The 49,062-nt window shown below is 69.0% G+C and carries 42 protein-coding genes and 1 pseudogene; 16 read left to right on the forward strand and 27 right to left on the reverse strand.

All coding sequences use genetic code 11. The features are described from left to right. Nucleotides 1–118: 118 nt before the first annotated feature. Entirely contained in the window at nucleotides 119–1,177 is a 1,059-nt protein-coding gene (locus ACWGIH_RS38420) for a LacI family DNA-binding transcriptional regulator (RefSeq protein WP_453451566.1), read from the reverse strand. Between the two features lie 471 nt (nucleotides 1,178–1,648). Here ACWGIH_RS38420 and ACWGIH_RS38425 point away from each other — a divergent pair, with 471 nt between their 5' ends. Both ACWGIH_RS38425 and ACWGIH_RS38430 read left to right on the forward strand, forming a co-directional pair. Continuing rightward, entirely contained in the window at nucleotides 1,649–2,326 is a 678-nt protein-coding gene (locus ACWGIH_RS38425) for a ThuA domain-containing protein (protein ID WP_453451567.1), read from the forward strand. Then, entirely contained in the window at nucleotides 2,311–3,429 is a 1,119-nt protein-coding gene (locus tag ACWGIH_RS38430; RefSeq protein WP_453451568.1) for a Gfo/Idh/MocA family protein, read from the forward strand. The genes ACWGIH_RS38425 and ACWGIH_RS38430 overlap by 16 nt, the downstream gene beginning before the upstream one ends. Nucleotides 3,430–3,558: 129 nt before the next feature. Here ACWGIH_RS38430 and ACWGIH_RS38435 read toward each other — a convergent pair whose 3' ends face one another. The 5 genes from ACWGIH_RS38435 to ACWGIH_RS38455 all read right to left on the reverse strand — a co-directional run bounded on the left by ACWGIH_RS38435 (nucleotide 3,559) and on the right by ACWGIH_RS38455 (nucleotide 7,911). Continuing rightward, nucleotides 3,559–4,245 carry a polysaccharide deacetylase family protein gene (locus ACWGIH_RS38435; RefSeq protein WP_453451569.1) on the reverse strand — a complete coding sequence of 229 codons (687 nt, stop codon included), beginning with the start codon at nucleotides 4,243–4,245 and terminating at the stop codon, nucleotides 3,559–3,561. Between the two features lie 133 nt (nucleotides 4,246–4,378). Continuing rightward, nucleotides 4,379–5,062 (reverse strand): glycoside hydrolase family 11 protein, encoded by a 684-nt coding sequence (locus ACWGIH_RS38440; protein WP_453451570.1) that lies wholly within the window; start codon nucleotides 5,060–5,062, stop codon nucleotides 4,379–4,381. Nucleotides 5,063–5,384: 322 nt separating this feature from the next. Further along, nucleotides 5,385–6,419, reverse strand: coding sequence for a LacI family DNA-binding transcriptional regulator (locus tag ACWGIH_RS38445; protein WP_453451571.1), 1,035 nt, complete (start codon nucleotides 6,417–6,419; stop codon nucleotides 5,385–5,387). A gap of 286 nt (nucleotides 6,420–6,705) precedes the next feature. Then, complete coding sequence (locus ACWGIH_RS38450) at nucleotides 6,706–7,290, reverse strand: hypothetical protein (RefSeq protein ID WP_453451572.1); 585 nt, start codon at nucleotides 7,288–7,290, stop codon at nucleotides 6,706–6,708. 99 nt (nucleotides 7,291–7,389) lie between these two features. Then, the gene (locus ACWGIH_RS38455; RefSeq protein WP_453451573.1) at nucleotides 7,390–7,911 is read right to left on the reverse strand and encodes a MarR family winged helix-turn-helix transcriptional regulator; all 522 of its coding nucleotides are present in this window, start codon (nucleotides 7,909–7,911) and stop codon (nucleotides 7,390–7,392) included. 96 nt (nucleotides 7,912–8,007) lie between these two features. Between ACWGIH_RS38455 and ACWGIH_RS38460 the strand changes: the two genes are divergently transcribed. The 4 genes and pseudogenes from ACWGIH_RS38460 to ACWGIH_RS38475 all read left to right on the forward strand — a co-directional run bounded on the left by ACWGIH_RS38460 (nucleotide 8,008) and on the right by ACWGIH_RS38475 (nucleotide 13,569). Beyond that, a complete protein-coding gene (locus tag ACWGIH_RS38460) occupies nucleotides 8,008–9,534 on the forward strand; it encodes an MFS transporter (protein WP_453451574.1) in 1,527 nt (508 codons plus the stop codon). A gap of 220 nt (nucleotides 9,535–9,754) precedes the next feature. Continuing rightward, a pseudogene (locus ACWGIH_RS38465) lies at nucleotides 9,755–10,731 on the forward strand (ROK family protein). Between the two features lie 375 nt (nucleotides 10,732–11,106). Then, nucleotides 11,107–12,459 (forward strand): cellulase family glycosylhydrolase, encoded by a 1,353-nt coding sequence (locus ACWGIH_RS38470; RefSeq protein WP_453451575.1) that lies wholly within the window; start codon nucleotides 11,107–11,109, stop codon nucleotides 12,457–12,459. A gap of 90 nt (nucleotides 12,460–12,549) precedes the next feature. Continuing rightward, nucleotides 12,550–13,569, forward strand: a complete 1,020-nt coding sequence (locus ACWGIH_RS38475; RefSeq protein ID WP_453451576.1) for a LacI family DNA-binding transcriptional regulator — start codon at nucleotides 12,550–12,552, stop codon at nucleotides 13,567–13,569. Nucleotides 13,570–13,608: 39 nt separating this feature from the next. Here ACWGIH_RS38475 and ACWGIH_RS38480 read toward each other — a convergent pair whose 3' ends face one another. Both ACWGIH_RS38480 and ACWGIH_RS38485 read right to left on the reverse strand, forming a co-directional pair. Then, complete coding sequence (locus tag ACWGIH_RS38480) at nucleotides 13,609–14,646, reverse strand: LacI family DNA-binding transcriptional regulator (RefSeq protein ID WP_453451577.1); 1,038 nt, start codon at nucleotides 14,644–14,646, stop codon at nucleotides 13,609–13,611. Next, the gene (locus tag ACWGIH_RS38485; protein ID WP_453451578.1) at nucleotides 14,643–17,060 is read right to left on the reverse strand and encodes a glycoside hydrolase family 2 protein; all 2,418 of its coding nucleotides are present in this window, start codon (nucleotides 17,058–17,060) and stop codon (nucleotides 14,643–14,645) included. The genes ACWGIH_RS38480 and ACWGIH_RS38485 overlap by 4 nt, the downstream gene beginning before the upstream one ends. A 269-nt stretch (nucleotides 17,061–17,329) precedes the next feature. Between ACWGIH_RS38485 and ACWGIH_RS38490 the strand changes: the two genes are divergently transcribed. From ACWGIH_RS38490 to ACWGIH_RS38500, 3 genes are all read left to right on the forward strand, one after another. Then, nucleotides 17,330–18,646 (forward strand): ABC transporter substrate-binding protein, encoded by a 1,317-nt coding sequence (locus ACWGIH_RS38490; protein WP_453451579.1) that lies wholly within the window; start codon nucleotides 17,330–17,332, stop codon nucleotides 18,644–18,646. Between the two features lie 93 nt (nucleotides 18,647–18,739). Next, a complete protein-coding gene (locus ACWGIH_RS38495) occupies nucleotides 18,740–19,708 on the forward strand; it encodes a carbohydrate ABC transporter permease (RefSeq protein WP_453451580.1) in 969 nt (322 codons plus the stop codon). Continuing rightward, nucleotides 19,705–20,568: a carbohydrate ABC transporter permease gene (locus ACWGIH_RS38500; protein WP_453451581.1), complete on the forward strand. Its 864-nt coding sequence runs from the start codon at nucleotides 19,705–19,707 to the stop codon at nucleotides 20,566–20,568. The genes ACWGIH_RS38495 and ACWGIH_RS38500 overlap by 4 nt, the downstream gene beginning before the upstream one ends. A 39-nt stretch (nucleotides 20,569–20,607) precedes the next feature. On the opposite strand, the gene ACWGIH_RS38505 is transcribed toward ACWGIH_RS38500, so the two are convergent. Beyond that, the gene (locus ACWGIH_RS38505) at nucleotides 20,608–21,390 is read right to left on the reverse strand and encodes a tetratricopeptide repeat protein (protein ID WP_453451582.1); all 783 of its coding nucleotides are present in this window, start codon (nucleotides 21,388–21,390) and stop codon (nucleotides 20,608–20,610) included. A gap of 174 nt (nucleotides 21,391–21,564) precedes the next feature. Then, nucleotides 21,565–22,371 carry a 3-oxoadipate enol-lactonase gene (gene pcaD / locus ACWGIH_RS38510; protein WP_453451583.1) on the reverse strand — a complete coding sequence of 269 codons (807 nt, stop codon included), beginning with the start codon at nucleotides 22,369–22,371 and terminating at the stop codon, nucleotides 21,565–21,567. Nucleotides 22,372–22,470: 99 nt separating this feature from the next. On the opposite strand from pcaD, the gene ACWGIH_RS38515 reads away from it, so the two are divergent. After that, a complete protein-coding gene (locus ACWGIH_RS38515; RefSeq protein WP_453451584.1) occupies nucleotides 22,471–23,412 on the forward strand; it encodes a LysR family transcriptional regulator in 942 nt (313 codons plus the stop codon). Nucleotides 23,413–23,558: 146 nt separating this feature from the next. Here the strand turns inward: ACWGIH_RS38515 and ACWGIH_RS38520 are convergent, their stop codons facing one another. Continuing rightward, entirely contained in the window at nucleotides 23,559–23,822 is a 264-nt protein-coding gene (locus tag ACWGIH_RS38520; protein WP_453451585.1) for a hypothetical protein, read from the reverse strand. A gap of 101 nt (nucleotides 23,823–23,923) precedes the next feature. After that, nucleotides 23,924–24,718 carry an MBL fold metallo-hydrolase gene (locus ACWGIH_RS38525; RefSeq protein WP_453451586.1) on the reverse strand — a complete coding sequence of 265 codons (795 nt, stop codon included), beginning with the start codon at nucleotides 24,716–24,718 and terminating at the stop codon, nucleotides 23,924–23,926. A gap of 82 nt (nucleotides 24,719–24,800) precedes the next feature. On the opposite strand from ACWGIH_RS38525, the gene ACWGIH_RS38530 reads away from it, so the two are divergent. Then, complete coding sequence (locus ACWGIH_RS38530) at nucleotides 24,801–25,400, forward strand: CGNR zinc finger domain-containing protein (RefSeq protein WP_453451587.1); 600 nt, start codon at nucleotides 24,801–24,803, stop codon at nucleotides 25,398–25,400. Between the two features lie 387 nt (nucleotides 25,401–25,787). On the opposite strand, the gene ACWGIH_RS38535 is transcribed toward ACWGIH_RS38530, so the two are convergent. After that, nucleotides 25,788–27,257 carry an FAD-dependent monooxygenase gene (locus tag ACWGIH_RS38535; RefSeq protein ID WP_453451588.1) on the reverse strand — a complete coding sequence of 490 codons (1,470 nt, stop codon included), beginning with the start codon at nucleotides 27,255–27,257 and terminating at the stop codon, nucleotides 25,788–25,790. Between the two features lie 68 nt (nucleotides 27,258–27,325). Here ACWGIH_RS38535 and ACWGIH_RS38540 point away from each other — a divergent pair, with 68 nt between their 5' ends. Then, nucleotides 27,326–27,946 carry a TetR/AcrR family transcriptional regulator C-terminal domain-containing protein gene (locus ACWGIH_RS38540; protein ID WP_453451589.1) on the forward strand — a complete coding sequence of 207 codons (621 nt, stop codon included), beginning with the start codon at nucleotides 27,326–27,328 and terminating at the stop codon, nucleotides 27,944–27,946. 180 nt (nucleotides 27,947–28,126) lie between these two features. Here ACWGIH_RS38540 and ACWGIH_RS38545 read toward each other — a convergent pair whose 3' ends face one another. From ACWGIH_RS38545 to ACWGIH_RS38555, 3 genes are all read right to left on the reverse strand, one after another. Continuing rightward, nucleotides 28,127–28,915 carry an SDR family NAD(P)-dependent oxidoreductase gene (locus tag ACWGIH_RS38545; RefSeq protein ID WP_453451590.1) on the reverse strand — a complete coding sequence of 263 codons (789 nt, stop codon included), beginning with the start codon at nucleotides 28,913–28,915 and terminating at the stop codon, nucleotides 28,127–28,129. Nucleotides 28,916–28,997: 82 nt separating this feature from the next. Next, on the reverse strand, nucleotides 28,998–29,756 hold the full coding sequence (locus ACWGIH_RS38550) for an SDR family NAD(P)-dependent oxidoreductase (protein WP_453451591.1): 759 nt from the start codon (nucleotides 29,754–29,756) through the stop codon (nucleotides 28,998–29,000). A 113-nt stretch (nucleotides 29,757–29,869) separates the two neighbouring features. Beyond that, entirely contained in the window at nucleotides 29,870–30,136 is a 267-nt protein-coding gene (locus ACWGIH_RS38555) for an Atu4866 domain-containing protein (RefSeq protein WP_453451592.1), read from the reverse strand. Between the two features lie 139 nt (nucleotides 30,137–30,275). On the opposite strand from ACWGIH_RS38555, the gene ACWGIH_RS38560 reads away from it, so the two are divergent. After that, nucleotides 30,276–31,124, forward strand: a complete 849-nt coding sequence (locus ACWGIH_RS38560; protein ID WP_453451593.1) for a helix-turn-helix transcriptional regulator — start codon at nucleotides 30,276–30,278, stop codon at nucleotides 31,122–31,124. A 192-nt stretch (nucleotides 31,125–31,316) separates the two neighbouring features. Here the strand turns inward: ACWGIH_RS38560 and ACWGIH_RS38565 are convergent, their stop codons facing one another. From ACWGIH_RS38565 to dnaK, 9 genes are all read right to left on the reverse strand, one after another. Further along, nucleotides 31,317–32,435 (reverse strand): hypothetical protein, encoded by a 1,119-nt coding sequence (locus ACWGIH_RS38565; protein ID WP_453451594.1) that lies wholly within the window; start codon nucleotides 32,433–32,435, stop codon nucleotides 31,317–31,319. 141 nt (nucleotides 32,436–32,576) lie between these two features. Beyond that, nucleotides 32,577–34,325 carry an FAD-dependent oxidoreductase gene (locus ACWGIH_RS38570; protein WP_453451595.1) on the reverse strand — a complete coding sequence of 583 codons (1,749 nt, stop codon included), beginning with the start codon at nucleotides 34,323–34,325 and terminating at the stop codon, nucleotides 32,577–32,579. After that, nucleotides 34,325–34,588 carry a UBP-type zinc finger domain-containing protein gene (locus ACWGIH_RS38575; RefSeq protein WP_453451596.1) on the reverse strand — a complete coding sequence of 88 codons (264 nt, stop codon included), beginning with the start codon at nucleotides 34,586–34,588 and terminating at the stop codon, nucleotides 34,325–34,327. The genes ACWGIH_RS38570 and ACWGIH_RS38575 overlap by 1 nt, the downstream gene beginning before the upstream one ends. Nucleotides 34,589–34,690: 102 nt before the next feature. Further along, the gene (gene trxA / locus ACWGIH_RS38580) at nucleotides 34,691–35,152 is read right to left on the reverse strand and encodes a thioredoxin (RefSeq protein ID WP_453451597.1); all 462 of its coding nucleotides are present in this window, start codon (nucleotides 35,150–35,152) and stop codon (nucleotides 34,691–34,693) included. Beyond that, on the reverse strand, nucleotides 35,149–37,788 hold the full coding sequence (gene clpB, locus ACWGIH_RS38585) for an ATP-dependent chaperone ClpB (RefSeq protein ID WP_453451598.1): 2,640 nt from the start codon (nucleotides 37,786–37,788) through the stop codon (nucleotides 35,149–35,151). The genes trxA and clpB overlap by 4 nt, the downstream gene beginning before the upstream one ends. Continuing rightward, the gene (locus tag ACWGIH_RS38590; RefSeq protein ID WP_453451599.1) at nucleotides 37,779–38,186 is read right to left on the reverse strand and encodes a chaperone modulator CbpM; all 408 of its coding nucleotides are present in this window, start codon (nucleotides 38,184–38,186) and stop codon (nucleotides 37,779–37,781) included. The genes clpB and ACWGIH_RS38590 overlap by 10 nt, the downstream gene beginning before the upstream one ends. After that, nucleotides 38,183–39,136 carry a DnaJ C-terminal domain-containing protein gene (locus ACWGIH_RS38595; RefSeq protein ID WP_453451600.1) on the reverse strand — a complete coding sequence of 318 codons (954 nt, stop codon included), beginning with the start codon at nucleotides 39,134–39,136 and terminating at the stop codon, nucleotides 38,183–38,185. Before ACWGIH_RS38595 ends, ACWGIH_RS38590 begins: the two co-directional genes overlap by 4 nt. Before the next feature lie 6 nt (nucleotides 39,137–39,142). Then, complete coding sequence (grpE, locus tag ACWGIH_RS38600; RefSeq protein ID WP_453451601.1) at nucleotides 39,143–39,760, reverse strand: nucleotide exchange factor GrpE; 618 nt, start codon at nucleotides 39,758–39,760, stop codon at nucleotides 39,143–39,145. A 9-nt stretch (nucleotides 39,761–39,769) separates the two neighbouring features. After that, nucleotides 39,770–41,680 (reverse strand): molecular chaperone DnaK, encoded by a 1,911-nt coding sequence (dnaK, locus tag ACWGIH_RS38605; protein ID WP_453451602.1) that lies wholly within the window; start codon nucleotides 41,678–41,680, stop codon nucleotides 39,770–39,772. A gap of 763 nt (nucleotides 41,681–42,443) precedes the next feature. Between dnaK and ACWGIH_RS38610 the strand changes: the two genes are divergently transcribed. Then, nucleotides 42,444–44,222, forward strand: a complete 1,779-nt coding sequence (locus ACWGIH_RS38610; protein ID WP_453451603.1) for a PucR family transcriptional regulator — start codon at nucleotides 42,444–42,446, stop codon at nucleotides 44,220–44,222. A 94-nt stretch (nucleotides 44,223–44,316) separates the two neighbouring features. Here ACWGIH_RS38610 and ACWGIH_RS38615 read toward each other — a convergent pair whose 3' ends face one another. After that, entirely contained in the window at nucleotides 44,317–45,318 is a 1,002-nt protein-coding gene (locus ACWGIH_RS38615) for an AraC family transcriptional regulator (protein WP_453451604.1), read from the reverse strand. Between the two features lie 988 nt (nucleotides 45,319–46,306). Continuing rightward, the gene (locus tag ACWGIH_RS38620; RefSeq protein ID WP_453451605.1) at nucleotides 46,307–47,260 is read right to left on the reverse strand and encodes a class I SAM-dependent methyltransferase; all 954 of its coding nucleotides are present in this window, start codon (nucleotides 47,258–47,260) and stop codon (nucleotides 46,307–46,309) included. A gap of 573 nt (nucleotides 47,261–47,833) precedes the next feature. On the opposite strand from ACWGIH_RS38620, the gene ACWGIH_RS38625 reads away from it, so the two are divergent. Together ACWGIH_RS38625 and ACWGIH_RS38630 are read left to right on the forward strand one after the other, a co-directional pair. Then, the gene (locus tag ACWGIH_RS38625) at nucleotides 47,834–48,253 is read left to right on the forward strand and encodes a TOBE domain-containing protein (protein ID WP_453451606.1); all 420 of its coding nucleotides are present in this window, start codon (nucleotides 47,834–47,836) and stop codon (nucleotides 48,251–48,253) included. Between the two features lie 92 nt (nucleotides 48,254–48,345). Next, complete coding sequence (locus tag ACWGIH_RS38630; RefSeq protein WP_453451607.1) at nucleotides 48,346–48,738, forward strand: TOBE domain-containing protein; 393 nt, start codon at nucleotides 48,346–48,348, stop codon at nucleotides 48,736–48,738. Nucleotides 48,739–49,062 lie beyond the last annotated feature (324 nt).

Consider the following 49,062-nt stretch of genomic DNA (forward strand, 5'->3'; position numbering starts at 1 on the left):
CGCCAGGCCAACCCACACCGCCCGTTCTCCGCCCCCCAAGGCCCCCCACCCGGGGGGGGCGCCAACCCCCATAAAAAAAACCGGCCCGCCCCCCCCCCCGGTCCGGGTGCCTGCCGCGCTACAGGCCGCGCGGGGCCGTCGTACTGGCCCTGACCACGAGTTCCGTCGCCAGCTCGATGCGCGGCGATACGGGTGCCACGGAGCGCGCGAGATCGAGGACAGTGCGGGCCGCCAACTTGCCCATGTCGGCCAGGGGCTGGCGCACCGTGGTCAGGGGCGGTGCGCTCCAGCGCACCTCCGGCAGGTCGTCGAAACCGACGACGCTCATGTCCTCGGGCACCCGCAGGCCGCGCCGGCGCAAGGCCTCGATCGCACCCAGCGCCATCTGGTCACTGGAGGCGAAAACGGCGGTAGGCGGCTCGGCGAGGTCCAACAACCGGTTGCAGCCGGCGAATCCGGACGCATGGTAGAAGTCACCGGGCACGATCAGCTCGTCGTCCACCGGCACACCCGCCACGTCGAGCGCGGCCCGGTAACCATCCAGCCTGGCCCGCGAGCACAGCAGCCGGGGCGGGCCCTCTATGAACCCGATCCGCCGGTGCCCGAGGCCGAGCAGGTGCTCGGTCGCCGCCATCCCGCCCGCCCAGTTGGTGGCGCCGACCATCGGCGCCTCGGTCGCGGGCGACCCTGCCGGGTCGATCACCACAAGCGGCACGCCCAGGCGCTGCAACTCCTCGTGCAGCCCGGGCTCCAGGACCGACGTCACCAGGATCACGCCATCGGAGGCGCGGGCCCGCAGATTGGTCATCCACTGCCGCGCGGCGCCCGCCCGGTCATGGATCGCGGAGACCACCGTGCCCACCTCCGCCTCGTGCGCGACCTCCTCGACGCCGCGAATGATCTCCACGGCCCACGGGCTGTCCAGGTCGTTGAAGACCAGATCGAGCAGGGCCGCACGGTCTCCGGGCGCGGGCGGCCGGCGCCGGTATCCGTGCCGGCGCAGCAGCTCCTCCACCCGGGCGCGGGTGGCCGCTGACACGTCGGAACGTCCGTTCACGACCCGCGAGACGGTCGGGACCGAGACCCCGGCCTCCCGCGCGATCTCGGCGATCGTCACCTTGGCCGGCCCGTCCGGGCTCCGCGTGGTCGCCTTGCGCTGAGCGCCTTCCCCGGCCACGTTCCTCACCTCCGTCGACTCGTCATCCGAAAATCTCCGGATGCCTTCCGGAAACCGTAGGACATGCCGTCGACCACGTGCCGGTCAAGCCCCCGGTCCCTACGACCGGCCGGACGCACGGCCCCTCGATCCCTGCGCGACCCGCCTCCAGAACGTCGGCCCGCCAGGCCAGTTGGCGCCGCACGGACACGGCGGCGCCCTCTTCGCGACCGTCGTACGGATGCGCGGGGACCTCCAACGCCGAGGCCGTTCCGGCCGGTTCGCCCCAGCGGGGGCAGGCACGAGGCAGGCGGCCCCGTTGACAGGGGCGGGGAGCGGCCCTAAGTTGCGGCGACGTTGCCGAAAGATTCCCGGAAGTTCCCGGCGCACCATTCCCCGATTGTGCAAGGACCTCTGCCCGCGTGCGTGACGCACGCCCCTGCGTGGCGCAGGCCTCCTCGCCGCCGCATCCGACACCCCCACGGAGGACCCATGGCCCCTTCCCGCACCATGGCCTGCAAGCGGGCGCTGGTGGTCCGCGGCGGCTGGGAGGGGCACGCCCCCGTCGCCGCCTCGGACCGTCATGTCACCGCCCTCAAGGAGGACGGCTACGCGGTGACGGTCTCCGACACCCTCGACAGCTACCTCGACGCGGACCTGCTCACCGCGACCGATCTCGTGGTGCAGTGCTGGACGATGGGCGAGATCACCGCCCCTCAGGTGGAAGGTCTGAGCCGGGCCGTCCGCGCGGGCACCGGGCTGGCCGGCTGGCACGGCGGCATCATCGACGCCTTCCGTCCCCAACCGCTTTACCACCTGATGACGGGCGGTCAGTTTGTGTACCACGCAGAGGAGTTCATCACCTTCGAGGTGGTCCCCGTGCCGGGCAAGGCGGACCACCCCGTGCTGGCCGGCATCGACGCCTTCACCGTCACCACCGAGCAGTACTACCTGCACGTCGACCCGGCGATCGAGGTGCTCGCAACCTCCCTGTACGGCCACGATCCCGACCACCCCGAACTCCTTGGCACACCGGTACCGGTGACCTGGACGCGGCGCTGGGGCCAGGGCCGGGTCTTCGTCACCGCACTCGGACACAGCCTCGCGGACCTGGAGGTACCCCAGACCGACGCGATGATCAGGAACGGCATGGCATGGGCGACGCGGTGACGGCCCGCTCGCCCCTGCGCATCGGGGTGGTCGGCGCCGGACAGATCAGCGGGGCGTATCTGCGGACGCTTGCGACCCTGCCGGACCTGCCCGTCACTGCGGTCGCCGACCTGGACGAGACCCGGGCCTTCACCGTCGCGGCCACGGTCCCCGGCGCTCGCGCCACCACCCCGGACAAGCTGTACGCGGCCGAGGACGTCGACCTCGTCCTCAACCTGACCGTCCCCGCCGCGCACGCCGACGTCGCCCATGCCGCGATCGCCGCGGGCAAGCACGTGTACGGCGAGAAGCCGCTGGCCGCGACCACCACCGAGGCCCGGGCGGTGCTGGCCGCGGCCGACAGCGCGGGCGTGCGCGTGGGCTGTGCTCCGGACACGGTCCTGGGCACAGGGGTGCAGTCCGCCCGCGCGGTCCTGGACGCGGGGCAGCTCGGCACACCTGTCGCCGCCACCGCCTTCATGGTCACGCCGGGCCATGAACTCTGGCACCCCGCCCCGGAGTTCTACTACCGGCCCGGTGGCGGCCCCCTGTTCGACATGGGGCCCTACTACCTCACCGCCCTGGTCACGCTGCTCGGTCCGGTACGCACAGTGGTCGGCATGACATCCACCTCGCGTCCGGTGCGCACCGTCGCCGGCGGCCCGCGGGCCGGTACCGCCTTCCCGGTGGAGGTGGCCACCCACGTCACGGGCGTCCTCGAGCACGAGTGCGGGGCGCTGACCACGCTGGTGATGTCCTTCGACGTCTGGGCCGGCCACCTGCCGCGCATTGAGGTGTACGGCACCGACGGCTCCCTGTCCGTTCCCGACCCCAACGGCTTCGACGGGCCGGTGCGCCTCTTCAGGGCCGGGACCGGATCATGGGAGGACGTCCCCGTCCAGGGCGGCTACGCGGGAGCCGGGCGCGGCTACGGCATCGCCGATCTCGCGCGTTCCCTGGCCACCGGCACCCCGCACCGTGCGAGCGGCCACCTCGCCTACCACGTACTGGAAATCATGGAGTCGCTGCTCACCGCGTCCGACACCGGGCAAAGCATCACCGTCACGAGTGCGGGTGAGCGGCCCACCGCCGTCCCCGCCCACGCGCGGCCCGAGGCCGAGTGAGCCGATGCCGGACATCCGACGCCGGGGATGGTCGGGCTTTGACAGCCGGCCTCTCGCGGACGTCCCCCTGCGGTACGCCACGTGACGCAGGGGGAGGCGCCGTCGTGCAGGACCCCGGGCGTGCGGCGGTCAGGCCGGAGCCGTTGCGCGGCCGGTCTGCGGAGAGATCATGCCGGCGCACAGGCCGCGAGCCGCCAGTCCCTGCGCGATGCGCGGGATCGCGGCGCGCGTGTTGGCGGGCCAGTCGTGCATGAGGATGATCTGGCCGTGGGTGAGCCGAGCGGCGGCCTGCACGATCGCATCGGTACTGGCGCCGTTCCAGTCCTGTGAGTCGACGTCCCAGATGATCTGTGTCAGGCCGTACTTGGCCGCGACGGACTGCACCGTCGCGTTGGTCTCGCCGTACGGGGGACGGAACAGCCGGGGTGTGCCCCCTCCGGCGTTGGCGATGGCCTGTTGGGTGCGGGAGATCTCCGAGTCGATCTGTGACTGGCTGAGACGGGTCAGGTGAGGGTGGGTGTAGCTGTGGTTGGCGACCCACATGCCGGCGGCGACCTGCGCGCGGACCTGGGAGGGGTTGGCGGCGGCGTACTGCCCCTGGTTGAACATCGTGGCGCGCAGCCCGTTCCGCTTGAGCACGTCGAGCAGAGCCGGCGTGCTGGCGGACGGGCCGTCGTCGAAGGTGAGGCCGACGTAACCGGTGCAGGCGGCGGCTTGCGCCGAGGCGGCGTTGTTGACGGTGAGGGTGCATGCGCCGGCCATGGTGACGACGGCCAGCCCTGCTGTCAGGGAACGCAGCGAGTGAGGTGAGCGCATTTTCATCAGTGGGTCCTCCGGCTCGGGAATCTGTTGCGACACCTGGAGATGGCGGCGGTCGCGCGATGTCGGTCCGTAGGCGGCTCGCGGCGCGACCGCCGCAACCATCACGAAAAAGGGCTGTCCAACTCGCTCAGTACACCGTGATGTTGGAGCTGCCGCTGCTCTGGTAGCCCTCGGTCGCCATGATCATGTAGTACTTGAAGCTGCCCAGGGGCATCCCGGCTCGGCTCCAGGCGTCGAAGTGGTTGCCGCTGGTGATGCTTCCGCCCGTGCGCTTGGACTGCCGAACGCTCCAGTACTGGTCGAAGGTGCGCGTGCCCTCGACGGACGGGGCGTTGTACCGCGTGGTCCTGTAGATGTCGTAGGTGCCGCCGTCACTGGTGACGGTGCCCTTGTACGTGCCGGTGGGCCGGTAGGTGCCCCAGTTGTCGACGATGTAATACTCGACGAGCGGGTTCGACGTCCAACCGTAGAGCGTCAGATAGGCATTGCCGGAGGGGGAGAAGGTGCCCGAGTAGTTCACGGTCCTGCGGGAGCCGTTGGCCCAGCCCTTGCCGGCCACGAAGTTCCCGGTGTTGCGCCATGAGGTGCTGTACCTGCCGCCGGAGGACAGGGTCATGGAGACCGTTCCGGGGGCGTCGGTCCAGAACGAGTAGTAGTAACCGTTGTTGGTGCCGGTCTGGTTGGTCGTGATGGTCGTGTCCGCGTACGCGGTACCCGGCAGCGCGAGCGCGGAGGCGCCGAGTGTCAGGGCGCCGGCGGCGCCGATGAAAGTGCGGCGGCTCATCGGGGGTGCGGGGGACGGGTCGCTCATGTTCATGCTTCCTCCTGGTGGGGCCAGCGAGAGGCTGCACAGCCATTGAGGTGCGTGTCGACGTCGATAGGTTGGTGGCGGGCCGACACACTGTCAACTGTTTCGGCAAGGCAAGCGAAACTTTAGGCCCGCGGCCGCCCTCAGCTGTGCGCCATCGCACCTGGCCACAGGCATAACTGAGCGACGCAGCAACAGATATGACGCCCCGAGGCAAGATTGAGCCAAGGTGACGGGTAATCAACTCCAGTGGTCAGCCGAAAGTTTTTCGGATGGTCACGAGACCCGCTGTGCGGCCACCAGCCCGCAACGCGACAACGGGCCGTCATCGGCCTTGTCGGCACTCCGCCGTGCTCTCGCGCACGATCAGACTCGTCGCCAGCTCCACTCTGGTCGCCACCGGCTCCTCCGACCGCAGGCGCACCAGCATCTGCGCCGCCTCCTCGGCCATCTCTCGCAGGGGTTGGTGCACCGTCGTGAGCGGGGGACTCGACCACTGGGCCAAGGGCACGTCGTCGTAGCCGACCACGGACAGATCGTGCGGGACACGCAGGTCCCGCAGCCGGGCCGCCTCCAGGACACCGAGGGCCTGAAGGTCGCTGCCCGCGAAGATTGCGGTCGGTGGATCGTCCAGATCGAGCAGTCCGGCCGCCCGCTCACGACCGCCCTCGACGTGGAAGTCGCCGTACCGGACGAGTTCGGGGTCTGCCGGCAGTCCGGCCATGCTGAGCGCCGAACGGTACCCATCGAGCCGGGCGAGCGAGCAGAGCATGTCCTCGGGGCCAGTAATGATGCCGATGCGCCGGTGGCCGAGCTGGACCAGATGCCGCGTGGCGGCCAGGCCGCCGTTCCAGTTCGCCGAGCCCACCGAGGGCACGTCCGGGTCAGGGTCCCCGGCCGGATCGATGACGACGAACGGGATGGTGCGCGACCGCAATTGCTGCTTCACCTCGGTGGGGAGAGTCGAGAAGACCAGGACCACACCGCGCGGCCTGCGCCGCAGCACACCCTCGATCCATTCGGGCCCCGGCGCATGCCGCGTACCACTCTCGGTGAGCACCACACTTGCACCGCTGGCCTTCGCCACCTTCTCCACCCCGCGGATGAGCTCCAGGGCCCACACGCTCTCCAACTCGTGGAAGACGAGCTCGATGAGCGGCGCTTCGCGAGCGGCCCGAGTTGTGCGTCGGTAGGCGTTCTCGTCCAGGATGCGCTCCACCTTCACGCGGGTCGGAGTCGCCACGTCGCGCCGCCCGTTGAGCACCTTCGAAACAGTCGAAATGGAGACCCCCGCCTCCTGGGCCACCTGCGCCAGGGTGATGCGACCCAATCCCTCGTCATCTCGCATGCTCAGGAGCATAAGGCACGGTCAACCGTCCTCATCTGATGCAGTGTTGACCACTCACCCGCCCGCGACCGCCCTGCGCGTCGCAGCCACGCCGACTGCCATCGCCAGCACCATGCAAGCGACGGTAAACGGCCTCCTGAGCAGGAACCCGCGTAGTCCATAGGAGCTCTTGCTTGAGGCGGATGCGGTTAACGTCGCACGTCCGGTTCTGAGGGGGCCGGGGAGACCTGAGCGGGTGGACCCGCGTGACGTACGACCATCGCACCGCCGGTCGCCTCGCACTGGTTCACGCGGTGGTTCAGCCGTGAGGTGGCACAACCTCGATGACCGTGGCCGTGCCGGAAGCAGGCCGGGCCTCGTGCATCGTGATCACGTCACCGCACTTCAGATGCCTCCACTGCGCGGGGCTCAGCGGGGCCAGTCGAACGTCGGCGGTCTCTCCCGGGCCGATCTCCTCCGCGAACTCCACCCACACCCGTGCGACGCTCAGCTCTCGTTCTCCATCGGTGGTGCGATAGCCGATGTCCCACATCGGTCTGAGTCGACCGTCCCCGGCAAAGGCACTCCGGCGTCCGCCGTTCTCCACCTCCGGGAGACTCAGGGTCGCCCTGACCGTGCCGTGCCGGACTTCCCAGCCCCGCCACTCACACCAGCGCCGGCTGCGGTCGAGCATCATCTGCCGGGCGGCCTCGGCGAGAAGCTCATAGAAGTCCAGGGAGATCGGATGGACATCTCCGAACTCGATGAGAAGGCCGAGTACGCTCTCCCACTCCTGGCGCTTGATGTCCTCGCGAACATCCCCAACCGTCACGCCGTTCTCTGTCATGGCGTCTTCGGGCAACAGGTCAACGGCTTTCCGCAGGAGTGTGAACGCGTCATCCATGGGCCGGATTCTCTCCGGCCTTGGGTAACTTGTCACAGCCGAGCACCAGGACTCACCGGCGCGAGATGTAGGAACAGCTTGCCGCCCTGGGCCTGGTCCTCAACGCGGTGGTGTTGAGGTGCGAAGGGAACGTCCCTTCACCGCGTCCTGTTCCGTGAGATGGCTGTCCACGGTGGTGTTCAGGTCGGCCATGAACGCCTCGACCCGCTCCAGGAACTCGGGCGGGTAGTGCGACATCGCGGCGTCGAGGCGGTGCGCGAGCGGGCCGAAGAACTCGTCCGCCCTCTCCTGGATATGACCGCCGCTGCGCAGCGTGACGACACGCCGGTCGGTGTGCTCGCGGGCCCGTGTGATGTGCCCCGCCGCTTCGAGACGGTTGAGCAGCGCCGTGGTGGCGCCCGTGGAGAGGGAGATCCGCTCGCTCAGCCGCGCCGGTGACAGGGGGGTGCCGCGCTCCTCGGCGGCGGCGATCTCCAGGACCGCGGTCGCATCCGTGGAGTGCAGGCCCAGCCAGGCGGCGAAGCGCCGGCTGAGCTCGGCGTAGTGGCTGCCGTAGGTCCTCAGCGATTCCATCAGCCGCTCACGCTGCTCCGCGACACCGTCGCGCACTGCTTCCTCCATGCCTGCGCCCTTCGCTCCTGTCACGCGGTCCGCCGGTCATCCCGCTTTGACAACCTACCGCCCACCACTTTACCTTCACCATGGAATTACTTCACTATGGAGGTATCTGACGTGCGTGACCTGTCCCCGCCCCCCACCCCTGACGAGACGACCGAGCCCTACCGATGGCGATGGCTGATCTTGGCGGTGATGATCGTCGCGGAGATCATGGATCTTCTGGATGCCTCGATCGTCAATGTCGCTGGACCGGACCTGGAGAAATCCCTCGGTGCCGGTTCCGTCGGCCTGCAATGGGTGATCGGCGGCTACGCCCTCACCCTGGGCGCCGGGCTCGTGCTGGGCGGCCGGCTCGGCGACCGCTATGGCCGGCGCCGGATGTTCCTGATCGGACTCGGGGCCTTCACCGCGACCTCCCTGCTGTGCGCGATCGCGCCGAACATCGAGTTGCTGATCGCCTTCCGCCTGCTGCAGGGCACCGCCGGCGCGATGCTGCTGCCCCAGGGGCTGGGCCTGCTGCGGGAGAACTTCTCCGGCCCCGAGCTCACCAAGGTCTTCGCGATCTTCGGGCCCGTCCTGGGCCTGGGCGGCATCATCGGCCCGGTCCTGGGCGGCTTCCTCATCGAGGGCGACTTCTTCGGCCTGGGCTGGCGGTCGGTGTTCTTGATCAACCTGCCCATCGGTATCGCGGCACTGATCGTCGCCGCGAAGTTCGTGCCCAAGAAGGCGGGCGACCCCACGGTGCGGGTCGACATGACCGGCGCTGCCCTGGTCGTGGTGTCCTGCGCCCTCCTTGTGCTGCCGCTGAACCAGGGGCAGGAGGAGGGCTGGCCGCTGTGGACGTGGCTGTCCATGGCCGCCTCGGCGATCGGTTTCGCCCTCTTCGCGCTCCAGCAGCGCCGCACGGCCGCCGAGGGCCGCGAGCCGCTGGTGACCCCGGGCCTGCTGCGCAAGCCGGCCTTCACCGTCGGACTCGGCGGCATCGCCCTGTTCTTCGGCGGGCTCATCGGCACCCAGCTCGTGCTGACCCTGTTCCTCCAGATCGGCCAGCACTTCACCGCCGGCGACGCGGGACTGGGCAACCTGCCCCTCGCGGTGGGAACCGCGATCGGCGGCGCCATCAGCGGCGCCTTCCTCGCCGACAAGATCGGCCGCAAGGTGCTGCAGATCGGTCCGCTGGTCCAGCTGGTCGGCGCGGCCGTTCTGTGGTTCGAGCTCGACGGCCTGGATGCCGCCTCGTTCTCGATCTGGGACATCGCTCCCGGCGTGGCCGTGGCGGGTGTCGGCGCCGGCGTGGTGATCGCCGCCTTGTTCAGCTTCATCCTGGCCGCGGTCGACGACGACGAGATCGGCTCCGCCTCCGGCGTCCTGTCGGCGGTTCAGGCGATCGGAGGCTCCATCGGGGTCGCGGTCTTCGGCTCGGTGTTCTTCGCCCAGGCCAAGACCGGTGACTTCACCGGCGGCTTCCATCGCGCGCTGATCGTTCAGGCATGTCTGCTGGTGGTCTTCCTCGCGATCACCTTCCTGCTGCCCAAGAAGGGCCGTCCCGAAGACGAGCAGCACGGCATCACCCCCGACACGGCTGCCGACGGCTCCGGCGCCAAGCAACAGCACCTCACTGTCTGAGACCTGGCCAGGGACCGCGCGCCGCCAGCGGTCCCGGCCGGCCCGGACGAGTCCCGCGCCGGTCTTTCGCCCGGTGCATCGTGTCCATTCCATATGCCCACCTGTCGGCGGCTCGGCGTCAGCGCTAATGAATCGGTTAAGTATCCTCGTGACAACGTTGTCACCGTGGACCAACGTTGTGACTGTGGATTCGGGGCACGTGCCGTTCTGGCCGTGCCGGATGGGGAGGGTCATGTACGCGGCACTGGACATCGGGGGCACGAAGATCGCCGGAGCCCTGGTCGATGCGGACGGCCGGGTGACGCGGCGCGTTCAACGGCCGACCCCGGCGCAGGAGTCGGCGGGCGTGGTGATGGCAGCGGTCAGCGACGTGCTGGACACGCTGGCTCAGGACCCGGCGTGGGGCGTCATTCGTGGCTTCGGTGTCGCCAGTGCGGGTCCGGTGGACACTGCGCGAGGCACCGTCAGCCCGGTCAACATCCCGGCCTGGCGGGGTTTTCCGTTGGTGAGCGAGGTGCGTGCGCATCCTTTGCTGTTCGCCGGGCTCGAGCCCGTGCTGATCGGGGACGCGGTGGCGATGACGGCCGCGGAGCACTGGAAGGGCGCTGCGCAGGGCGTCGACAACGCGTTGTGCCTGGTGGTCTCCACCGGCGTCGGTGGGGGCCTGGTCCTCAACGGCCGCCTGTATCCGGGCCGGTCGGGGAACGCCGGGCACATCGGTCACATCAGCGTCGACCTCGACGGGATCGACTGTCCGTGCGGAGCCAGGGGCTGCGTGGAAGGGCTGGCCAGCGGGACTTCGATCGCCCGACAGGCGCAGGCCGCAGGGTGGACGCCGCCCGAGGGAGAGGCCGCGACGGCTGCGGCGGTCGCCGCCTCCGCCAGGCTGGGCGACGCGCGCGCCCTGGCCGCCTTCGACCGGGCCGCACAGGCGTTGGCGGCGCGGGTATCGCCGCGACGGCCACTCTGGTCGAGATCGACGTAGCGGTCATCGGTGGCGGCGTGGCGCAAGCCGGTCACCTGTTGTTCGCGCCCTTGCGGCGCCACCTCGACACCTACGCCGCGCTGGACTTCGTACAGGGTGTTGAGATCCGCCCTGCGGCGTTGGAGCAGGACGCCGGACTGGTCGGGGCAGCGGCGGCAGCCCGGGCGCTGTCGCGCTGTACGCCGGATGTCGGTGCCGGTCTGCCCCGGTAGAGCGGAACGCCGAAATCGGCTTCGTTCATGGAAACTTAACCGGTTCCGTTGAAAGCGTTGTGCTCCGCCCACCCGGCCCCTAGTGTCGTGGCCGTCGCCGAGCGGAAGTATCAACACCGGCCCGTCGTCCCCTGCGTGCCGCAGGCCGGAGGGCGTGCCGACTGGCTCCTCGCGTGCCGTTCGGACGCCGCTGCCCGGGCGTGAGTCGTCTCGCCCGGGCAGCGGTCCACCAGGCGCCGCACCGGGGCGTCCTGGTGGACCGCATCCGCGACGCGGCGGGTGCGGCCTGCACCGCCCCTGATGACACATCGTGCCGCGGGCCGCCGATGCGGGCTGCCCGAGATCTGGGCACACCCATCGACCCAGGAGCTGTAGATGAGACGAATACGAGCCGCCGTCGCGGCGGGAACCCTCCTCGCCGCCTGCGCCGCACTCCTCGCCACCGCCCCGTCCGCGCCTGCGGCCGACGCACCCGGCTTCCACATCCAGGACGGCCGACTGCTGGACGCCAACAACAAGGACTTCGTGATGCGCGGCGTCAACCACGCGCACACCTGGTACCCGGACAAGACCGACCAGGCGCTGAAGGACATCAAGGCCAAGGGCGCCAACACCGTGCGCGTGGTGCTGGGCACGGGCGATCAGTGGACCAAGAACGACACCGCAGATGTCACCGGAGTCGTCTCCCAGTGCAAGGCGAACCGGCTGATCTGCGTCCTGGAAGCCCACGACACCACCGGCTACGGCGAAGCGGGCGCGGCCGTATCGCTGTCCAAGGCCGTCGACTACTGGCTCAGCGTCAAAAGTGCCCTCGTCGGCCAGGAGAAGTACGTCCTGGTCAACATCGGCAACGAGCCGTTCGGCAACACCAACTACACGGCCTGGACCAACGACACCAAGAGCGCCGTCGGGCGGCTGCGGGCCGCGGGCCTGGACCACACCCTGATGGTCGACGCGCCCAACTGGGGCCAGGACTGGTCCTTCACCATGCGCGACAACGCCGCCGATGTGCTGGCCGCAGACCCCGACCGTAACATCCTCTTCGACATCCACATGTACGGCGTCTACGACACCCCCGCCGAGGTCAGTGACTACCTCAACCGGTTCACCGCTGCCAAACTGCCCGTTGTCGTGGGCGAGTTCGGCGACATGCACTCCGACGGGAATCCGGACGAGGACGCCATCATGGCCACCGCCCAGTCGAAGGGCATCGGGTACCTGGGCTGGTCCTGGAGCGGCAACGGCAGTGGCGTCGAGTACCTCGATCTGGCCCAGGACTTCGACGCGAGCCGGCTGACCGACTGGGGCAAGAGGCTGTTCGACGGGGCCAACGGCATCAAGGCCACGGCCAAGGAGGCCAGCGTCTTCGGCAGCGACAGCGGAGGCACCGACCCGGGCGAGGGCGGGGTCGGCGCCTGCGCCGTCTCCTATCGTCTGAGTGACTGGGGCAGTTCATTCAACGCCGACGTCACCATCCGCAACACGTCCGACAAGAAGATCGACGGCTGGAAGCTCGGCTTCGCCTTCCCCGGCCAGCAGAAGATCAACTCGGTGTGGAACGCCAAGGCCGTCCAGAGCGGCGCCGCTGTCCACGTCACCCCCGAGTCCTGGACGAACTCGATCCCCGCCGGCGGCACCGTGAGCTTTGGTCTCAACGGATCCTCCACCGGCCCGAACACCGCGCCGACATCCTTCACGCTCGACAGCAAAACCTGCACCACCACCTGAACCCTGGTCCAGTGACCGGATGAGCGTCCTTCAGCGGCCGACCGGTAGGGTCGGCCGCTGAAGCACGGAACCGGTACAGCAGGAGGGCGCATGAAACGGCCGACGATCGCGGACATCGCGCGCCAGGCGGGGGTCTCCAAGGTCGCGGTCTCCTACGCGCTCAACGACCAGCCGGGCGTCTCCGCGCAGACCAGGGCGCGGGTCAAGGCCATCGCGCAGGAGGTCGGCTGGCGGCCCAGCAGCGCCGCCCGCGCGCTGAACGGCGCGCAGGCCCGAGCCGTGGGCCTGGCCGTGTGCCGGCCCGCACGCACCCTCAGCGTCGAGCCGTTCTTCATGGAACTCATCGGCGGCATCGAGTCCGAGCTCGCCCCGCGCTCCATCGCGCTCATGCTGCAGACCGTCACCAGCCACGGCGACGAGATCGAGCTCTACCGCCGCTGGTGGGGCGAGGGCCGGGTGGACGGCGCGCTCCTGGTGGACCTGCACGACGACGACCCTCGCGTGCCCGCACTCGCGGCCCTGGACATGCCGGTGGTGGCGCTCGGCCCGCCGCACGCGGCCGGGACCGTCCCCGCCGTCTGGTCCGACGACGGAGCCAGCATCCGGGAAACGGTCGCCTATCTGACGGCTCTGGGGCACCGCAGCATCGCGCGGGTAGCGGGACTCGCACACCTCGCGCACACCACCGTGCGCGATGCCGCCTTCGAGGAGAGCTGCCGCGAGGCGGGCCTGCCCGAGCCCGCCGTGGTGCACACCGACTATTCCGGTGAGGACGGGGCACAGGCCACCCGCAGGCTGCTCATCGCCCCGGACCGTCCCACCGCGATCGTCTATGACAACGACATCATGGCCGTCGCGGGTCTGTCGGTCGCCCAGGAACTGAACCTGGAGGTTCCCCGCGACCTGTCCCTGGTGGCGTGGGACGACTCACCCTTCACCCAGGCCGTACGGCCTCAACTGACGGCCCTGACACGGGACATCTTCGAGTACGGGGCCTGTGCCGCGCGGACCTTGCTGACCGCCATCGGCAAGGAGCCTGTCGGGCATCTGCAGGTGGCCGCCGCCCGGTTGGCACCCCGGGCCAGCACCAGCCCACCTCGCCCCCGCTGAGGTGAGCCGGTGGCTCGAGAGCCGACGTGTCGCTGCGAGTCAGCTCTGCGGCGGGCGAGGTGCGGCGGTCGACGCGCGAGGCGTCAGCGCGGGGGCCCGGGGCGGCAGGGGGGAGACCTCCCGGCCGGCGATGACGGCGAACAGCTCGCGGGTGACCTGGGCGCCGAAACCGTGCACGTCGTGGCTCATGGCGGACAGGGTCGGGTGGGTGAGGCGGCACAACTGGGAGTCGTCCCAGGCGAGCAGGGACAGGTCGTCCGGTACGGCGATGCCCATTTCGGCGGCGACACCGAGCCCGGCCACGGCCATGAGGTCGTTGTCGTAGACGATCGCGGTCGGCCGCTGGGGCCGCAGGAGCAAGGAGCGGGTGGCGCGGGCTCCGTCCTCACCGGCGAACCCCGTCGCCACCTGGACCCCAGGACCCAGGCCCAGCTCCCGCAAGGTGCCTTCGAAGGCCCGTTCGCGGATGGCGCTGTGCCCCAGGCCGAGCGGGCCGCCGACCCGGGCGATGCGGCGGTGGCCAAGAGCGGCGAGGTAGCGCACCGCCTCGGCCACCGCCGTGGCATCGTCCGTCCAGACCGATGGAAGGCCGCCGGTCAGGTCGGGGTGGCCGACGGCCACGGCCGGGATGCCGAGCTGTTTGAGCGGCTCGACCCGCGGGTCGTCCCGGTGGAAGTCGACCAGGATGGATCCGCCGACCTGCCGTTCTCGCCACCATGTCTCCTGCACGGAGATCTCCTCGTCCAGGCTGTTGACCAGACGCAGCAGCAGGGAGCAGGACCGCTCGGCCAGGACGCTCTCGATGCCGGAGATGAACTCCATGTAGAACGGTTCGAGGCCGAGCAGCCTGGCAGGGCGGCACAGGGCGAGGCCGATCGTGTCGGTCCGCTGCGTCGACAGGCTGCGGGCCGAGGAGTTGGGTGCCCAGCCCAGCTCCCGGGCGGCGGCGAAGATGCGCTCCCGTGTGGTCTCGGCAAGGCCGGGCTTGTGATTGAACGCGATCGACACCGCTCCCTTGGAAACCCCGGCTGCGGCCGCGACGTCCTTGATGGTGACGCGTTGGACAGGGGCGCTCACGCCGGTTCCACACAGAAGAGGGCCGCGCGAAAGGCATTGGCTCCCACACCGCCGGCCCCGTGCACACGAATGCGGGTCTGCTCGCCCGGCAGCAAGGTGATCAGGCCGCGGTCGGCGGTCGCATGCGGCGCGAGACGGTCGGGCTGGAGCAGCAGATCCCGTACGAGGGTGTGCGCGCTCACCACGACGTCGACCGTGTCCCAGTCTTGCCCCACGGTCTCCACCGCTATGTCGAACCGTGGCGCCGGATAGCCGAACTCCTTGTCCCGGACGGGCAGATGCAGCGCGCGCAGTCCGTCGGCGTCGGCCACCAGGTACTCCTTGGTGACGCCCGCCGCGGGCCGCACCTCCGGCGGGGCCGGCAGCCGCAGGACCTCGCGTGCGGGCACCGTGAACCCGAGCGAGACGCGCGCGGCGAGCGTGCCGTCGGTCCGCATCAGGCGCAGCGTCACGTCGCAACCCCAAGGCTCAGCGCCCTGATTGGCCAGGACGAGCTCCGGGCCGTCAGATCCCGGCTGGAGGGTCAGGAGGCGGTCGGCGTAGACGCGGCGCAGCTCGTGGTGGAGCGGCTTGAGGCGGCCGTCGCCGTCAATCGCGGACCAGGAGCTGACCGGCCAGCAGTCGTTGATCTGCCACACGATGGTGCCGGCGCAGCGGGGCCAGTTGGCGCGCCAGTGCTCGATCCCGGTGGCGACGGCGCGGGCCTGGACGACTTGGGCCAGATAGTGCCAGCGGTCGAAGTCCTGCTCCGGCAGGGCGAAATGACGCTCGACGCCGCGGTTCAGCTTGCCGTTGCCGTCCTCGGCCTTCTGGTGACGCAGCATGCCCGGTGAATCGGATGCGAGGTCCTCGCCGGGCAGAGCGCGGCGCAGCGTGGCGAACGCGGCGGGTGCCTGCCAGCCGAATTCCGAGACGAAGCGGGGCACGTTCGTGAGGTACTCGGTGTAGTCCTGGCGGTTCCACACCTCCCACGAGTGGTAGGTGCCGTGGTCGGGGTCGTTGGGGTGGTGGTCCCAGGAACCGGACCATGGGCTGCCCGCGCTGTATGCCCGGGTGGGGTCCAACTCCGCGACGACGCGCGGCAGGAGCCCCAGGTAGTAGCCCTCGCCCCAGGAGTTCGCGGCGAGGGGCTGCTCCCAGTCCCAGTCCCGGAATCCCCACAGGTTCTCGTTGTTTCCGTTCCACAGCACGAGGCTGGGGTGCGGCATGAGCCGTACGACGTTGTCGCGGGCCTCGGACTCCACTTCGCCGCGCAGCGGCTGCTCCTCGGGGTAGGCAGCGCAGGCGAACAGGAAGTCCTGCCAGACCATCAGGCCGAGTTCGTCGCAGGCGTCGTAGAAGGCGTCGTCCTCGTAGATGCCGCCGCCCCAGACGCGGACCAGGTCGACGTTGGCGGCGGCGGTCTGCTCCAGGCGGGTGCGGTAGCGCTCGGGTGTGACCCGGGAGGGCAGCACGTCGTCGGGAATCCAGTTCACACCGCGTACGAAGATCCGCTCGCCGTTGACGACGAACGTGAACCCGGTGCCGTGCTCGTCGGCCGCGCGGTCCAGCTCGACGCTGCGGAAGCCGACCCGTCGCTGCCAGCCGTCCAGGGCGCCGTCGCCGTCGCCGTCGAGGAGGGTCAGTTCGACGTCATACAGGGGCTGTTCGCCGTACCCGCGCGGCCACCACAGTCGCACGTCCGGCACGTCGAGCACGAGCGTGACAGCGTTGTCATCGGGCTCTGCGCGTGCCGTAACCCCCGCCACCGTGGCGTGCACGGTCAGAGGCCGACCGGCGCCTGAGGCCGTGCGTTCGAGATCAATGCGTAGCTCCACGCGACCGCGCGTACCATCCACGCTCACCAGCGGACGCACCCGCTCGATGCGCGCCGTCGACCAGTGCTCGAGCCGGACCGGGCGCCACATGCCCGCGGTGACCACCGTCGGCCCCCAGTCCCAGCCGAAGTTCGCGGCCATCTTGCGGATGTATTGAAACGGCTGGGGGTAGACGTTCGGCCGGTCGCCCGTCAGCTCCTTCACGGCGGCGGCCTCGTCGTAGGCAGAGGCGAACGTGACGTTCAACTCGCCCGCGAGTCCCGTGACATCGAACCGGTAGGTGCGGTGCATGTTGCGCGTGCGCCCCAACTCCTGACCGCCCAGGGTGATGCGGGCGGCGGTGTCAAGGCCCTCGAAGACCAAGTCGGTGCGCTCGTAGGATGTCGCGCCACCTGCGGCGTCGTCCAGTTGGCGTGTGTAGGTCCATGCCCGCCGCCCCACCCACTGCACCTCGTGCTCGTTCGCGCCGAGGAAGGGGTCGGGAATCAGGCCCGCAGCCAGCAGATCCGTGTGGACGCAGCCGGGGACACGGGCGTCGAGGACTCTCCCCTCGTGGCTGACGTGCCAGCCCTCGGTCAGCTGGACGTTGTGCTTCATCAGCGGCTCCAATCAGACAGGCGCAGGCCCTGGTCGTGCGCATCGCCCGCCAACTTAACCTCCACTTGATTAACCGGTCCAGTCCCCGAAAGCGATCACGGCCGCACATAACACCCCAGCCTGGCGGCCTGACTTGACGCCAGACGCCGGGTTTACCGGTAACGATTAGGCATCGTGCCGGAAATCAGAGCTTTACCGGTTCACGGATGGCTGACATAGTGCCGTCAGCCGCTGGGCCCGAGCCGTAACCCTTGGAAGGAGTTGGGCACATGAGGAAGAAGCCGCTGAGCGCCGCGCTGCTTGCCGTCGCGATGCTGACCGTCGCGGGATGTGGCGGGGGAGGGGGCTCGACGGGGGAGGCCGCCACCGCACCCTCCGACCCCGGCAAAGCCTCAGGCACCATCACCGTGCTGACCAACCGCACCGACCTGGTGCAGGACGGCACGATGAAGAAGTACGCCGCCGAGTTCAAGAAGACCTACCCCAAGGTGACGGTGAAGTTCCAGGGCATCACCGACTACGAAGGGGAGGTCAAGATCCGGATGAACACCGAGAACTACGGTGACGTCCTGCTGATTCCCTCGGTGATAGCCAAGGGCGACTACCCGAAGTTCTTCGCCCCTCTGGGCGACACCAAGGACATGGCACGCGCCTACCGCTTCACCGGCAAGACCGACGTCAAGGGGAAGACCTACGGCATCGCCAACTTCGGCACCGTCAACGGCCTGGTCTACAACAAGGCGGTGTGGAAGAAGGCCGGCATCACCGACTGGCCCACCACCCCCGCGCAGTTCCTCGCCGATCTCAAGCAGATCAAGGCGAAGACCGGAGCGACGCCGTACTACACCAACTTCAAGGACGGCTGGCCGCTGAGCAGCCCCTGGACCAACAGCGTCGGCTCGGTCAGCTGCGACGCGAAGGCGTCCGACGTCCTCGCCACCGCCGACAAGCCGTGGGCCAAGGGCAGCGACCTCCACGTCCTCGACTCCCTGCTCCACGACATCGTCCACGAGAAGATGTCGGAGAAGGACCCCACGACCACCAACTGGGAGACGTCCAAGACGGATCTGGCCAAGGGGGATATCGGCAGCATGCTCCTCGGATCCTGGGCCGTGAACCAGATGCGCGACGCCGCCAAGAAGGCGGGTCGGAACCCGGACGACATCGGCTTCATGCCCGTTCCGGTGCAAAAGGACGGCAAGTTCTGCGCCACGATGCTCTCCGACTACCAACTCGCCGTGAACACACACTCCGAGAACAAGAGCGCCGCCCGCGCCTGGATCGACTGGTTCACCGAGAAGTCCGGCTTCGCCGCCAAGGAAGGCGGGGTCTCTGCCCTGTCCTCCATGAGCTTCCCCGACGTCCTCAAGCCTTATCAAGACAACGATGTCAAGCTCATTGAGCGGTCCGAGGCCAAGACCGAGCAGGTCAACGCCATCGACAACGCCTCCGAAATCGGCCTCGCCAAGCAGGACTACCGGCAGAAGCTGATCGACATCGCCCGCGGCGCCCAGAAGGGCTCCCTGCAGGACTACTTCGACGATCTCGACAAGCGCTGGGCCGACGCGGCCGCCGCCGGCAACTGACCCGGACACGAGCACGGGGCCCCGCACCGTTCGCGCGGGCCGGGCCCCACTTCCGCAGCACGCTCGACACGGATCATGAAAGGCCCCTTCGACATGACCGACACCACGTCCAAAGCGCCGCCGGCACCCGCGCGCCCCGCCGCCCCCGTCGGCCGCCGCTCCCGCCGGGGCGCCAAGACCACCCGTTCCTGGCGGGATCACCCGCTGCGCAGGATCACCCCGTGGCTGTTTCTGCTGGCGCCTCTGGCGCTGCTGATCACGTTCACCTACGTGCCGGTGGGCAACATGATCTATTACAGCTTCACGGACTGGGACGGCGTCAGCCCCGACCGCAACACCGTCGGGTTCGAGAACTACACCCAGCTCTTCACCAGGCCCGAACTGTTCCGGGTGTTCTTCGTCAGCTTCTACTACCTGGCCGCGTCCGCCGTGCAGATCGTGATCGCCCTGTACTTCGCGACGATCCTCAGCTTCGACCTCCGCTTCCGCAACTTCTTCAAGGGCATCCTGTTCTTCCCCTACCTGATCAACGGCGTCGCCATCGGTTTCGTCTTCCTGTATTTCTTCCAGGACGGCGGAACGCTCGACTCGGTCCTGTCGTGGTTCGGCGCCGGCGGTGACCACGCCTGGCTCGGTGATCCGCAGTCGGCCAACACCTCACTGGCCGGGGTGTCGGTGTGGCGCTTCACGGGCTTGAACTTCGTCCTGTTCCTGGGCGCGATCCAGTCGATCCCCGGAGAGCTCTACGAGGCGGCCCAACTCGACGGGGCGAGCCGCTGGCAGCAGTTCCGCCACATCATCGCGCCCAGCATCCGGCCGGTGCTGAGCCTCAGCGTCATCCTGGCGATCTCCGGCTCGCTCGCCGTCTTCGAGATCCCGTACATCATGACCGGCGGCGCGACCGGCACCTCGACCTTCGTCATCCAGACGGTCAAGCTCGCCTTCCAGTTCAACAAGACGGGCCTGGCCTCGGCCTGCGCCGTGGTGCTGCTCCTGATCATCCTGGTGATCACCTGGATCCAGCGGCGCCTTGTGCCCGACGACAAGGTGGACCTCGTATGACCACGCTCACCACGCACGACCACTCGACGACCCGCCGGCGACCCCGCATCGGCACGGCCCTGACGTACCTCTCCCTGGTCGTCGCCTCGCTCGTGGTGCTGGTCCCCCTCGTCGTCATCTTCCTCACCTCCCTGAAAACCTCCCGGGAAGTAAGCGACGGCGGCGCGCTGAGCCTGCCCCACGACTGGCTGAACTTCTCGAACTACGCCACCGCGTTCAACGACGGCGAGATGCTCAGGGCGTTCGGGAACACCGCGTTCATCCTGCTGTTCTCCGTCACCGGAACCGTGCTCATCGGCTCCATGACCGCGTACGCCATCGACCGCTTCGAGTTCCGTCTGCGGAAGACGGTGATGGCCCTCTTCCTCATTGCCACCCTGGTCCCCGGTGTGACGACGCAGGTCGCCACCTTCCAAGTGGTCAACAGCTTCAGTCTGGTGGACAGCCGGTGGGCGCCGATCCTGCTCTACATGGGCACGGACATCGTGTCCATCTACATCTTCCTGCAGTTCATCCGGGGCATTCCGACCTCGCTCGACGAGGCGGCCCGGCTCGACGGCGCGAACACCTTCACCATCTACCGCAAGATCATCTTTCCGTTGCTCAAACCGGCGATCGCCACCGTCGTCATCGTCAAGGGCATCACGACGTACAACGACTTCTACATCCCGTTCCTCTACATGCCCTCCGAGGACAAAGGGACCATCTCCACGGCCCTGTTCCGCTTCAAGGGGCCTTTCGGGGCGCACTGGGAAGCCATCTCGGCAGGGGCGATCCTCGTGATCCTGCCGACGCTGCTCATCTTCCTGTTCCTGCAGCGCTACATCTACAACGGCTTCGCGCAGGGGGCCACCAAGTAGTCCCACGGCGTCGTGGTGGCGCGCTCGGCCGGTGGTCGGTCAAGCGCGGTCGATGCGGTCGAGCAGCGTCCGGGCTTCGACGGTGCGGTAGTGCTCGGGGCCGAAGGAGGCCAGGCAGGCGTGGTGAGCAGCTGCGGCCTTACGGCGGGCTTCAAGATCGCGGCGAAGGCCCGACAGGGCGGTGGCAACGACCAGTTCGACGGCGCCTGCATCCGGATGGCGCTGCTCCTCGGGCAGACCGTGAAACAGCCGGCCGGCCACCTGCGCCTCGGCCAGGGCCTCTTCGTGGCGGGCTTGGCCGTTCAGGCTGCGTGCCAGGCCGAGCCGCAGGACCAGGGACGCCCGGTCGGGTGCGCGGTGGGCGGCCAGGGCCTCGCGGGCGAGCGCCTCGGCTTCCTGGTGGCGCCCCTGCGCGTTGAGGGCGAAGACCAGGCCATTGCGCGCGGCCGTCGCCAGGAGTGACATCTCCGGGCCGGCACCGCGGCTCGCGGCCGCGGCGACGGCCGCACACTCCGCCTCGCACTCGGCGTACCTGCCGAGCGAGGTCATCTGCTGGGCGCGGTCCGAACGCAGCTTCAGGGTCAGCCAGTGATCGGCCCCGAATATCCTGCTGAAGGCCGGCAGCGCTTCGTCGTACGTGGCGAGCGCCTCGGTGTGGCGCCCCTGAGCGCCGGTCGCGATCGCGGCGATGTTCAGCGCCGCGGCTGCGTACTCGTCGTCGCGTGGCCGCGACCGGGCCACGGCGCGGGCCTCGGCCTCCGCCTCGGCGTAACGCCCGGCCTCATACAGTGCTTTGGCCTGCGCCACCGGAGTTCCCGTCATCCACCTGGCGTCATTACGGCCACGCGGCCGGAAAAATCTCATGGCAGGGAGCATACGGATGCATGCTGAGCCTGCTGCTCGGCGGGCCTGGATGACCTGCCGCCTTCCCGAACGCCCTGGCCAAGTGCGAGCCGGGGCAGCGGGAAGGGGCCGTGCGGACACGAGGCAGCAGCGTCACGACTGTTCTGTCAAAAAGGCCACCACAGCACCCAGGAACTGCTCCTGCCCCTCGACGTTCGCCATGTGCACCGTGGGCAGGACGGTGAACCGCGCGCCGGGGACGGTCGCGGCGAGCTCCTTCCCGTGGGCGGCGGACGTGACGGTGTCGTGCTCGCCCGCGATGACAAGCGTCGGGTTCGGGATGAGTGTGGCCGTGCGGCGCAGGTCGTAGTCGCGCACCGCGGCCCAGCTCCCGGCCACGCCCTCGCGCCGCGTGGCGAGCAGAGTGCGGCGAAAGCCCTCGATGACCTCGTCGTCGCCTTGCAGCATGTGGGCCGGGAACCAGTTGTGCAGGAACATCTCCGCGGTGCTCTGCATGTCGGGGGCTTCCAGCAGTTCGGCGATCGGTCGATCCCACTGATTCGCCGGGCCGAGATACGCGGCGGTGTTGGAGAGCACCAGGCGGTCGACGCGCTCCGGAACGTGGATACCCAGCCACTGCGCGACGATTCCGCCCAGAGACAGGCCCAGCACGTGCACCCGCTGCAGGCCCAGGGCATCCAGCAGCTCCACCACGTCGCGCCCCAGCCGGTCCAGGGAATACGGGCCGCTCGGGACATCGGAGGCACCGTGGCCGCGCGCGTCGTAGCGCAGCAGCCGGAAGTGCTCGGTCAGAGCCGACACCTGGCCGTCCCACATGTGGAGGTCGGTACCGATGGAGTTCGAGAGCAGCAGCACCGGCTTGTCCTCGTCACCGTCGAAGCGGTAGGCGATGCGGACGCCATCGCCGGTGGTGATGGCGGTACGGGCCTGAGAAGTCATGTCAGCTCCAGTGATCTAGCGGCTATGCACTCAGCCTATGGACGCCACCCGCAGACTTCTATTACAAAGATCGGAAGGGCTCTGTAGGGTCTCTGAACAATGTCGAACTTCACGCTCCACGAGTTGCAGTGCTTCAACGCCGTTGTCCAGAACGGTGGTTTCCAGGCCGCCGCCGAGCGACTGCACCGCTCGCACCCTTCCGTGTTCGCGGCAGTCGCCAAGCTGGAACGCCAGCTGGGCCTGGACCTGCTGGACCGCTCCGGCTATCGGGTGCAGCTCACCGAGGCGGGGCACGCCTTTCACCGCAAGGTGCGCTACCTGCTGCACGAAGCCGAGGAACTGCAGACCTACGCCGCGCAGTTGGCGATGGGTGAAGAAGCCGAACTGCGCGTGGTGCTCGGCGACCTGTGCCCGCTTCCACCGGTGTTGGAGTTGCTCAGCCGCTTCTTCGCGCAGTGCCCACAGACCCGACTGCACCTGCAGTTCGAGACGGTCACCGGCCCGTGGGAGCGGCTGCTGGAGGACGAAGCCGACCTCATCGTGCACCGCGTCCCCAAAAGCGACGTGCGGATGGAGTGGATCGATCTCGGCCGCGTCGCGCTGGTGCCCGTGGTGGCGCCAGGCTTCCTGCCCTTTGCTCCGGACGCCGACATCACACCGCAGCGGATGCAGTCCTTCACTCAGTGCGTGATCCGGGATTCGGCGCGGCAGCCGTCCGAGCAGGGCCATTTCCTGGTCGAAGGCGCGCCCCGCAGCTCCGTTCCTGACCACCTCATGAAGAAGGAGCTGATCTTGCACGGCATGGCGTGGGGACACGTGCCCCGATTCCTGATCGAGACCGAGTTGCGTGACGGACGCCTGCTGTCCATCGCCGGACGGCACTTTCCCGGTGTGGTCGAGGAACTCTCGGCATCTCGCCGACGCGACCGCCCGCATGGGCCGGTCGCCGACCAGCTGTGGGACTTCTTGGCCCGCCATGCGCCGGTCCTGCGGCCGACTCTGGGACGTGTACCCAGGGCGAAGAAGGCACCGGAACACTGAACTCTTCCGAACAGTGAAGGCACACGACCCACCCGACCCGATGGACACCGCATAGAAACGTCCTCACTACGTCCCAATGACGATCACGGACCCGTTGTCACCCGTGGGCCAGGGGCGTGCTGTTGGTGACATCGCGGTGCCGGCGATCAGGCCGAAGGCATGCCGTAGGCGTCGGCGATCAGCTCGGTGGACCGGATCCGGGCCTGGACGGAGTGGCCGACGCTACCGATCATGAGTTCGTCGGCGCCGGAGTCCCGCTGGACCTGGTTGAGGTGGGCGGTGACCTGCTCGGGGGTGCCGTGCGGGACGTGGGTCAGCCAGCTGTCGACGGCCTGCTGTTCCTGGGCGTCGTAGGGGTACGTGTCGACTTCCTCGGGGGACGGCAGCAGGTAGGACTTGCGTTGGAACATGCGCAGCATCGCGTGTGCGAGGGCGCCGGCCGGCAGTCGCGGTGGGGCTCTGCCGGCCGGCGCCCGGCCATGTCCGGCGCATGCGCCCGACGTACGTGGGGTCAGCCGCGGACGCCGAAGTCGAGGCGGTCGGTGAGGTGAGCGGCGGCAAAGGCGGCGACGAGTTCGTCATGGCCCTCGGTGAAGTGGGCCCAGCTGTCGTAGTGGACGGGGACCACGCGTGCGGCATCAAGGATTTTCGCGGCCTGGGCGGCCTGGGCGCTGTCCAGGACGATCACCTTGCCGTCGAAGACTTCGGTGAAGCGGGGTGCTCCGGCGAAGAGGAGGGCGGTGTCGACCGGTGCGAAGCGCTCGGCGATGTCCTCCACCGCTTCGAGAGAGGCGTTGTCCCCGCTGACGTAGACGGTGGGCAGGCCCTCGCCGGTGAGGACGAAGCCGACGACCTGGCCGGTGAGCGGCTCGACCTCCTCGCGCGGGCCGGGGCCGTGAATGGCGGGTACGCCGGTCACGGTGACCGCGCCGGGCCCGCCGTCCCGGCGCTCGAGCTCGACAGCCTGCCAGTCGGCGAGGCCGGTGGCCGCCTCCCCGAGACGCTCTCCGCCGCCGGGGGTGGTGAGCGTCAGCGGGACGTCGGCGAGCAGGGCCCGGCCGGAGGTGTCGAGGTTGTCGGCGTGCTCGTCGTGCGAAAGCAGAACCACGTCGACGCGGCCGACATCGGCGGGGCTGCCGTGAGCCGCCGCCGTTTTGGTGAGCACGACGGCCGGCGCCTGGTGGTCGCCGGGGCCGTCGAAGGTCGGGTCGGTGAGAAAGCGCAGGCCGCCGTACTCGAAGAGAGCGGTCGGGCCGCCGAACACGCGCACAGGGAAGGGGGCGGGCTGCAGGGTCGGGGAAGACACGTTAAGGGTTCCTCACGGATAGATTGCGTATTAACCGTGAGGTGAATGTACGCACGTCTCACGGATTAACGCAACCCGTACCATGAGAAGCATGCAAGAGTTCGTGATGGAAGAAGCCGCCCTGCCATCGGCGCCGGGCGAGGCGCAGCACCCCTCCCTGGCCCTGGCCAACAGCGCCGTTGCGCTGCCCGGCGGGCACACGGCCGACCTGCTGAGCAGTCCGGCACAGGCCGAGCAGTGGCTGGCGCAGCGCGACCTCGCCCCCGCCGACGCCGGCCTGGCGGAGGTCTGCGCCGCGCTGCTGCGCTCTCTGCGCGAACAGGTCAGGTCGCTGCTGGCCTCCCGCGTCGCCGGCCAGGCCGCCCTGCCCGCCGCCGTCACCGCGATCAACGACGCGATGACCCGGGTCCCCACCGCGTCCCTGCTGCTCTGGGACGAGAAGGGGCCCTACCGCGCCACACCGCACCCCACCACCGCGCTCGTCGAGCACGCCCTTGCGGTGATCGCCGCCGACGCCGCCGACCTGCTCACCTCGCCCGACGCCGCCCGCTTGATCGCCTGCGCCTCACCGCCCTGCAATCGCTTCCTGTTGAAGCACGGCCGCCGCCAGTGGTGTTCCACCCGCTGCGGCGACCGCGTCCGCGCCGCCCGCGCCTACGCCCGCCGCACCGCGACGGAGTGATGTGTCGTCACCGGACGATCCATCTGACGCTTCATGTGGATGCTGGGCCGGCGTGACGACGTCACATTCCGGCCGGTTTGATGGGTGCTGGATGGGTCAGGGCCGGTTGTGTCGTACGCACTTGCTTGAGTGCGCGTGCACGTCGTCCCAACAGACTTTGACCTACGCAGCCCCGCCGGGCGTCGCAGGCGCGGGCGCGGTGTCGTGGCTGCGGGCGATACGCGGGCCTGGGCGGCCTGATCACTGCCGGTGGCTGCCGTGGTTGTCCCAGGCGACCTGGCTGGAGGAGTGGGCGAGCAGGCGGCCGGTGGTGACGACGAGTTGGAGATGGAGCCGGTGCGGCGTGCAGGCCGGACGGGGCGCTACGCCGGGCGGTCACCCGGCGGCTCACTTCTGGTGCGTGGTGGCGAGGGCTGAGGTGAGGCTCTCGGTGAGAGCGGTGTCGTCGTGCTCTGTGCTTGCCCAGGCGATATGGCCGTCGGGGCGGACGAGGATGGCGCGGACGTCGGTGAGCTCGGCCGGTGGCTGGCGCGGGGTGGCGGTGTGGACGTGCAGTCCTCGGCGCGCGTATCCGGCGAGGCATCCGCTGCCGGTGAGATCCAGCAGGAGGTGGCGGTCGACACGCAGCAGCGCGAACAGGCCGGTGTCGCCGAGGCTGAGGTCGGGGGCGCGGGTGCCGGTCAGCGGGTGGTCACCGGGGGTGGTGGCCGGGTAGGCGACGGCGAGGGAGCTGACCTGGGCGGCCAGGTGGTCGTTGAGGTCGGGCAGGGTGGTGATCAGCCGGGCGAGCAGGCCGCGCAGGTCGAGTCCTTCGGGGGTGAACGCGGTCATCAGGGCGACCTGGGCGCGGCTGGTGGCGGTGAGGTCGGCGCCGACGGGGTGGCGCTCGGCGTGGTAGGTGTCCAACAGGCCTTGGGGGGCCCAGCCGTTGAGGGTGGCGGCTAGCTTCCAGGCGAGGTTGGCGGCGTCTTGGATGCCGACGTTCATGCCGACGCCGCCGGCGGGGAAGTGCTGGTGGGCGGCGTCTCCGGCGAGGAAGACGCGGCCTTTGCGGTACTGGTCGGCGAGGCGGGTGGCGTTGCCGTAGCGGGAGAGCCAGGCAGGGTCGCGCAGGCCGAAGTCGGTGCCTGCCATGGTGACCACGTTTTCGCGTAGTTCGTCCAGGGTGAGGTCGCCGGGCCAGGTGGTGGTGAGGTCGCGGGGGGTGATGCCGACCAGGCGGTGGATGCCGCCGGGCATGGGGACGGTCATGAGGGCGCCTGCGGGGCCGAAGTAGCTGTATCCGGGGGCGGGCGGGTCGTCCAGGACCACGTCGCCGAGCCAGCCGAGCACCGTGGAGGGGGTGCCGGGGTAGTCGATGCCGGCAGCGGTGCGCACGGTGCTGCCGGCGCCGTCGCAGCCGACCAGGTAGACCGCCTGGAGAGTGGAGGACCCGTGCGGTCCGGCGGTGTGCACGGCGATGTGGTCGGGGTGCTCGGTGAAGCCGGTGACCTCGTGTCCGCGCAGGATGCGTGCGCCCAGGCCGAGGGCCTGGCCCTCCAACAGTGCCTCGGTGCGCTCCTGGGGCAGGGCGATGGTGTGAGGGAAGGGGCTGGGCAGGCGCCGGAAGTCCAGGCGGGATTCGAGGGCGCCGAAGTGGCCTCCGGGCAGCGGTATGCCCTCGCTCACGAAGGGCTGGTGCGCGCCGCGGGAGGCGAAGGTCTCGATGGTGCGGGGGTGCACGGTCAGGGCGCGGGAGCGGGAGTCGCGTTCGGAACGGGGCTCGATCACGACGACGGTGATGCCCGCGCGGCGCAGTTCGCCGGCGAGCCACAGGCCCACGGGCCCGGCACCTGCGACGACAACCTGATAGTTCATGATTTTTCTCTTTCTCGACGCAGACTCTTGGTCGGTGACCAACGCTCGGAGCGGAGTAAACTAGGTCAGTGACCAAGAAGCAAGCCGGAGAAGAGACCGCGGGCCAGCTCACCCGCGCCGCCGTGATTGATGCCGCCCTCCGGGTGCTGGACGAGCGCGGCCTGGACGGGCTCTCCACCCGGGCGGTCGCCGACCGCCTCGGAGTGCGGATGAACACCGTGCTGTGGCACGTGAAGACCAAGGCGCGGATGCTGGAGCTGATGGCCGACGCCGTCCTCGCCGATATCCGCTACGACGACCTGCCCGACGCCCCTCTGGCACGCGCCCGCGAGCTGGTCGGCCGATACCGGCACGCGCTGCTCGCCCGTCGCGACGGCGCCGCTCTGGTCACCGGCACCTACCCGGCCGAACCGAACACGCTGCGCTTCGCCGACCGCCTCGTCGACGCGTTCCTGGAAGCCGGTGCCGATGAGCGGCAGGCGGCGTGGACGGCTTGGACGGTCAACTACTTCACCCTCGGCCTGACCCATGAGCAGCAGGCCGAGGGCGGGGAGGACGACGCGAGGCTCGCCCAAGCCGTCGAACACGGTCACCCGGCGCTGCAACGCGTCCTGCCCCATCTCGGGCAGAACTTCGACGAGCGCTTCGCCTTCGGCCTGGAGGCGGTTCTGTCCCGCATTCCCGACTGACAGCGAGCCCTGCCCGGGGTCTCAAGGCGCCGCGACAACAACGGGTCGCGGGTCCTGCGCCCGGCACACCCGGCCCTGCCCAACTCGTCGACGGAGCTCGACGGAGCGCACCCTCACCTGGCCAAGAAGGGCTGCGGGCCGCGGTCGGGCCGATATGTGCTGCCTGATCCTGATGCGTCGCTAGATCGCGGTGAAACCGCCGTCAGCGGCGACCACGGCTCCCGTGACGAAACTGGACCGGGGCGAGACAAGGAAGCACAGGACCTCGGCTATCTCCTCGGGCTGCGCCACACGTCCCAGTGGCTGCGCGTCGGCGAAGGACGCCAGGTAGGCGCGGCTGTCGGGGCGGATCGAGTCGAGGAAGTCCGTCTCGATGACGCCGGCGGCCACGAGGTTCGCGCGGATGCCCAGCGGGCCACCCTCGACGGCGAGCACCTTGGTCAGTTGGGCCAGAGCGCCCTTCGACGCGCTGTAGGCGACGCCTTCGGGCAGGGCGACGGTGGAGGCGTACGAGCCGGTGCTCACGATGGCGCCGCCGCCGCGGCTCTTCATGGCCCGGAATGCTTCGCGGGCGCAGAAGAAAGAGCCGCGGGCGTTGACCGCCATCACGGTGTCCCAGTCCTCTGCCGTCGTTTCGGTGACCGGCTTGTTCTGGGTGCGCCCGGCATTGTTCACGAGGATGTCAAGACCGCCGAAGGCGTCCAGGGCCCTGGCCACCGCACGGTGGGCGGTCTCCTCCTGGGTGATGTCACCGTGTGTCGCGACGACGCCGGGAAACTCCTCCGCCAGATTCGCGACATCGGCGCGGAGGTCCAGGGCGACGACCTGGGCGCCGCGGGCGTGGAGGAGCGCCACGGTCTCCCTGCCCACCCCTCGCGCGGCTCCAGTGACAAGGGCGATCTTCCCAGCGAACTCGACGGATTCGGATGTTGCGGCGGATGCGGTTGCGGTTGCGGTTGCAGGTGTCATGGTGCGATCCCTGGAGAAGGTGACTGTGAGCGCAGGCGTCGGTGCAGGACACCTGAAGTGCCGTGCTGTGTCATGCAGTTGTTCAGTGCGCGGTGAGCCCGCCGTCGACCACCAGCTCCGCGCCGGTGACGAACGAGGAGTCGTCGCAGGCCAGGAAGAGGAACGCGGGGGCGACCTCGTCGGCACGGCCTGCTCGGCGCATGGGGGTGCGTTGGATGTCCGGCTGCTGGTCGCCTTGGTCGTCCAGCAGGTCCTGGATCATCGGCGTGGCGATCACCCCGGGATGCACCGAGTTGATCCGTACTCCCTGCCGGGCGTACTCGACCGCGGCGGTCTTGCTCAACAGGCGCACGGCCCCCTTGGACGCCTGATAGGCCGCAGCCGCCCCGCTTCCCACCAGGCCGAGTACGGACGACGTATTAATCACTGACCCGTTGCCGCTCGCACGCAGGAGCGGCATCGCCGCCTTCATTCCGAGCCAAGTGCCTTTCTGGTTCACGTCGATGACGCGGTCCCACGCCTCTTCCCGCGTGTCCTCGATACCTGGCCAGTCCACGATGCCGGCGAGGTTCACGAGCACGTCCAGCGTCCCGAACCGATCGCGTACGAGGGTGATCACCTCGTCCCACTCCCGCGCGGAGGAGACATCGAGGCGGGCAGCGACGACCTCCGCGCCTCGTGCCTCGATCCGTTGGGACAGCTCCCGCAGGGGGCCTTCGGCGACATCGGTGATCACCAGCCGGGCGCCTTCGTCGGCGAAGAGCTCGGCAGTCGCTGTGCCGAGGCCGCCAGTCGCGCCTGTGATCAGCGCGACCTTGCCGTCAAGTCGTTGTCCTGTCATGGGTGTCGTCCTTGAATCTCGTTGGTGTTGACTGACTGTTGTGTCGGGCCGTTCTGGTCCACCGGCGGTGGAGTCGCACCCCGGTTCCAGGGTGGTCACGGCCCCGGCCCTCTCTACGACTGCTTCTGCTCCCGGTAGAGCACGAGGTGCTCGTGATAGAGCACTCCGTCCCGGATGTCGCCCGTGGCGGTAAAGCCGGTGTCGTCGACGTAGTCCAGGTGGCTGTCGGTCACCGTGTACCGGCCGGTGTACGCACTGACCCGCTCACCGCGGGCCTCGTCGTACCGGCCGTCCGGCAGCAGCTCCTGTCGGATGTGACCATCCGCGGTCACCCACACCCCGACCACGTCGACCTGCTCGCTCTCAACGCTCCCGGCCATGGCGAACTCCTCTCCTCGCACGATGTCGTTCTTTCCGCTCCACCGAGTCTGGGCAGGTCACCGGCCATCAACCAGGACGCGTGCTGCCTGGGCATGGCACACCCAGGCAGCACGCCGAGCCCTCGCCTAGCCTGAACACATGGACGACAATCACCTGGGAGACTTCCTGCGCGCACGCCGCGCCGACCTGCGGCCGGAGGCCGTCGGCGTGGCGAGTTACGGGCCCCGCAGAGTCGCCGGGCTGCGCCGCGAGGAGGTCGCCGTCCTGGCCGGAGTCAACGCCGACTACTACACCCGCCTGGAACAAGGCCGCGAGCGCAATCCCTCAGCCCAGGTGATCGACGCACTCAGCCGCGCACTGCACCTCGACACGGAGGCCCGCGCCCACTTGTACCGGCTGGCCGGGGCCACGCCGAACGATCGGCCCTCCGCTCACGCCACCGAGCACGTGAGCCCCGCGCTGCGACAGCTGATGGACGGCTACCCGAACACTCCGGCGTTCGTCATGAACCGGACCCTGGACCTCCTCGCCGCCAACGCCCTGGCCGATGCCCTCTACGCCCCGTTCGATCGGGCGGACAACCTGGCCCGCATGACCTTCCTCGACCCCGCAGGGCGCAGTTTCTACACGGACTGGGACCGGGCAGCACAGGCCGCCGTCGCCAATCTCCGTGAGGCCACCGGCTTCGAGCCGGACAACCCACGGCTGCGTGAACTCGTCCGCACCCTCACCGAGAAGAACGCGGACTTCAACCGTCTCTGGAGTGCCCACACCGTGCGTGGCAAGACCCAGGACGCCAAACACTTCCTCCACCCGGACGTCGGCCCTCTCACCCTCACCTACCAGGCTTTCGACGTACGCGACGCCCCCGGGCAGCAGCTCGTCATCTACCACGCGGAACCGGGTAGCCCCAGTGCCCAGTCCCTCGATCTGCTCGGCTCCATCCACGCCACCCGCCGGGGGTCCGCCCCTCGGCCCCACCGCTGACCTGCCGACGGAACAGGGCTTGGCTCTTCGGCTTGGCCGCCGTCCTACGTGTGCGACTTCGTGGAAGCCGTAGCAACTGGTGGCCGGAGCACGGGAACTGCAGCAGCGTTCTCTCTCAGGTGCGCGTGCGCCGCTGCCCGCATCCGGTCGGAGGCGTGCGGATCGCACCGTGCCATGTGCACCGGAACCGGTTCACTCCGAGGGCTGGCTCTCGTTGTCGTCCTGGAGCATGTGGCGACGTTCCTGTTCGCGCTTGGAGTAGGCGGCGGCCCGAATCGCCTCGTCGCTTTCCAAGCCCGAGCCCAGTGCGCCGCCCACGGTGGCGGTCGAAGCGACGAACCAGGACAGCGTCAAGTATTCCGTGGTGTCCAGCGGGCTTCGCGTCAGTGAGGCGAACACCCGGTCGTTGAGGATGAACAGCGCCCATACCAAGTTGATGGCCATCAAGCCCACGTAGCAGACGAGCACCCCGATCCCCACGGTCACGACTGTCGAGGTGTTGTAGAGCCTCGTCCTCTGTTTCTCCTCCGGCGAATTCCCCGATGAGCGATGCCACAGTTGGGCGTCCACGATCAGCCAGCCGATCATGATCGCGACGGATCCGACCGTGGCGATCACAAGACGTGGCACGCTCAGAGCCTCGGCCAGGCTCCAGACAGTGGAGTTCACGGTGGCGACAGCTCCGGTGGCGAGCGCGGCGGCCAACGCCTTCGACAAGCCCGGCACCAGCCGCCACGGCCGGTTGGCACGGACCATTCCGATGAGAACGCGCACGAAACCCCGCGGGCCGCTGACGACGTACCGCCGATCGGCGTCCTCCTCCTTGCTGACCGGGCTGGGGTGGACCGGTGCGAGACGACCGGCAAAGGGCGTCGGCGGCGACTGACTTCGCGCGGATTCCTCCCCCTCGGTCGCCTGTGAGTCAGCCAGGCCGAGCACGGCTTCTTCCACCGCCCGACGGGCTCTCGTCTGCAGGCGCAAGCCCCCCAGCGACGGAAGGGACAGCAGCGCCACGCTGTGCTCGTGACTTACTTCTACCGCCAACGTGTGCCCGTGGGTGTGCAGGGGAAGATCGGTGAGGGCCACGACGATGTCCCAGCTCTCGGCGCTCGCGCGGTCCTTGATCCGGCGCATCAACGTGGGCGGATCCTCGCTCCCCGAGGTGAAGGGCTCGCTGATCACCTCGACGTCGAAGCGTCGCCCCTGGCCTGACTTGCCGGCGAGGCGAGCGGGTAGTACCCGGGCCATGCGCTGCGCGATCTCCGTCGGGGCGTCCGGATCCGCCAGGAGAGCCACGACCGTAACGCTCATGGACGACCCCGCATGTCTGAACCCCTCACATCGGCTGCCCCCGAGAGCGCACGTATCCACAGGATGCCCCGGAGGTAGCGTGACGCCGAAGTGACACGCTCTCCCGAACGCGCGGTAGCCGTGTTCTCCAAGGCGGGAACGTCAGGACACGAGCCGGCCCGCCATCGGCCGAGGCCCCTCGGGGCCCGCTGTGCGGATGAGGTTGCCCGCCCTTTCCCGGTGTTCGTGTACCAGGCGGATCGCCATGGCGCCCTCACCTGCCGCCGAGGCCACCCGTTTGACCGAGCCGCTTCTGACGTCGCCGGCGGCGAAGACCCCGGGGAGGCTGGTCTCCAGCAGCAGTGGACCACGGCCGAGCGAGTCCCACCGGGTGGCCTCGGCGGCCGCTTGGGCGTCCGCGCCGGTGAGGACGAAGCCCTTCTCGTCCAGGGCCAGCTCGCCCCTGAGCCAATCCGTGTGCGGCCGGGCCCCGATGAACACGAACAGTGCCGCGGCCCGCAGTTCGCGGCGCTCCCTGCTGGCGTTGTTCTCCACGGTCAGCGACTCCAGCTTCTTCTCCCCGCTCACGCCCCGGACTTCGCTTTTGAGCAGTACCTCGATCTTCGGGTGCCGTTCCACCTGGTCCACCAGGTAGCGCGACATGTCCGCGTTGAGGTCACCGCCCCGGACGAGCAGGTGGACCCTGGGGGAGTGGTTCGCGAGGAACAGCGCCGCCTGCCCGGCGGAGTTCCCGCCGCCGACCACGGCTACCGGATCCGCCTTGCAGAGACTGGCCTCATGGACGGTCGCGGCGTAGTAGACACTGATGCCCTCCAGGCGGTCGATGCCGGGCACATCGAGCCTGCGATACCACACGCCCGAGGCGAGCACCACGGCCTTCGCTCGCGCCTGGGACCCGTCCGTGAAGGCGATGATGTACTCATCGTCCTGCGGGGTGAGGCCGTTGACCTGGGCCGGCACCATGAGGCGAGCACCGAACTTGTGGGCCTGGAGCACCGCGCGTTCGACGAGTTCACCCCCGGAGATGCCCGAGGGGAAGCCAAGGTAGTTCTCGATGCGGGATGAGGTACCGGCCTGGCCTCCGGTGGCCACGGCGTCGAGGGCGAGGGTGGCGAGGCCGTCGGAGGCACCGTACACGGCGGCGGCCAGGCCCGCGGGGCCCGCACCGACCACCAGCACGTCGCACCGCCCGGCCTTTGGCGAGGGGGCGGGCAGGCCGATGAGCCGGGCGAGGTCGGCGTTGCTGGGATTGCGCAGCACCCGCTCGCCCTTCCAAAGGACCACCGGGGTCTCCTCGGGGGAGATGGAGAACCGGCGCAACAGCGCCTCGGCCTCCTTGTCTTTCTCCAGATCCAGCCAGCGGTGGGGCAGCCGGTTGCGGGCGGCGAACTCACGCAGCCGCAGCGTGTCCGGTGAATAGCACGAGCCCAGGATGCGGAATCCGGCGCCGATGCCGATGAGCAGGTACCGGCGGCCCAGAAAGGCGCGGAGGATCAGGTCGCCCAGGACGGGGTCGCGGCCCACCAGGTCACGCTGCCGCTCCACGGGGATGGCCAGGATCTCGCCCGCCTCGCGCACCACGGCGGTTTCGAACGCCACCTCGCCCTCCAGCAGCCCGAGTTCCCCCAAAAACCGGCCGGGTCCATGCACCGCCACCGTGCGTTCCTCGGGCCCGCCGTGGTCCTGGAGGATCTCGACGGTCCCGTCGAGGATCGCGAGGAACTCCCGGGACGGCTCGCCCTCGCGGTACAGCACCTCGCCCTCGGTGGTACTTCGGCGCTCACCGTGCGCGGTCAGCTCCTGGAGTTGCTCCGGTGCAAGGCGCGGGAACGCCCCATAGCGGTCCGGTGTCTCATGGACCGGGTCCTGCCGCTGCTCGGCGGTGCTCATCAGACCGGGGCCTCGTCGACGTAGCACCAGCGCCAGTGCTCTCCCGGCTGGAAGGACTGCACGATGGGGTGGCCCGCGCTGTTCGCGTGCCGCCTGGCGTGCTTGAGGGGCGAGGAGTCGCAGCAGCCGACGTGCCCGCACGTGAGGCAGAGCCGCAGGTGCACCCACGGGGAATGCTCCCGGAGGCACTCCTCGCAGCCCTGCGGGGTACGCGGTGTCACGGGGTGCACCATCTTCAGATGCGGGTCGGGAATAGTGGCCATGAGGTTTTTCCTTCCGTGAACGTGACTGGTGAGCCAGTACCTGTGGTGTTTTTGTGCACCCGCGTGCGCAGCTTCGGTGCGGGCGGCACCGGCTTATCGTGTTCACCCGTCCGCAGTGCGTTGCGGCCTGTCGGCCATGGCCTGCTCGACCCATGAGCGCAGGACCGGCGCGGGTGCCGCGCCGGCCTGCCGGGCGACCGTCTCGCCCCGGTCCAGGACGAGCAGGGTCGGTACGGCCTGCACCTCGAACCGCTGGCTGAGCCGTGGGTTCTTGTCGACGTCGACCTTGACGAGCTTGATCTGTCCGGCGAGGTCGCGGGCGACCTGTTCGAGGGCCGGGCTGACCATGCGGCAGGGCCCGCACCAGGTCGCCCAGAGGTCGACGACGACGGGCATCGTGGCTTGCTCGACGACCTCGGTGAAGTCGTCGTCGCCCGCGTCGGCGATCCAGGGCAGGGGTCGCTTGCAGCGGCCGCAGTTGGGGCGTCCCTCGGCGGCGACCGGAATCCGGTTGCCTTGCCCGCAGTGGGGGCAGGTCACCGCCGTCGTCCGGCTGGTATTCATGCCGCCACCGCTTCCTCGGCCGCATCCTGGTGCTCGTAGGTCACTGCTAGCTCTCCGTGCTGGGCGTCGACGCGGATCGTCGCGCCGTCCTGAACGTCGCCGCGCAGCAGGGCACGTCCGACCAGGGTCTCGACCTCGTGGGAGATGTAGCGCCGCAGCGGCCGGGCCCCGTATACCGGGTCGTAGCCCTGGTGGGCTATCAACTCGCGTGCCGCGTCGGTGAGGTCGACGGTGATGCGGCGTTCGGCGAGCCGCCGTCGCAGTTCGTCGAACTGCAGGTCCACGATCCGCTCGATCTGCCGCTCACCGAGCGGCCTGAACAAGACGATGTCGTCGACGCGATTGAGGAACTCGGGGCGGAAGTGTCCGCGCAGCTCACCCATCACCCGGGCGCGGGCGTCCGGCTTGATCTCACCCTCGGCGGTGGCGCCGTCCAGGAGGTGCTCGGAGCCGATGTTGGACGTCATGATGATCACGGTGTTGCGGAAGTCGACGGTGCGGCCCTGCGCGTCGGTGATGCGGCCGTCATCGAGGATCTGCAGCAGGGTGTTGAAGACGTCGGTGTGCGCCTTCTCGATCTCGTCGAACAGCACCACCGAGTACGGCTTGCGGCGTACGGCCTCGGTGAGCTGGCCGCCTTCCTCGTAGCCGACATATCCGGGTGGGGCGCCCATGAGGCGGCTGACGGTGTGCCGCTCCTGGTATTCACTCATGTCGAGGCGGACCATGTTCTCCTCGGAGTCGAACAGGGCCCGGGCGAGGGTCTTGGCCAGTTCCGTCTTTCCGACGCCGGTGGGGCCGAGGAAGATGAACGAGCCGATGGGGCGGCGTGGGTCGCGGATGCCGGAGCGGGCGCGGATGATGGCGTCGGCGACGAGCTTGACGGCCTCGTCCTGGCCGATGACGCGCTCACGCAGGATCTCGTCGAGGCGCAGCAGTTTGTCGCGCTCACCCTCCTGGAGGCGGGTGACGGGGACACCGGTCCAGGCGGCGACGATCTCGGCGATCTCCTCCTCGGTGACGACCTCGCGCAGGAGCCGGTTCTGGCCTTGCTTGGCGGCCAGTTGTTCCTCCTCCGCGGCGAGCCGGCGCTCCAGGTCCTGGAGGCGCCCGTAGCGCAGTTCGGCGGCGCGGTTGAGGTCGTAGGCACGTTCGGCCTCTTCCGCCTCGTGGCGGACCTGCTCCAGTTCCTGGCGCAGTTCCTGCACGCGGCGGATCGCCTGGCGTTCGGCCTCCCACTGGGCGTGTTTGGCGTCGGCCTCGCCGCGCAGGTCGGCCAGTTCCTTACGCAGCTCCTCCAGGCGGGTCTTGCTGGCGGGGTCGGTTTCCTTGGACAGGGCCGCCTCCTCGATCTCCAGGCGGGTCACCCGGCGCGTGATCTCGTCGAGTTCGGCGGGCATCGAGTCGATCTCGGTGCGCAGTCGGGCGCAGGCCTCGTCGACGAGGTCGATGGCCTTGTCGGGCAGGAACCGGTCGGTGATGTAGCGGTGGCTGAGGGTGGCTGCGGAGACCAGCGCGGTGTCCTGGATCTTCACGCCGTGGAAGACCTCCAGGCGTTCGCGCAGTCCGCGCAGGATGGAGATGGTGTCCTCCACGCTCGGCTCGTCGACCAGGACCTGCTGGAAGCGGCGTTCGAGGGCGGCGTCCTTCTCTATGTGCTTGCGGTACTCGTCCAGGGTGGTGGCGCCGATCATGTGCAGTTCGCCGCGCGCGAGCATCGGCTTGAGCATGTTGCCCGCGTCCATGGCCCCTTCGGCGGCGCCGGCCCCGATGACGGTGTGGAGTTCGTCGACGAAGAGCAGGATGTGTCCCTGGGCGGCCTTGACCTCGTTGAGCACGGCCTTGAGGCGTTCCTCGAACTCACCGCGGTACTTGGCGCCGGCGACCAGTGAGCCCATGTCGAGGGCGAACACGATCTTGTCGCGGAGGCCTTCGGGCACGTCACCGCGGACGATGCGCTGGGCGAGACCCTCGACGATGGCGGTCTTGCCGACGCCGGGGTCGCCGATGAGGACGGGGTTGTTCTTGGACTTGCGGCTGAGGATCTGGGTGACACGGCGGATCTCGGCGTCGCGGCCGATGACCGGGTCGAGACTGCCGGCCTTGGCCTCGGCGACGAGGTCGCGGCCGTACTTCTCCAGGGCCTCATAGGCCACTTCGGGGTTGGCGGAGGTGACGCGCTGGTTGCCGCGGACCTGGGTGAGCGCACCGAGGAACGTGTCCCTGGTGACGCCCGCCTGGTTGAGGAGTCGTCCGGCGGCGGTTGCCGAGCCCTCTTCGGACAGGGCGAGCAAGAGGTGCTCCACGGACACGTACTCGTCCTTGAGGCGCTTTGCCTCCCGTTCGGCGGTATCGAGCAGGCGGGCCAGGCGCTGAGTGACGAAAACCTGGCCGGGACCCGCGCTGGAGCCGGTGACCTTCGGGCGGCGGGACAACTCCTCGCGCACGGTCTCGCGCAGTTCCTCCGGCTGCGTGCCGGCCTGTTGCAGCAACCGCGGGATCAGACCGTCCTCCTGATCGAGTAGTGCGAGCAGCAGGTGTTCCCCGTCGACCTCGGTCTGCCCCATCCGGACGGCCGCGTCCTGGGCCTCCTGGAGGGCTTCCTGGGATTTTTGGGTGAGCCGGTTCATGTCCATGGGGGTGTTTCACTCCTCGTGGCGCGGCCTCGCAGGGCGGCTTCGAGCAGGCTGATGCGATCGAGCAGGTCGAGCACCAGGCCGATGGATGCGTAGTTGAGGCAGAGTCCGGAGCGCAGCCGCTGGATACGGGCGAGGACCGCCGGGGCCGCGGGGTCGAACGCCAGGTTCCCCGCGCCGTCGCGCTCGGCGTCGACCAGACCGAGGGCGACGAACCGGCGGATCAGATCAGGATGGAGGCCCGAGCGACGGGCCACGGCGTGCAGGGAGAGTCGGGGAACGGGCACGAGCGCGTACCGGACAGCCGTCGAGAGGGGGACGTCGGCGCTCGTCCGCACCGGACGGGCGCCCATGCCGGCCCGGCCCATGCCTGCCGCTCCCGCGGATCGATCGTTCATGGCGTCCTCCTGGGGTCGAACGAGGAGGCCGCGGCGAGCTCCTCGAACAGGTCACGCTCCCGGTCGCTGAGGGTGGGTGGCACCACGACGCGGAGTTCCGCGTACAGGTCGCCGTTCGCGCCGCGCGGGTTCGGCATGCCCTCGCCGCGCAGCCGCAGCCGACGGCCGCTGGAGGAGCCCGCGGGAACGGTGACCTTGGCCGTGCCGCCGCCGGGGGTGGGCACCGGCACGGTCGCCCCCAGGGCCGCCTCCCAGGGGGCGACGGGGACCTGGAGGTGCACATCGCGTCCGTCCAGCCGGAACCGGGGGTGGGGCTTGATGCGGACGCGCAGGTAGAGGTCGCCTCCGGGAGCTTCACCACTGCCCTGGCCGCCCTCGCCCGCCAGCCGGATGCGCTGCCCGTCGGTGACGCCCGGCGGGACATGGACCTCGTAGCGCCGCGGCTGCCCGGTGGGGCCGGCGAGTGTGACGGTGCGCCGGCCGCCTTGGTACGCCTCCTCGACGGTGAGCGGCAGTTCGGCCTCCTGGTCGGCTCCCGGTACACCGGAGCGGGCGGCGCCCGCTCCGAAGAGCGAGCCGAGCAGGTCCTCGATGTCGACCCCCTCCGCTGCGAAGTCGTCGCCGAAGCCGCCGGTGTACCGCACGCGTGGACCGCCCGCTCCGGCGGTCCTACGGGCGCGGGGGCCGGCGCCTGCTCCGGCCGCGACCCGTTCGTCGAAGTCTTCGGGGATCTTGCGGAAGTCCTCGCCGAAGCGGTCGTAGCGGGCCCGGGTCTTGGGATCCGACAGGACGCTGTGCGCCTCGTTGAGGTTCTTGAAGCGTTCCTCCGCCCCCGGGTCCTTGTTGACGTCGGGGTGGTACTTGCGGGCGAGCTTGCGATATGCCTGTTGGATCTCGTCCTGGCTGGCGGTGCGGGGCACGCCCAGCACCTCGTAGAAGTCCTGTGCCATGGCCGGTCACTCCCGCTTCGCGACAGTGACGGCGGCGGGCCTGAGCTGGCGCTCTCCGTCCCCGTAGCCGGGGCGCAGTACCTCGACGACGGTGCCCGGCGGGGCGTCGGGGTCCTGGACGACGCCGACCACCTCGTGCTGGGCCGGGTCGAAGGCGACGCCGGTCTCGGCGTGCCGCGGGTAGCCGAGCAGTTCGAGGACGTTCACCGCCTGGTCGCGGACCGCCCTGACGCCCTCCACGACCGCGCCCGCCTCGGCGCCGGCATGGCTCAGGGCGAGTTCGAGGTTGTCGAGGACGGGCAGGAAGGCGGCGGCCGTGCGGGAACGCTCGACCGTCCGCTCCCGTTCCAGTTCCTTGGCGTGGCGCTTGCGCAGGTTGTCGAGGTCGGCGAGCGCGCGCCGCCAGCGGTCCTCCAGTTCCTGGAGCTCGGCCGCATACGCGTCCTCGGACGGTGCGGGGCCGCCGGCGGAGTCGGGGCCGGGGTGCTCGTCCGTGGCAGGTCCCTGCCCTGTCGGCGGGCCCGATCGCGGAAGGCTGCCGGGGGGAGGGCGCACAGCGTCCTCGGAAGCCGGATCGGTTGGCTCGGGCACGGCCGGGCCGGGTTCCCTGGGATGGATCGGCATGGCGGTACCTCAGTTCTTGTCGAACTCGGCGTCGATGACGTCGTCGTCACCGCCACCGCTGCTCTGGCCGGCCTCGGTAGCGCCGCCTCCGGTGGCCTCCTGGCCCGGACCGCCCGTGGCGGCGGCGCCCTGATGGGCCGTCAGCCCGGCAAGCACCTGCTGGAGTTCGGAGCTCAGGGGCCGCACGCGCTCCACGCCGGCCTCTTCCTTGACCGCTGCCCGGGCGTCGGCGACGAGCATCTCGGCGCGTGCCTTCTCGTGTCCCGGCGCTGCGTCGCCCAGTTCGGCGAGGCGCTTCTCGACCTGGTAGGCGACGGCGTCGAGCTCGTTGCGGGCATCGACGGCCTCGCGCAGTGCCTGGTCCTGGCCCTGGTTGCGCTCGGCCTCCTGGACCATGCGTTCGACCTCGCTGCGGTCCAGGTTGGAGCTCTCGCTGATGGTGATGCCCTGTTCCTTGCCGGTGTCCCGGTCGCGGGCCGTGACGTTGAGGATGCCGTTGGCGTCGATGTCGAAGGTGACCTCGACCTGTGGTTCGCCCCGCGGCGCGGGCCGGATGTCGGTGAGCTGGAACCGGCCGAGCACCCGGTTGTCGGCGGCTCGTTCACGCTCGCCCTGGAGGACCACCACATCGACGGCGGGCTGGTTGTCCTCGGCGGTGGAGAAGGTCTCGGAGCGGCGCACGGGGATGGTGGTGTTCCGCTCGATGATCTTCGTCATCACGCCGCCGCGTGTCTCGACACCCAGCGACAGGGGCGTGACATCGAGCAGCAGGACGTCCTTGACCTCTCCCTTGAGCACCCCGGCCTGGATCGCGGCACCCAGGGCCACGACTTCATCGGGGTTGACGCTCATGTTGGGGTCCTTGCCGCCGGTCAGCCGGCGCACAAGGCTCTGGACAGCGGGGATGCGGGTGGAGCCGCCGACGAGGATGACCTCGTCGATGTCGCTCTCGCCGACCTTGGCGTCGCTCATGGCCTGTTGGACAGGCCCCAGGCACCGCTCCACCAGGTCGCTGGTGATCTGCTCGAAGGTCGACCGCATGATCGAGTCGGTCAGGTGCTTGGGACCCGAAGCGTCGGCCGTGATAAACGGCAGGCTGACTTGGGTCTGGGTGACCGAACTGAGCTCGGTCTTGGCCTTCTCCGCCGCCTCGAACAGTCGTTGCAGCGCCTGCGGGTCCTGGCGCAGGTCGATGCCGTTCTCCTTCTGGAAGCCGTCCGCGAGGTGATCCACCAGACGCCGGTCGAAGTCGTCTCCGCCCAGGTGGCTGTCGCCGGCGGTGGAGCGCACCTCCACCACGCCGTCGCCGACGTCGAGGATGCTCACGTCGAAGGTGCCGCCGCCCAGGTCGAAGACGAGCACGGTCTCGTGCTCCTTCTTGTCCATGCCGTACGCGAGGGCGGCCGCTGTCGGCTCGTTGATGATCCGCAGCACCTCGAGGCCCGCGATCCGACCGGCGTCCTTGGTGGCGGTGCGCTGCGCGTCGTTGAAGTAGGCGGGCACCGTGATGACCGCCTCGGTGACCCGTTCGCCGAGCTGCTTGGAGGCATCGTCGGCGAGTTTGCGCAGCACCTGCGCGCTGATCTCCTCAGGCGCGTACAGCTTGTCGCGCACCTCGAAGCGGGCCGCGCCGCCGTCGCCCTCGACGACGTCGTACGCCACCGCCTTTGCCTCGTCGGAGATCTCGTTGAAGTGCCGGCCGATGAACCGCTTGGCCGAGTAGATGGTGCCCTTGGGGTTGAGGATCGCCTGGCGCCGGGCCAGCTGGCCCACCAAGCGCTCGCCGGTATCCGTGAAGGCCACCACGGACGGTGTCGTGCGGTTGCCCTCGCTGTTGGGCACGACGGATGGTTCGCCGCCCTCCCACACGGCGATCACCGAGTTGGTGGTGCCCAGGTCGATTCCCACTGCCTTAGCCATGAGGAACTCCTCCTGGTACGGCGGCTCGCGCCGTCTCTTGGGGTCACGTGTCAGGTATGGGTGGATTCACTGCCGTGCTCGACGGCGCGTTCGTCAGCCATACGGTCTCGTCGGCGATTGCCTTGGCTCCATGAAGACCTGGTCCCGGCTCGACTTCTTGAGGTGAGCGAGGCGAGCCTCGGCGGACGCCCGGCAGGGCATGCAGCAGCATGCCGGACGGTGCGCCGACGATCGCTCCGAAGATGCGTTTGTACAGGCGAGGAGCCGGGCGGGGGCGACGCGGTCAAGCCGGGTCACAAGGCCGACCGGCCAGCCGATCGGGACACCCGATAGCGCACCGCTCGCTGCTCCCTGAAGGGGGCCCGGGCGCTGCTGTGGTTCATCCGATCGCTCACCTGTTTCGTCGTGCACATGTTCGGATTGGCGATTGCCGCTTCCTCCACGGTCACCCCGCGGTCAGGGCGGCGGTCGGTCGGGCAGTGCGCCAGACGTCCAGCTGCACCATGTACGGGCAACCGTCCTGCGGCACTGCGCTGTCATCGCCCATCCCTTCCTGTCTGTGCGCGCGACGACTTTCGAACACACCCCAGGGTGTCGAGCCGGGTGGCTCCACGCCTGGGCCCGGCAAGTCAGAAATGCACGGTTCTGGTCACCCTGGGAGTATCAGAGGAACAAAATGCGAAGATTTCGGATTAGCTCGTCCGCGAGGGGGTCGCGGTAACACTGCTTGCCTCCGGACGGCTCGGGCGAACGGAGCGAGCCCATGGCTGACAGCCGGGCGCACCACCGATACCGCAGGGGGCCTGCTCGTGGGGGCAGCATTCCGCGGCGCAGCTCTAGGTGGCCCCCCACAGCCGCGCGGAAAGGGCCCCGCCCACACACTCGGATCTCTCCCGGTCACGCCCTCCACGAACTGACGGTGCTTTCCCGCGTTCTGCTCGGTACGCCTGATGAAGGCGAGATCCTGCGCCTCGCCATGGTTCACATAGCCGCCGCAGGGCCGTACAGAGCCGAGGCGGGGTATCTCAAAGTGGATGGTGAACTGGTCCTCAGCCCGACGGCCGGGCCGGTCCATGGCTTGGGCATGAGCCGACGAGTGCGGGAGCTGGCGGGGGAAGATGGCCCCATACGCGTACCCGGCAGGCGCTGGGGGCGAGCCCTGGGACTGCGCGGGACTGAGGGACTCCACGGCTACCTCGTGGTGACGGCCCGCTCCCGGCCCACTCGGGCGGAGCGCTCCCTGCTCGCCACACTCATCCGGCACACAACTGCAGCTCTTTCCATTGCCTTTGCGCACCGCCGCCAACGCGAGGAAGCGCTGGAGTTGCACCGGGTGCGGGAGGAGTGCGCAGCCCTCCAGCGGCAGCTGATCTCCGTCGTGGCCGAGCTGGGGTACCAGCGGGCCGTTCACGCGCTCATGGCCGACATCGCCGCCTCGGGTGGCGGCGAGGAAGCCGTCACCCGCGCACTGCACGACCTCACCGGACTCCCCGCACTGGTCGAGGACCGCTTCGGGCGACTCAGGGCCTGGACCGGACCCGACCGCCCCGACCCTTACCCGGAACCGGACCCCATACGCCAGGACGAAATGCTGCACGCCGTCGCCCGGGAGGCCGGGCCGGTACGGATAAAGAACCGGCTGATCACTCTGGTCCGCCCGCACAGCGAGGTCCTGGGCGTGCTGGCCCTGGTCGATGCCGGGGGAGAGGCCGACGAGCACACCATGCTCGCGCTGAACTTCGCCGCGACGTCGCTCGCCCTGGAACTCACGCACCTGCGCAATCTGGCCGAAGTGGAGCTGAAGCTGCACCGCGAGCTGGTCGATGACCTCTTGGCAGGGACGGATAACACGAGCGCCTACGCCCGGTCTGAGGCACTCGGACACGACCTGCACCGTAGCCACTACGTCGTCGTGGTGCAGTGGTCGAACCGGGACCCGGCCCCCTTCACACAGACCGTGGGCAAGGCGGCCTCTGCCGTGGGTATGCGCTCCTTGCTGACCCGACGCTCCGACCACGTAGTCATGATCACTGACGACAGGCCGCCCGCCGACGCCTTGTACGAGGCGCTCGCCAAGGAGACCGGGACACCAGCTGGGGCGATCGGGGTGAGCGCCCTTTGCGACTCTCCGGACGACATCCCCCACCGCTACCGAGAGGCTCAGCGCGCCCTTGAAGTGCGCCGTCACTCCTGCGACCACAACGGCACGACGTTCTTCGACAAGCTCGGCCTCTACCGCATCCTGGGACCTGGCAACGACCACCGCCAACTGGAGACGTTCGTCGACGAGTGGCTCGGGCAGCTCATCGACTACGACCGCCACAATCACACGGCCATGGTGGAAACCCTGTCCCGGTACTTCGACTGCGGTGGCAACTACGACGAGACCGCCAAATTCCTTCGCATTCACCGCAGCACGCTGCGCTACCGACTCCAACGCATCCGCGACATCAGCGGCAACGACCTCGCGAACGTCGACGACCGGCTCAACCTGCAGGTGGCGACCCGGGTATGGAAGAACGTGCTGGGTTTCCCCGACTGAAGCCCTGCAGGAACTGCTGTGCGTGACGCGGCAGCTGGCCGGGCTGTCCCGTCACAGGAGCGCCCGACCAGCGGCATCACCCACGTCACGCCCCCTACAACCGGGTCATATACAGGGTGTCCGAGGGTGTCACGCCGTAGCGTTGACGATAGGCGGCGGCGAACCTGCTGCGGTGTGGGAAGCCCCAGCGGTAGGCGACATCAGTCACGGTCACCTGCCCCGGTTCCTTCGAGCGCAGCTCCTCATGAGCACGGGTCAGCCGTATCCGGCGCAGATAGTCCATGGGGGACATCCCCACGTGCTGGCGGAACCCCTGCTGCAGTTGCCGGATGCCCACCCCGGAGGTCTCGGCGAGGGACGTGATGGTGAACGGATGCTCCGGGTGCGCCTCCATGGCGTCGATGGCGCGCTTGACCGGGGCAGGACGGCTGGGAGGCACCGGCCGCGCCAGTACTTCGCGATAAGGGTGATCAGCCGCCAGCAGCAGCCCGATCACCACTGCCTCGTGCAGACGCTCGGCTATGAGCTCCTGGCCGATGAGCCCCTGGGACGTCTGCGCATCTGCCGCCGCCATCCGGACCAGTTGGGCCCAGCTGCGCCCGGGGCCGTGAGAAACGTCCATGGAGGGTTTCAGACGAAGGGGCAACTGGATCGGGGCGTCGAGTAGTCGCTCCAACTGGAGCTCCAGTTCAGGGCGTTCGATCTTGACCGCGAGAAGCCGGCAATCACCGCTCCACCGGTCCAGCACCGTGTTGTGGCGGGGCTGGAAGACAGCGGCTTCATGCACGGTCGCCAGCAGCGGATCGAGGCGCCCCTGGTGCCACGCCATGGACCCGGACAGCGGCAGATCGACGTGGTAGGCACCCAGCTCGCCGAAGCGCATACACAGATCTGCGCCGAACTGCAGAGTACCGAGCGTCACACGCCGGAGCCTGCTGACCGCGAAGTGCCCGTTGAGCGCGGCTGATGGCTGGAGCAGGTCGACGACGTTGGAGTAGAAGTTTTGCCGGATGACCTGGCGGGCCTCGTCCAGGTCGTGGGTGCGGACCTGGACCGGCTGGGCGAATTCGGCTCGGAGGGCCGAAACCTGGTGCATGTTCCCCTCGCTCCTCGGGCGGGCCATCGGCTTGCTTGTCTCATGCCCGACCACCGGGGCGCAGGCCCGAGGTCGTGACGTCCGTTGATGGAGTTGATCGGGGGACACCCAGAGTGGATGGCGGGCGCCGGGGCCGCGTGGAATGTTAGATCAACACCTGCTGCGGCCGAGGTGTTGGGTCGACACGTCAACCCAGCTCACCCTGTGCGCAAGACGTCAGCGATCTCGTAACGGGCGGTCCGGTCCTTTGCCAGGAGTACGCCCGCAGACCAGCATCGACGCGGCCGGCCGGGGCGAAACCAACGGAGCCACGCCGTCCCACCAGACCTCACTCACAGAATCGTTCGGCACCCGTAGAAGTCTGCCCCTCCATCGACCAAGCCCCTCACCGAACTCAGGGCGCAACGATCAATCAGCTGCGTTTACAGGATCGCTGCATGTGTTAACCGGATCACGCACTCAGGTCGCAGAACCTAGCCTTCACGTGGGCAACTGCCCTTCCGTAGTACTGGCCGACGGGGTGCCGCTCGGCGATGCTGCGGCCGACGTCCTTGGTGCCCGGACCCCGCACTCAGGACGCCGCGGGCATCGAAGCGCGTCAGGGTCTGGGCACGCTGCAGGCGGGCGAGATCGTCCATCGACCAGAAACGCAGCCGACGCACGAAGCTCTCGGGGTGTGGGGATGCTGGGTGCTGACCTGAGTGATGTCTCAGTGATCTGCCCCCTGGCTTCTGGATACTGGCTGGCGTCGCAGTCGATCTGGTCTGCTTCCGACGTTTCGAGTTGGGCTAGTGGAAGAGCTCGCAAGGGGTGGCCATGCACGATGACCGCATGGACGTGACCGCCGAGATCGTGGCGGCCCTGCTCCGAGAACAGTTCCCTCAATGGAGCTGCAAGTCGATCCGACTCGTGTCGTTCACCGGGACGGTCCACGCCATCTTCCGCATCGGCAACGACCTCTCGGCGCGGGTCTGTCATCGCACTACGATCAGGGTTTTCGCGCGCGAGTCAACATCAAGCGGGTCGTGTCCCGCGAGGTGGTGCAGCGAATCGGCCGCACTCCGGATACGCCGACTTGTCCCCGAGCCGTATCGCTACCACGCGGCGATGACCGCGCCCGGAATCGGGCACATGCCCCCGCCCCGCCCCCCGTCGGATGCGTTCCTGCCGTCGTCATGGGATCGCGCAGGAGGACGAGCGATCCGTTGTAGGTCGGGCGGTTGCGTAGGTGGCCGAAGGCTTCGTCCCAGGCGCCCGAGCCGAGGGCGCGGCGCAAGGAGATGTCGAAGTCCTGGCGGGCGCGGTCGTCAATGAAGCTCCACGCGGAGCAGGATTGACGGGCGGCGGGATTGAGGAGGAGTTCGGGGCGGCCGTAGTACGCCTCGTTGAAGCCGTCGGTGCAGTCCCATGGGATGGGGACGTACTGGATGGAGGTGGGGCCGCCGAGCGCGTTAGCGAGTCGGTCCAGGGGCGGGTAGCGACGGGCTTCGGTCTCCAGGACATCGGGGGCGTATTCGTAGAGCCAGAAGTCGCGCACGCGCGCGGGGTCGCAGGTCAGTACGGCTACGGGGCCGCGGGTGACGCGGCGCATCTCGCGCAGCCCGGCTTCGACATCGGACCACTGGTGGACGCTGAAGAGGGTCATCGCGGCGTCGAACTGCCCGTCGGCGAAGGGGAGGTCCTCGGCGACGGCGTCGATGGCGGTGGCGAGCTGGGCAGGACGCTGGGCGCGCATCGCCAAGGAGGGCTCGACCGCGGTGATCGTGTGCGCCGCGACCTCGTACGATCCGGTCCCCGCGCCGACGTTGAGGACCGTGCGCGCGTCGCCGAGGGTTTGGGCGATGACGTGGGCGACGCGCTCGTCGGGGCGGCGAAAGGAGGCGTGGGCGGGGCCGGTGCCCCCGTAGTCGACGTCGCCGACGCTGCCATCGTAGGTGCGCATGACCATAGGGACCTCGCATTTCGGGCCTGGCCGGAGCTGCGGGTTCCGCGCCCCGGACAACGACCACCATTTTGCATCTGCCAGATGGAATCTCATAGCTTCCTGGTGAATGCTTGGCTGATCGGCCAAAGTCTGTGGCATGTGCGTCAACTGGATTGGAGGTTAAGCCGACCTGGGGTCACGCCCGGCCGACTGTTGCCGGTGGCCTCTCGCAGGGCAGGCTGACGGCTTTGGGTGATACGGCGACGAGCTCCGTGATGTCATCGGGAGAGGGCCTCGTGGCAACAAGCGTTCTAATCAAGGTCTGTTGTGCGTCGCCGTGGTGCTGGCGGGTCAGGCGTCGCGGCTGAGTAAGCGCCGCACGTGCGAGCGCCCGACTGATGCTGATGGGTGGTTCGAAGGACCCCATATGTGACGACTTTGGACCCTGCTCGATTTGCCGCCCTCAGGGTGGGATTGCCGTGGTGGATGCGACGGGGTCCCAGCAGTCGTTCCGCGAACGTCATAAGTTCGGGGAACGGCAAGGCGCCACTGTGGCCATGCCACATCCAACGACCTGTGAGGCAGCACCCCATGAGCCTGAGCATCCGGAACCAGATTCCCGGCACCGTCTCCTCCGTCACTGCCGGCGATGCCATGGCGACCGTCAAGGTCCGTCTCGCGGGCGGCCAGGACATCACCGCCGCCATCACCACCGAGTCCGTCAAGGAGCTTGGCTTCGCTGAGGGCTCCGAGGTGAAGATCCTCGTGAAGTCCACCGAGGTTTCCCTGGCCATCGGCAGGGTCCAGGGAGTCTCCATCCGCAACCAGATCGAGGGCACCGTCACAGATATCGCCGTCGGCGGTGCCATGGCGTCCGTCAAGGTCGACGTCCCGGGCGGCGCGCTCACCGCGGCCATCACCAAGGACGCCGTCGCAGACCTGGAGCTGGCCTCCGGCTCCTCCGTTGTCGCGCTCATCAAGTCGACCGAGATCTCCCTCGCCACCATGTGACCCGGCACGGGACTGACACAGCCTGCCGGGCGCCTACCTGAGCGTTCGGTCCTTCGCTCGGGGCGAGTGGTTCTGCGCTTATTCTTGCGCGCATGCAGCGTTACACAATCGGGCAGGCAGCCCGCCTGCTGGGCGTGAGCCCGGATACCGCACGCCGGTGGGCCGACGCGGGGCGCGTGACCACCCACAGGGATGAGGGTGGGCGTCGGCTCATCGACGGGCGGGACCTGGCCGCCTTCTCGGTCGAACTCGCCAAGAACGGTGCTGACGAAGACGCGTCCTACACCTCCGTCCGCAACGCCTTCCCGGGCATCGTGACCGGCGTGAAGCTCGGCGATGTCGCGGCACAGGTAGAGATCCAGGCAGGACCGCATCGACTCGTCTCACTGCTGACTCGGGAGGCCGTGGAGGAGTTGGGCCTTGAAGTCGGCATGGAGGCCACCGCCCGCGTGAAGTCGACCAACGTGCATATCGACCGGACCTGACGCACCAGGCCGCTTCGAACAGCAGGCCCCTCGGGCCACAGCCGCGCGGTGTGAGCACCGCGGGACACGTTGACGATCTCGTCCCCACGAAGCGAAAGCGGCACGCGCTGCACACTGACTCGATGCCACGACGAGATCGACGGTGTCGAACCATGCGTATGGCGGCGCACGGCGGGGGACTCCTGGTCATCTGCGGCATCCACCAGGAGGGCGAGAATGGGGATGGCTTAGACGCCATTTCAGTTGGCGTGATCTTGCGGCAGTCTGGGGTGATGACTGCTGCGCTTGTCGAGCGTATGGCGCCGGAAGACCTGTGGGCGTTGT

It is taken from the genome of Streptomyces sp. NPDC054872 (assembly GCF_053610705.1).

What these genes read in the sequence shown, in the direction of transcription:
- ACWGIH_RS38425 (WP_453451567.1), top strand. Translation starts at nt 1,649, where the DNA reads ATGGCCCCTTCCCGCACCATGGCCTGCAAGCGGGCGCTGGTGGTCCGC.
- ACWGIH_RS38430 (WP_453451568.1), top strand. Translation starts at nt 2,311, where the DNA reads ATGGGCGACGCGGTGACGGCCCGCTCGCCCCTGCGCATCGGGGTGGTC.
- ACWGIH_RS38435 (WP_453451569.1), bottom strand. Translation starts at nt 4,245, where the DNA reads ATGCGCTCACCTCACTCGCTGCGTTCCCTGACAGCAGGGCTGGCCGTC.
- ACWGIH_RS38440 (WP_453451570.1), bottom strand. Translation starts at nt 5,062, where the DNA reads ATGAGCGACCCGTCCCCCGCACCCCCGATGAGCCGCCGCACTTTCATC.
- ACWGIH_RS38445 (WP_453451571.1), bottom strand. Translation starts at nt 6,419, where the DNA reads ATGCTCCTGAGCATGCGAGATGACGAGGGATTGGGTCGCATCACCCTG.
- ACWGIH_RS38450 (WP_453451572.1), bottom strand. Translation starts at nt 7,290, where the DNA reads ATGGATGACGCGTTCACACTCCTGCGGAAAGCCGTTGACCTGTTGCCC.
- ACWGIH_RS38455 (WP_453451573.1), bottom strand. Translation starts at nt 7,911, where the DNA reads ATGGAGGAAGCAGTGCGCGACGGTGTCGCGGAGCAGCGTGAGCGGCTG.
- ACWGIH_RS38460 (WP_453451574.1), top strand. Translation starts at nt 8,008, where the DNA reads ATGGAGGTATCTGACGTGCGTGACCTGTCCCCGCCCCCCACCCCTGAC.
- ACWGIH_RS38470 (WP_453451575.1), top strand. Translation starts at nt 11,107, where the DNA reads ATGAGACGAATACGAGCCGCCGTCGCGGCGGGAACCCTCCTCGCCGCC.
- ACWGIH_RS38475 (WP_453451576.1), top strand. Translation starts at nt 12,550, where the DNA reads ATGAAACGGCCGACGATCGCGGACATCGCGCGCCAGGCGGGGGTCTCC.
- ACWGIH_RS38485 (WP_453451578.1), bottom strand. Translation starts at nt 17,060, where the DNA reads ATGAAGCACAACGTCCAGCTGACCGAGGGCTGGCACGTCAGCCACGAG.
- ACWGIH_RS38490 (WP_453451579.1), top strand. Translation starts at nt 17,330, where the DNA reads ATGAGGAAGAAGCCGCTGAGCGCCGCGCTGCTTGCCGTCGCGATGCTG.
- ACWGIH_RS38495 (WP_453451580.1), top strand. Translation starts at nt 18,740, where the DNA reads ATGACCGACACCACGTCCAAAGCGCCGCCGGCACCCGCGCGCCCCGCC.
- ACWGIH_RS38500 (WP_453451581.1), top strand. Translation starts at nt 19,705, where the DNA reads ATGACCACGCTCACCACGCACGACCACTCGACGACCCGCCGGCGACCC.
- ACWGIH_RS38505 (WP_453451582.1), bottom strand. Translation starts at nt 21,390, where the DNA reads ATGACGGGAACTCCGGTGGCGCAGGCCAAAGCACTGTATGAGGCCGGG.
- pcaD (WP_453451583.1), bottom strand. Translation starts at nt 22,371, where the DNA reads ATGACTTCTCAGGCCCGTACCGCCATCACCACCGGCGATGGCGTCCGC.
- ACWGIH_RS38515 (WP_453451584.1), top strand. Translation starts at nt 22,471, where the DNA reads ATGTCGAACTTCACGCTCCACGAGTTGCAGTGCTTCAACGCCGTTGTC.
- ACWGIH_RS38520 (WP_453451585.1), bottom strand. Translation starts at nt 23,822, where the DNA reads ATGTTCCAACGCAAGTCCTACCTGCTGCCGTCCCCCGAGGAAGTCGAC.
- ACWGIH_RS38530 (WP_453451587.1), top strand. Translation starts at nt 24,801, where the DNA reads ATGAGAAGCATGCAAGAGTTCGTGATGGAAGAAGCCGCCCTGCCATCG.
- ACWGIH_RS38535 (WP_453451588.1), bottom strand. Translation starts at nt 27,257, where the DNA reads ATGAACTATCAGGTTGTCGTCGCAGGTGCCGGGCCCGTGGGCCTGTGG.
- ACWGIH_RS38545 (WP_453451590.1), bottom strand. Translation starts at nt 28,915, where the DNA reads ATGACACCTGCAACCGCAACCGCAACCGCATCCGCCGCAACATCCGAA.
- ACWGIH_RS38550 (WP_453451591.1), bottom strand. Translation starts at nt 29,756, where the DNA reads ATGACAGGACAACGACTTGACGGCAAGGTCGCGCTGATCACAGGCGCG.
- ACWGIH_RS38555 (WP_453451592.1), bottom strand. Translation starts at nt 30,136, where the DNA reads ATGGCCGGGAGCGTTGAGAGCGAGCAGGTCGACGTGGTCGGGGTGTGG.
- ACWGIH_RS38560 (WP_453451593.1), top strand. Translation starts at nt 30,276, where the DNA reads ATGGACGACAATCACCTGGGAGACTTCCTGCGCGCACGCCGCGCCGAC.
- ACWGIH_RS38565 (WP_453451594.1), bottom strand. Translation starts at nt 32,435, where the DNA reads ATGAGCGTTACGGTCGTGGCTCTCCTGGCGGATCCGGACGCCCCGACG.
- ACWGIH_RS38570 (WP_453451595.1), bottom strand. Translation starts at nt 34,325, where the DNA reads ATGAGCACCGCCGAGCAGCGGCAGGACCCGGTCCATGAGACACCGGAC.
- ACWGIH_RS38575 (WP_453451596.1), bottom strand. Translation starts at nt 34,588, where the DNA reads ATGGCCACTATTCCCGACCCGCATCTGAAGATGGTGCACCCCGTGACA.
- trxA (WP_453451597.1), bottom strand. Translation starts at nt 35,152, where the DNA reads ATGAATACCAGCCGGACGACGGCGGTGACCTGCCCCCACTGCGGGCAA.
- clpB (WP_453451598.1), bottom strand. Translation starts at nt 37,788, where the DNA reads ATGGACATGAACCGGCTCACCCAAAAATCCCAGGAAGCCCTCCAGGAG.
- ACWGIH_RS38590 (WP_453451599.1), bottom strand. Translation starts at nt 38,186, where the DNA reads ATGAACGATCGATCCGCGGGAGCGGCAGGCATGGGCCGGGCCGGCATG.
- ACWGIH_RS38595 (WP_453451600.1), bottom strand. Translation starts at nt 39,136, where the DNA reads ATGGCACAGGACTTCTACGAGGTGCTGGGCGTGCCCCGCACCGCCAGC.
- grpE (WP_453451601.1), bottom strand. Translation starts at nt 39,760, where the DNA reads ATGCCGATCCATCCCAGGGAACCCGGCCCGGCCGTGCCCGAGCCAACC.
- dnaK (WP_453451602.1), bottom strand. Translation starts at nt 41,680, where the DNA reads ATGGCTAAGGCAGTGGGAATCGACCTGGGCACCACCAACTCGGTGATC.
- ACWGIH_RS38610 (WP_453451603.1), top strand. Translation starts at nt 42,444, where the DNA reads ATGGCTGACAGCCGGGCGCACCACCGATACCGCAGGGGGCCTGCTCGT.
- ACWGIH_RS38615 (WP_453451604.1), bottom strand. Translation starts at nt 45,318, where the DNA reads ATGCACCAGGTTTCGGCCCTCCGAGCCGAATTCGCCCAGCCGGTCCAG.
- ACWGIH_RS38620 (WP_453451605.1), bottom strand. Translation starts at nt 47,260, where the DNA reads ATGCGCACCTACGATGGCAGCGTCGGCGACGTCGACTACGGGGGCACC.
- ACWGIH_RS38625 (WP_453451606.1), top strand. Translation starts at nt 47,834, where the DNA reads ATGAGCCTGAGCATCCGGAACCAGATTCCCGGCACCGTCTCCTCCGTC.
- ACWGIH_RS38630 (WP_453451607.1), top strand. Translation starts at nt 48,346, where the DNA reads ATGCAGCGTTACACAATCGGGCAGGCAGCCCGCCTGCTGGGCGTGAGC.